General features: G+C 76.6%; 35 protein-coding genes and 1 pseudogene. 23 read left to right on the top strand and 13 right to left on the bottom strand.

The features are described from left to right. The 3 genes from hflX to VER05_RS17845 all read left to right on the top strand — a co-directional run. A partial coding sequence (gene hflX / locus VER05_RS17855; protein ID WP_324846659.1) for a GTPase HflX occupies positions 1-742 on the top strand: 742 nt, incomplete at its 5' end. A 64-nt stretch (positions 743-806) separates the two neighbouring features. Then, positions 807-2960 (top strand): ATP-dependent DNA helicase, encoded by a 2154-nt coding sequence (locus VER05_RS17850; protein WP_324846658.1) that lies wholly within the window; start codon positions 807-809, stop codon positions 2958-2960. 169 nt (positions 2961-3129) lie between these two features. Further along, complete coding sequence (locus VER05_RS17845) at positions 3130-4107, top strand: L-lactate dehydrogenase (protein ID WP_324846662.1); 978 nt, start codon at positions 3130-3132, stop codon at positions 4105-4107. A gap of 16 nt (positions 4108-4123) precedes the next feature. Here the strand turns inward: VER05_RS17845 and VER05_RS17840 are convergent, their stop codons facing one another. The 5 genes and pseudogenes from VER05_RS17840 to lexA form a co-directional block, all read right to left on the bottom strand. Beyond that, complete coding sequence (locus VER05_RS17840) at positions 4124-4720, bottom strand: signal peptidase I (protein WP_324846657.1); 597 nt, start codon at positions 4718-4720, stop codon at positions 4124-4126. Continuing rightward, positions 4711-5967, bottom strand: coding sequence for a hypothetical protein (locus VER05_RS17835; protein WP_324846656.1), 1257 nt, complete (start codon positions 5965-5967; stop codon positions 4711-4713). Before VER05_RS17835 ends, VER05_RS17840 begins: the two co-directional genes overlap by 10 nt. Further along, entirely contained in the window at positions 5964-6605 is a 642-nt protein-coding gene (locus VER05_RS17830; protein WP_324846655.1) for a hypothetical protein, read from the bottom strand. Before VER05_RS17830 ends, VER05_RS17835 begins: the two co-directional genes overlap by 4 nt. Beyond that, a complete protein-coding gene (locus tag VER05_RS17825; RefSeq protein ID WP_324846654.1) occupies positions 6602-7204 on the bottom strand; it encodes a TasA family protein in 603 nt (200 codons plus the stop codon). Before VER05_RS17825 ends, VER05_RS17830 begins: the two co-directional genes overlap by 4 nt. 324 nt (positions 7205-7528) lie before the next feature. Continuing rightward, positions 7529-8262: pseudogene (lexA, locus tag VER05_RS17820) on the bottom strand (transcriptional repressor LexA). Positions 8263-8519: 257 nt separating this feature from the next. Between lexA and VER05_RS17815 the strand changes: the two are divergent. From VER05_RS17815 to VER05_RS17800, 4 genes are all read left to right on the top strand, one after another. Then, a complete protein-coding gene (locus VER05_RS17815) occupies positions 8520-8915 on the top strand; it encodes a LysM peptidoglycan-binding domain-containing protein (RefSeq protein ID WP_324846653.1) in 396 nt (131 codons plus the stop codon). A 468-nt stretch (positions 8916-9383) separates the two neighbouring features. After that, positions 9384-9893 (top strand): transcriptional regulator NrdR, encoded by a 510-nt coding sequence (gene nrdR / locus VER05_RS17810; RefSeq protein WP_324846661.1) that lies wholly within the window; start codon positions 9384-9386, stop codon positions 9891-9893. A 40-nt stretch (positions 9894-9933) separates the two neighbouring features. Next, positions 9934-11964 carry a S9 family peptidase gene (locus VER05_RS17805; RefSeq protein ID WP_324846652.1) on the top strand — a complete coding sequence of 677 codons (2031 nt, stop codon included), beginning with the start codon at positions 9934-9936 and terminating at the stop codon, positions 11962-11964. Positions 11965-12165: 201 nt separating this feature from the next. Further along, the gene (locus tag VER05_RS17800; protein WP_324846651.1) at positions 12166-12687 is read left to right on the top strand and encodes a GNAT family protein; all 522 of its coding nucleotides are present in this window, start codon (positions 12166-12168) and stop codon (positions 12685-12687) included. Positions 12688-12693: 6 nt separating this feature from the next. Here VER05_RS17800 and VER05_RS17795 read toward each other — a convergent pair whose 3' ends face one another. The 4 genes from VER05_RS17795 to VER05_RS17780 form a co-directional block, all read right to left on the bottom strand. Continuing rightward, positions 12694-14388, bottom strand: coding sequence for an AMP-binding protein (locus VER05_RS17795; RefSeq protein WP_324846650.1), 1695 nt, complete (start codon positions 14386-14388; stop codon positions 12694-12696). Between the two features lie 76 nt (positions 14389-14464). After that, positions 14465-15514, bottom strand: a complete 1050-nt coding sequence (locus VER05_RS17790) for an aldo/keto reductase (protein WP_324846649.1) — start codon at positions 15512-15514, stop codon at positions 14465-14467. Between the two features lie 44 nt (positions 15515-15558). Continuing rightward, complete coding sequence (serA, locus tag VER05_RS17785) at positions 15559-16755, bottom strand: phosphoglycerate dehydrogenase (protein ID WP_324846648.1); 1197 nt, start codon at positions 16753-16755, stop codon at positions 15559-15561. An 80-nt stretch (positions 16756-16835) separates the two neighbouring features. Continuing rightward, positions 16836-19079 carry a HelD family protein gene (locus VER05_RS17780; protein ID WP_324846647.1) on the bottom strand — a complete coding sequence of 748 codons (2244 nt, stop codon included), beginning with the start codon at positions 19077-19079 and terminating at the stop codon, positions 16836-16838. A 286-nt stretch (positions 19080-19365) separates the two neighbouring features. On the opposite strand from VER05_RS17780, the gene VER05_RS17775 reads away from it, so the two are divergent. From VER05_RS17775 to VER05_RS17765, 3 genes are all read left to right on the top strand, one after another. Beyond that, entirely contained in the window at positions 19366-20310 is a 945-nt protein-coding gene (locus VER05_RS17775) for a PAC2 family protein (RefSeq protein WP_324846646.1), read from the top strand. A 157-nt stretch (positions 20311-20467) separates the two neighbouring features. Continuing rightward, positions 20468-21889: an MFS transporter gene (locus tag VER05_RS17770; protein ID WP_324846645.1), complete on the top strand. Its 1422-nt coding sequence runs from the start codon at positions 20468-20470 to the stop codon at positions 21887-21889. Between the two features lie 302 nt (positions 21890-22191). Further along, on the top strand, positions 22192-22395 hold the full coding sequence (locus tag VER05_RS17765; protein WP_146833414.1) for a cold-shock protein: 204 nt from the start codon (positions 22192-22194) through the stop codon (positions 22393-22395). Between the two features lie 132 nt (positions 22396-22527). Here VER05_RS17765 and VER05_RS17760 read toward each other — a convergent pair whose 3' ends face one another. Then, entirely contained in the window at positions 22528-23343 is an 816-nt protein-coding gene (locus tag VER05_RS17760; protein ID WP_324846644.1) for a fused MFS/spermidine synthase, read from the bottom strand. 219 nt (positions 23344-23562) lie between these two features. Here VER05_RS17760 and VER05_RS17755 point away from each other — a divergent pair, with 219 nt between their 5' ends. From VER05_RS17755 to VER05_RS17745, 3 genes are read left to right on the top strand one after another with little or no spacing between them, the layout of a single operon-like run. Then, positions 23563-24003, top strand: coding sequence for an SAV_6107 family HEPN domain-containing protein (locus VER05_RS17755; protein ID WP_217614641.1), 441 nt, complete (start codon positions 23563-23565; stop codon positions 24001-24003). After that, the gene (gene dinB / locus VER05_RS17750) at positions 24000-25307 is read left to right on the top strand and encodes a DNA polymerase IV (protein ID WP_324846643.1); all 1308 of its coding nucleotides are present in this window, start codon (positions 24000-24002) and stop codon (positions 25305-25307) included. The genes VER05_RS17755 and dinB overlap by 4 nt, the downstream gene beginning before the upstream one ends. A gap of 37 nt (positions 25308-25344) precedes the next feature. Next, positions 25345-25737 (top strand): DUF3040 domain-containing protein, encoded by a 393-nt coding sequence (locus VER05_RS17745; RefSeq protein WP_324846642.1) that lies wholly within the window; start codon positions 25345-25347, stop codon positions 25735-25737. 724 nt (positions 25738-26461) lie between these two features. Here VER05_RS17745 and VER05_RS17740 read toward each other — a convergent pair. The 3 genes from VER05_RS17740 to VER05_RS17730 are packed head-to-tail and all read right to left on the bottom strand — an operon-like array spanning position 26462 to position 30974. After that, positions 26462-28741, bottom strand: a complete 2280-nt coding sequence (locus VER05_RS17740) for a DUF3488 and transglutaminase-like domain-containing protein (RefSeq protein ID WP_324846641.1) — start codon at positions 28739-28741, stop codon at positions 26462-26464. Then, the gene (locus VER05_RS17735; protein ID WP_324846640.1) at positions 28738-29931 is read right to left on the bottom strand and encodes a DUF58 domain-containing protein; all 1194 of its coding nucleotides are present in this window, start codon (positions 29929-29931) and stop codon (positions 28738-28740) included. The genes VER05_RS17740 and VER05_RS17735 overlap by 4 nt, the downstream gene beginning before the upstream one ends. A gap of 26 nt (positions 29932-29957) precedes the next feature. After that, positions 29958-30974: a MoxR family ATPase gene (locus VER05_RS17730; protein WP_324846639.1), complete on the bottom strand. Its 1017-nt coding sequence runs from the start codon at positions 30972-30974 to the stop codon at positions 29958-29960. A 454-nt stretch (positions 30975-31428) separates the two neighbouring features. Here VER05_RS17730 and mraZ point away from each other — a divergent pair, with 454 nt between their 5' ends. The 10 genes from mraZ to murC all read left to right on the top strand — a co-directional run. Next, positions 31429-31863 (top strand): division/cell wall cluster transcriptional repressor MraZ, encoded by a 435-nt coding sequence (mraZ, locus tag VER05_RS17725; protein WP_324846660.1) that lies wholly within the window; start codon positions 31429-31431, stop codon positions 31861-31863. A gap of 243 nt (positions 31864-32106) precedes the next feature. Continuing rightward, positions 32107-33228, top strand: coding sequence for a 16S rRNA (cytosine(1402)-N(4))-methyltransferase RsmH (gene rsmH / locus VER05_RS17720; RefSeq protein ID WP_324846638.1), 1122 nt, complete (start codon positions 32107-32109; stop codon positions 33226-33228). Then, the gene (locus tag VER05_RS17715) at positions 33225-33635 is read left to right on the top strand and encodes a hypothetical protein (RefSeq protein ID WP_324846637.1); all 411 of its coding nucleotides are present in this window, start codon (positions 33225-33227) and stop codon (positions 33633-33635) included. Before rsmH ends, VER05_RS17715 begins: the two co-directional genes overlap by 4 nt. A gap of 137 nt (positions 33636-33772) precedes the next feature. Then, a complete protein-coding gene (locus VER05_RS17710; RefSeq protein ID WP_324846636.1) occupies positions 33773-35503 on the top strand; it encodes a penicillin-binding protein 2 in 1731 nt (576 codons plus the stop codon). Between the two features lie 94 nt (positions 35504-35597). Continuing rightward, entirely contained in the window at positions 35598-37208 is a 1611-nt protein-coding gene (locus VER05_RS17705; protein WP_324846635.1) for a UDP-N-acetylmuramoyl-L-alanyl-D-glutamate--2,6-diaminopimelate ligase, read from the top strand. After that, complete coding sequence (locus VER05_RS17700) at positions 37205-38692, top strand: UDP-N-acetylmuramoyl-tripeptide--D-alanyl-D-alanine ligase (protein ID WP_324846634.1); 1488 nt, start codon at positions 37205-37207, stop codon at positions 38690-38692. The genes VER05_RS17705 and VER05_RS17700 overlap by 4 nt, the downstream gene beginning before the upstream one ends. Further along, a complete protein-coding gene (gene mraY / locus VER05_RS17695) occupies positions 38689-39765 on the top strand; it encodes a phospho-N-acetylmuramoyl-pentapeptide-transferase (RefSeq protein ID WP_324846633.1) in 1077 nt (358 codons plus the stop codon). The genes VER05_RS17700 and mraY overlap by 4 nt, the downstream gene beginning before the upstream one ends. After that, positions 39762-41219 (top strand): UDP-N-acetylmuramoyl-L-alanine--D-glutamate ligase, encoded by a 1458-nt coding sequence (gene murD, locus VER05_RS17690; RefSeq protein ID WP_414647652.1) that lies wholly within the window; start codon positions 39762-39764, stop codon positions 41217-41219. The genes mraY and murD overlap by 4 nt, the downstream gene beginning before the upstream one ends. A gap of 11 nt (positions 41220-41230) precedes the next feature. Beyond that, entirely contained in the window at positions 41231-42463 is a 1233-nt protein-coding gene (gene ftsW / locus VER05_RS17685; RefSeq protein ID WP_324846631.1) for a putative lipid II flippase FtsW, read from the top strand. A gap of 90 nt (positions 42464-42553) precedes the next feature. Further along, positions 42554-45565 (top strand): UDP-N-acetylmuramate--L-alanine ligase (murC, locus tag VER05_RS17680; RefSeq protein ID WP_324846630.1); only part of this gene is annotated, 3012 nt, incomplete at its 3' end.

Below are 45565 nucleotides of genomic sequence, written 5' to 3'. Positions count from 1 at the left end.
GCGCCGCGAGATCGCCGCGATGGAGCCGGCCCGCGCCACCAAGCGGGCGTCCCGGAAGAAGAACGCGATCCCGTCGGTCGCGATCGCCGGGTACACCAACGCGGGCAAGTCCTCGCTGCTCAACCGGCTCACCGACGCCGGGGTGCTGGTGGAGAACGCCCTGTTCGCCACCCTGGACCCGACGGTCCGGCGCGCGCAGGCGGCCGACGGCCGCGTGTTCACGCTGGCCGACACGGTCGGCTTCGTGCGGAACCTGCCGCACCAGCTGGTCGAGGCGTTCCGGTCGACGCTCGAGGAGGTGGCGGACGCCGACCTGGTCCTGCACGTCGTCGACGCCTCGCACCCGGACCCGGAGGGTCAGATCGCGGCGGTCCGGCACGTGTTCGCCGACATCCCGGGCGCCATGGACGTGCCCGAGATCATCGTGCTCAACAAGGCCGACCTGGCCGAGCCCGAGGCGGTCGCGCGGCTGCGGTCGCGGGAGCACGGCGCCGTCGTGGTGTCCGCGCACACCGGCGAGGGCATCGAGCAGCTGCAGGCCGTGATCGCCGACCAGCTGCCGCGCCCCGGCGTGACCGTGGACCTGGTCATCCCGTACGACCGCGGGGACCTGGTGCACCGGGTACACGAGACCGGCGAGATCGACGCCGAGGAGCACACGCCGCAGGGCACCGCGCTCCGCGGCCGGGTCGACCAGGCGCTGGCCACCGAGCTCGCCGCCGCGGCGGTCGAGCGCGGCTGACGCGCACGGGCGTGGGGACCCTCCGCGTGCCGGAGGTGTCCCCGCGCCCGACTACCCTGTCCGGGTGCCTGATCCCGCCCCCGACGTCGACCACCTGCTCGACGTGGCGGTCGCGGCGCTCGGCGGCTCGCCCCGCGAGGGCCAGCGCCGGATGGCGAACCAGGTCGCGGAGGCCGTCGAGAAGGGCGAGCACCTGCTCGTCCAGGCCGGCACCGGCACCGGGAAGTCGCTCGGCTACCTCGTGCCCTCCGTGCGGCACGCCGTGGTCGCCGACGAGCGGGTCGTCGTGTCGACCGCGACCCTGGCGCTGCAGCGGCAGGTGATGACCCGCGACCTCCCGCTGGTCGCCGACGCCCTGGCCCCCGAGCTGCCCCGCACGCCCCGGATCGCGCTGCTCAAGGGCTGGCACAACTACGTCTGCGTGCACAAGACGTCGGGCGGCTACCCGCCGGACGACCAGGGCATGCTGTTCGACCTCGGCGACCGCGGCGCGGCCGAGCACCCGTCGACGACCGACCCCGCCGACGGCGAGGACGCGGGCAAGGAGTCGCTCGGCGCGCAGGTCGTCCGGCTGCGGGAGTGGGCCGACGCGACCGAGACCGGCGACCGCGACGACCTGGTGCCCGGCGTGACCGACCGCGCGTGGCGCCAGGTGTCCGTCACGTCGCTGGAGTGCCTGGGCCAGCGCTGCCCGCTGCTGGAGGAGTGCTTCCCCGAGCGGGCCCGCGCCGCCGCCCGCTCCGCCGACGTCGTGGTCACGAACCACGCGATGCTCGGCGTCGCCGCCTCGGGCTCGCCGCACGTGCTGCCCGAGCACCAGGTGCTGGTCGTCGACGAGGCGCACGAGCTCGCCGACCGGGTCACCGCGCAGTCCACCGCCGAGCTGTCGGTCGGCAGCATCGAGCACGCGGGCCGGATGGCGCGCCGGCACGGCGGCATCGCGACCACCGAGCTCGACTCCGCCGCGACCGCCCTCGGCGCGGCCCTGATCCACCTGCCCGAGGGCCGGTTCACCCAGGGGCTCCCGGAGGGCACCCGGCAGGCGGTCGCGATGGTCCGGGACGCGGCGCGCGGCCTGTTGTCGGCGCTGCGCCCGGAGAAGCCCGCGGCGGGGGAGGCGGCGCCGGCGGACAGCGGCCTGAAGATCGCGACGTCGTCCGTGCTCGCGCTGTTCGAGGTCGCCGAGCGGATGGCCGCCGAGGCCGACGACCAGAAGTACACGGTGCTGTGGTGCTCGCGCGCCGAGCGCGACGGCGCGACCCGGCTCTACGCCGCCCCGCTGGCGGTGAACGGGCTCATCCGCACGCACCTGCTGTCCGGGCGCGCCTCGGTGCTCACCTCGGCCACGCTGAGCCTCGGCGGCGAGTTCCGGTCGATGGCCCGCAGCATCGGCCTGGAGGGCGCGGGCGAGGCCGCGGCGGCGACGGCCACGGCCGCGACGGTCGCGGTGTCGGCGCCGGGCGGGAGCGAGGGGACCCAGCTCGACCTGCCGAAGCCGGCCCCCGCGGCGCAGGCGCCCGCGTCGCTGCCGTGGCACGGCGTCGACGTCGGCAGCCCGTTCGACTACCCCAAGCAGGGCATCCTCTACATCGCGCGACGCCTGCCGCCGCCCGGGCGCGAGCCCGCCACCGACGCCCAGCTCGACGAGATCGAGGCGCTCATCACCGCCGCCGGCGGCCGGACGCTGGGGCTGTTCTCCTCCCGGCGCGCCGCCGTCGCGGTCGGGGAGGCGATGCGCGAGCGGCTCGACGTGCCGGTGCTCGTCCAGGGCGAGGACCAGCTCCCCACGCTGGTGAAGCAGTTCGCCGCCGACGAGCCGACCTGCCTGTTCGGCACCCTGTCGCTCTGGCAGGGCGTGGACGTCCCGGGCCGGTCGAACCAGCTGGTCATCATCGACCGCATCCCGTTCCCGCGGCCCGACGACCCGGTGAAGTCGGCCCGGTCGGAGGCGGTGGCCGCGTCCGGCGGCAACGGGTTCATGTCCGTGTCGGCGACGCACGCCGCGCTGCTGCTCGCGCAGGGCGCCGGGCGGCTGATCCGGTCGACGGGGGACCGCGGCGTCGTGGCGGTGCTCGACCCGCGGCTGTCGACGGCCCGGTACGGGGAGTTCCTCACCCGGTCCCTGCCGGCGTTCTGGCGCACGACGGACCGCGAGGTGGCCCTCGGCGCGCTGCGCCGGCTGGCGGTCCCGCCGGAGGCGACCGCGCCCACCGCCTGACCAGCGCGTCCGCCCCCGCGCGACGCGCCCGGGAGCCGCGCCCGGGGCGCGCCGGAGCGGGTCGGCCCGCTAGCCTCGTGACCAGCGCGCCGGCCGGCGCGCGGGCACGGGCAGGACGTACGGGAGGACCGCCGTGAGCGAGCAGATCGACGACGTCGAGGGTGACGAGCTGGGTCTGGTGGGCACGCCCCTGCCGCCCCGCCGCACCACCAAGCTGGCGGTCGTCGGCGCGGGCGCGGTCGGGTCGACCATGGCCTACGCGGCGCTCATGCGGGGCGCGGCCCGCAGCGTCGTGCTCTACGACATCAACAAGGCGAAGGTCGAGGCCGAGGCGCTGGACCTCGGGCACGGCATCCAGTTCATGCCGATGGCCGAGGTCATCGGCTCGGACGACATCGCCGCGTGCGCGGACGCCGACGTGGTCATGATCACCGCGGGCGCGAAGCAGAAGCCCGGGCAGACCCGGATCGACCTGGCCGAGGCGACCATCGCCCTGGTCAAGAAGATCCTGCCCTCGCTCGTCGAGGTCGCGCCCAACGCCGTGTACGTGATGGTCACCAACCCGGTCGACATCGTCACCTACGCCGCGCTCAAGTTCTCCGGCCTGCCGCCGACGCAGCTGTTCGGCTCCGGCACCGTGCTCGACTCGTCGCGGCTGCGGTACCTCATCGCGCAGTACACCGGGGTCGCGGTGCAGAACGTGCACGCGTACATCGCCGGCGAGCACGGCGACACCGAGCTGCCGCTGTGGTCCTCGGCCACCATCGGCGGCGTGCCGATCCTCGACTGGAACGCCATCGAGGGCCACGTCCCGCTCACCCACGAGGTCCGGGAGTCGATCGCCCGCGAGGTCGTCGACTCGGCGTACCGGATCATCGCCGGCAAGGGCGCGACGAACTACGCGGTGGCGCTCGCGGGCTCGCGGATCATCGAGGCCATCGTCAAGGACGAGCGGCGCATCCTGCCGGTGTCCTCGTTGCTCGACGGCTACCACGGCATCAGCGACGTGTGCCTGTCGGTGCCGTCGATCGTCGGGCGCTCCGGCGTCGGCGAGCGGCTGCAGGTGCCGATGTCGACCGACGAGCTCGCGGGCCTGCGCCGCTCGGGCGAGCAGCTGCGCGCGGTCGCCCGCCGGTTCGGGCTGTAGCGGCGGTCGCGCGGCGTCACGTCGGGGCGGCCTCCGGCGCCGGTCGCGGCTCCCGGTCCGGGCCGCGGCCGGGCAGCAGGGCGACCACCACGAGGGCGGCCGCGCCGACGGCGAGGACGGTGGCGGGCGTCCCGGTGACGGCGCGCCCCAGCCCGGGGACCGACGCCGCCGCGCGCAGCACGGTGTCGCCGAGCGGGTAGGCGGCGGCGTCGTCGGTCGCGTTGGCGTCGCCCCGGAGCGTCGCCCGCGTCCCGTCGTCGTCGTGGGCGAGCCCGGTCACCCGGTGCGTCACGCGCGCGTCGGTGCCGGGCACGGGCACCGTGACGACGTCCCCGACCCGGACCTCCCCCGCGGGGACGGGCCGGACGAGCACGAGGGTGCCCGCCGGCATCGCCGGCGCCATCGAGCCGGACACGAGCACGACGGGGCGCCAGCCCGCCAGCAGCAGGGCGACGGCCGCCAGCGCGCAGGCGACCCCCGCGGCGGCCGCCGCGTCCAGCACGACCCGGGCGGTCGCGTGCACGAGGCGGGACCGCCCGGTGCGCCGCGCCCGGCCCGAGACGTGCCGCGCCGCCGGGACCGCGGGCGCCCGGCGTCGCGCGGTCAGGGCCACCGGGACAGCGGGATCACGAGGGCGAACGTGTTCCGGGGGTCCGTCGTGCCGTCGCCGAGCTGGCCGAGGTGGTTGCGGCCGGTCGCGGCGTACTGCCCGCTGGTCGACTCGAACAGCGCGTGCGCGCCGCCCGCCGCCACGCGCAGCGGCGTGGACCCCGCCGGCACGCCCACCATCCGCGGGGTGGCGACGGGCGACGTCTCGGCGGTGCCGAGGCCGAGCTGCCCGTAGGTGTTGTCGCCCCAGGCGTACAGCGCCCGCCCGCCGGACGGCAGCCCGCGCCAGGCCCAGGACGACGACGCGCTGCCGGCGAGGGCGGGGCTGGACACGGCGATGCCGTCCGCCGGCGGGATCGCGTCGACCTCCGTGGCCACCGTCCCCTCGGTCTGGAACACCCGGCCCTCCGCCGTGCGGACGAGCGTCGTGTCGCGCCCGGCCACGACCTCCACCGGCGTGCCGACGACGCCGGCGACGAGCGTGCCCGCCGAGTTGCCCAGGGGGGCGGTGCCCCAGACCACGACCTCGCCGTCCGCGATCGCGGCGGCGTGGAACCGGCCCGCCGACGCGTCCACGACCACGCGGTCCTGCAGGGCCTGCGCGGTGACCGGCTGCGGGGGCTCGTTGGCCCCGCCGGGCCCGACCGGTCGCCCGAGGCGGTTGTCGACGACGCCCCAGGAGAACAGCCGTCCGTTCGCGGTCAGCGCGAGGTAGAAGTACGCGCCGGCCTCCACCCGGACCACGGGGTCCGCCGGGTCGTCCAGCTCGGTGACCCGGTGCGGGGTGGGCGTGTTGTTCGCCCACGTGCCGCCCACGCCGTCGCTGCTGCCGCCCCAGGTGTAGACGCCGCCGTCGGCGGTGAGCGCGATGGTGGCGTCCGCGCCGGCGCACGCGTCGACCACCCGCCGGCCGTCGGGCAGCCGGACCCGCGCGGGGTGGTGCTGGCCGGGCCCGTCGCCGGGCTCGGCGGTGCCGTTCCCGAGCTGCCCCTCCCGGTTGCGGCCCCAGGCGTACAGCTCGCCGTCGTCCGTCCAGCCGATCGAGTGCGCGTCGCCCGCCTCGACCCCGCCGGTGAACAGCAGCGGCGCGTCGTCGGCCGTGGCGAGGTCGGCGGCGACGGCGCCCGCGTCCTCGAACCGGGCGGTCGACGGCGCGACGGCGGCGAGGACGACGAGCACGGTCCCCGCGGCGGCCGCGGCGAGGGACCGGCGGCGGGCGGTCGGGGTGGCCGGAACGGTCGGCGTGGTCACGACGACGCCCCGGAGGGGTGCGCGGTGGTGCGCCGGCGGCGCAGCAGGGCGACGCCCGCGGAGACGAGCAGGACCACGGTGAGCAGGAGGGAGCCGGCCTGCGCGCCGGTGAGCGCGAGGTCGTCGGCGGCCGGGGGCGCGGCCTGCGCGCCGCCGTCTCCGCCACCGACGCCGCCCGGACCGGGGACGTCCGGGGTGCCGCCCCCCGGCCCGCCCGGGCTCCCGGGACCGGGGTCGGGGTCGACGACGCCCGGCCCCGGGCACGTCCCGCCGGGCAGCTCCGTCGCGGTCACGGTGACCACCGAGCGTCCCGCCAGCCCCTGGTACTCGTTCCCCGCGTCCTCCGGCAGGGCCACCCGGAGCGCGAGGTCGGCCCGCTCGTCCGCCCCGACCACGGGGGCGCCGTCGCAGGACGGCCCCGTGGTCGTCCAGGCGGTGGCGAGGGTGAGCGGGGCGTCGCCGGCGAACAGCGCGCCCTCCTCGGTGCGCGTCACGGTGACGAGCACGGGCACGCCCGAGCCGTTCGTGACCGTGACGTCGTGCGCGACGACGGCGCCGGGCGCGAGGTCGGTGATGTCGAGGGTCGCCGGGGTGACCTCGACGGTCCCGCCCCCGGCGCCCGGCGCCGCGGGGGTCACGGCGTCTGGGTGGCGGTGAAGGTGAACTCGACGTCGATCGCCTGGCCCGCCGCGTCGACGCTCGCGCCCGTCGGGAGCGTGGCCTCGAACACCAGCCGGACGGCGCCGGAGGTCTGCGACCCCCCGGAACCGAGGTCGATGCCGGCGAGCGTCGCGTCCGCGAGCGGTCCGGTGTAGAGCGCCGTCGCGGGCGCCGCGGCGTCGCGGACGGTGAGCTGGAGCACCTGCTCGAGCGGCGCGGTGGCCGCGGGGTCGGCGTTCGCGGCCGTCGTCGTCATCGCGAGCGTGGCCGGCACCGAGCCGGAGTTGTACACGTCCAGCTCGTACCGGGCGGTGACGCCGGGGGACATGTCCTGCGCGTCGGAGAACGTCACGGGGTAGGCCTGCGGGGCGCCGTCCACGCCGCCGTCGAACTTGAGGTCGACCGAGCCGGACGTGAAGGAGGCCTCGACCTGCCCGCTGTCGGTGAACAGCGCGAACGACCCCGCGACGGCGGTGGCGAGCACGACGCCGGCCGCGGCCAGCACCCGTCCCCGGGCGGTGATCCCGCGGCGTCGGTCGGCGGGGCGGCGGGCGTCGGCGGGGGGCGTGGTCGTCATGGCGGGTCCTCCGGGGGTGCATCGGCCGTGGCGCGCCGCGCGGGCCGCGTCGCGGGGCGTCGGGCGCCCGGCCGGGCCGCGGGTCGCGGCCTCCACCAGGCAAGCAGCGACCGCGCGCCACTCATCAGGAGCGCCGGCGCGCGCACGGGCGTTGAGTGCCCGATTGCGTGCGCCGGGCCGCGGAACTGCGTGGCGCGCGAGCCGGCACGGACGTCGCCCGGCCCGCGCGCACGACGGCCCCGGCGCCGCAGGCACGCGGATCCGGGGCCGCACGCACGACGGCCCCGGCGCCGCCGAGGGGCGGGCCGGGGCCGTGCGCGGGGGTCAGAGCGAGCGCAGCACCGAGACGACCCGCCCGAGCACCTGCGCGTGGTCGCCGTCGATCGGCGAGTAGGCGGGGTTCTGCGGCAGCAGCCAGACGTGGCCGTCCGCGCGCTTGAGGGTCTTGACGGTGGCCTCGCCGTCGAGCATCGCGGCGACGATCTCGCCGTTCTCGGCCACGGGCTGCCGGCGGACCACGACCCAGTCGCCGTCGCAGATCGCGGGTCGATCATCGAGTCGCCGACGACCTTGAGCAGGAACAGCTCGCCCGCGCCCACGAGCTGGCGGGGGAGCGGGAACACGTCCTCGACGAGCTGCTCCGCGAGGATCGGGCCGCCGGCGGCGATGCGGCCGACGACGGGCACGTACGCCGCCTCGGGCGCGCCCTCGCGGGCGGCGGAGTCCGCGTCGCCGATGCCGGCGACCCCGGGCAGCGGCGCGACCCCGCGGGAGTCGTCGGGCTGGACGACCTCGATCGCGCGCGGGCGGTTGGGGTCGCGGCGCAGGTAGCCCTTGCGCTCGAGCGCGGTGAGCTGGTGCTTGACGCTCGACGGGCTGGTGAGGCCGACGGCGTCGCCGATCTCGCGCATGCTCGGCGGGTAGCCGCGCGACTCCACCGACGCGCGCACGGTCTCGAGGACCAGCCGCTGGCGCGGCGTGAGCCCGTCGCCGTCCCCGAGCTCGGCCACGGCCGCCTCGCCGAGGCCCGCCGCGGTGCCCGTCCCGTCGCTCGCCATGTCCCCGCTCCCGTCCCGTCCGCCCTGGTCAGGCCGCCCGCCGGTGGGTCCGGGGCGGTCCGTCGGGCGGGCGTGTCAGTGCCTCGTGGTGCGCTGTACCCGACGTCACCGAGCGTAGGGGGACGGACGGACGGGATCAAACACCTGTTCGATCGTGTCTCGACATCGTCGGTGGGTTGTGGTTCGATCGTACAAGCGTTCGAACGAACAGGTGTTCGACTCGGGTCGCCCGGCGGCCCAGGAGGGAAGTGGTGGGGATGAGCGCGATCGCAGCACACCCGGGGATCGCCCGTCCGGCGCGCCGGCAGGTGCCCGCCCGGCGCGACGGGGATGCGCGCCGGCCGGTCGCCGCGGGTGGCGAGGGCCGCCTCCACCTGACCCGGCGCGGTCGCGTCGTCGTCGCCCTCCTGGGCCTGGCGGTCGTCCTGGGCGGCCTGATGGGCGGGCGCGCTGTCGCCGACGGCCCCGAGCAGGCCACCGAGGTCGTCACGCACGCGGTGCAGTCGGGGGAGACCCTGTGGCAGATCGCCGCGAGCGTCGCCGGCCCCGGCGAGGACGTGCGCGACGTGGTGCTGAGCCTGCAGCAGCTCAACGGCCTCGCGGACGCGTCGCTCCAGGCCGGCCAGGTGCTGCTGCTCCCGGCCGGCTCCTGACGCCACGCCGGGGCGCAGTCGGCCCGGTGTCGTCGCCCGCCGAACGCGCTGGTCACGCCGCCGCGCAGGTCTCGAACGGATTACGGCACTCGGTGCTTGCGTAATTGGCCGGCGCGCCTCTACTGTGGTGCCACCTCGAACGGCTGGCTGGGGGGCTCGCCGCGAGGGACGCATCGTCGTCGTGGCCCACGGGCCGGGCGCAGACGCGTGCAGCAACCGTCCGGACGAGGCGAGTCGTCCGGACGAGACGGGACGGGGGCGTCCCCACGAGGGTGGCCGCAGCAGCGGCCACCCTCGTCGTCTGTCCGGGCACCGCGTGGCGGGGCCCTGACCTGCGCCTTCACCCGCGCGCGGATCCGCCTTGCACCGCCCGCTCCCCGGGCCCTACCGTGTCCCGGTCGTCCGGGCGGGCGCGCGGTGCTGCCGTCGCCGGCCCGCGGCGTGCACCACATCCCGGAGGAGGCGTCCATGCACTGCCCGTTCTGCCGTCACGCCGACTCCCGCGTCGTCGACTCCCGCACGTCCGACGACGGGCTGTCGATCCGCCGCCGGCGCCAGTGCCCGCAGTGCAACCGCCGGTTCACCACGATCGAGACGGCGAGCCTGTCGGTGGTGAAGCGGTCCGGCGCCACCGAGCCGTTCAGCCGGGAGAAGATCGTCAACGGCGTCCGCAAGGCCTGCCAGGGCCGCCCGGTCAGCGACGACGACCTCGCGGTGCTCGCCCAGCGCGTGGAGGAGAACCTGCGCGCCAGCGGCAGCGCCGAGCTCGACGCCTACGAGATCGGCCTCGCGATCCTCGGGCCGCTGCGTGACCTGGACGAGGTGGCCTACCTGCGGTTCGCCAGCGTCTACCAGGCGTTCAACAGCCTCGAGGACTTCGAGGCGGCGATCACCGTGCTGCGCGCCGAGAACGAGGCGGCCGACGCCGCCCGCGCCGCGGCGCCGGACGCCGCCGCCGAGGACGCCCCGACCGCCTGAGCACCCCCGCACCGGCCGCGGGCGTACTACCGTCGGTCACGTGATCCCTGCTGACCTCGCGCTCCTGCACGCCCCCGGAACCCCCGCGGTCGCCCCCGACGGCTCGTTCGCCGTCGTCGCCCGCACCGCCCCGGACCTCGAGTCCGACGAGTACACCGGCCAGCTCTGGCGGGTGGCCACCGACGGCGCGACGCCGCCGCAGCGCCTCACCCGCGGCCACCGCGACGCGGACCCGCAGGTCTCGCCGGACGGCCGCTGGGTCGCGTTCCTCCGCGCCGAGCCGAAGGGCCGCCCGCAGCTGTTCCTGGTCGAGGCCGCCGGCGGCGAGCCCGTCCGGCTGACCGACGCGCCGCTGGGCGTCCAGGCCGCCCGGTTCTCCCCGGACGGCGCGGCGCTCGCGTTCGTCGCCCGCGTGCCGGAGGAGGGTCGGTACGGCGACGGCGACTCCGGCGCGGAGCGCCCCCGGCACATCACCGAGCTGCCCTACCGCAACGACGGCGTCGGCTTCACGCGCGACAAGCGCCGCCAGCTGTTCGTCGTCGACGTGCCGGCCGACCCCGACGCGCGGGCCGCCCTGCCCGCCGGCGAGGACGACGCGCCCGCCGCCCGCCAGGTCACCTCCGGCGACACGGACGTCGAGCAGGTCGCCTGGCTCCCCGGCGGCCGGTACGTCGTCGCCGTCGCCGCCCGGCACGCCGGCAAGGACCAGGACCTGCGGTCCGACGCGGTCGTCGTGGACACCGCGCCCGACGCGGACGGCGCGCTCGTCCCGCTCACCGACGCGGACGCCGGCAGCACGCTGGCCGTCGCCGCGGTGCAGCCGTCGGCCGACGGCGCCGCGCTGTGGCTGCTCGCGCAGGACATGGGCCCGTCCGGCCGGGAGTTCGTCGCGACCCAGACCGGCCTGTTCCGGCTGCCGCTGGCCGCCGCCGCGGGCGCCGCCCCGACCGCCTCGGGCGCGCCGGAGCGGCTGACCGACGCCGAGGCCGTCGACCTCGACCCCGGCACGTTCGCCGCGACCGCCGACGGGGTGCTCGCGGGCGTCCTGCACCGCGGCACCGTCGTGCTGCGCGAGCACCGCGCGGACGGCTCGACCCGCGACCTGCTCACCGGCCTCGTCGCGCACGGCGTCGCCGCGGCGGCCGGCGCGCCGGTGGCGGTCGTCACCGCGGCGGGCCCGGCCACGTCCGGGGACCTGCACGCCGTCGACCTGGCGTCGGGGGAGACCCGCGCGCTCACCGACTGGTCGGCGCCGCTGCGCGCGACCGGCCGCGTCCGCGAGCCGCGCGAGGTCACCGCGACCGCGCCGGACGGCTACCCGGTGCACGGCTGGCTCGTCACCCCGGACCCGGAGCGGTTCGCCGGCCCGCACCCGACGATCCTCATGATCCACGGCGGCCCGTACGCGCAGTACACGGTCGGCCTGTTCGACGAGGTGCAGACCCTGGCCGAGGCCGGCTACGCCGTCGTGTACGGCAACCCCCGCGGCGCGGCGGGCTACGGCTCGGCGCACGGCAAGGCGATCCAGCACGGGTTCGGCACGGTCGACACGGACGACGTGCTCGCCCTGCTCGACGCGGCGCTCGAGGACCCGGCGCTGGACGGCGAGCGGGTCGGCGTCATGGGCGGCTCCTACGGCGGCTACCTCACGGCGTGGCTGACCACCCGCACCGACCGGTTCGTCGGCGCGATCGTCGAGCGCGGGTTCCTGGACCCGGTGAGCTTCGTCGGGTCGAGCGACATCGGCTGGTTCTTCGGCCTGGAGTACCTGGGCGACGGCGACGACGAGGAGTCCCGCGCGAAGGTCGCGGCGCAGTCGCCGATGGCGCACGTGTCCCGTGTGACCACGCCGACGCTGGTCATCCACTCGGAGCAGGACTGGCGGTGCCCGGTCGAGCAGGGCCAGCGCTGGTTCGTCGAGCTGAAGCGCCGCGGCGTGCCGGCCGAGCTGCTGCTGTTCCCGGGCGAGGGCCACGAGCTGACCCGGTCCGGCCGCCCGCAGCACCGGCTGGTCCGGTTCGAGCACGTGCTCGACTGGTGGGAGCGCACGCTCCCGGTCGCGCGGGGCTGACCCGACCCGGCACGGACCCGGCGCGGGGCCCGCGCCGGGTCCGTGCCGGGCCCCGCGAGGTCGTCACAAGCGGACGAGGTCGGCGGTTGTTTCCGCCGACCTCGTCGCGTTGTGACGACCTCGCGCCCGTGGCCCGCGGCGATCCGCGGTACGCGGAAATCCCGCTGACCCGGCCGGGTCTCTGGCGCTAGCGTCCGCGGCATGCCGACGCCGACGCCGCCCGGGACCGTCCGCCCCACCACGCCCGCCGACCTGCCCGACCTCGCCCGGCTCTGGAACGACGCCGCCGTCATGCGGCACGTCGGCTTCCCCGACGGCCTCGGCATCACGGCCGACGACCTCGGCCGGTGGTGGGACGCCCTCGACGGCGACCCGCGGCGGCGGCACCTGACGATCGAGGCGCCGGACCTCGGCTACTGCGGGGAGGCGCACGACCGTGCCGACCCTGCGGGGGAGACGGCGACCGTCGACATCAAGCTGCGGCCCGCGGCGCAGGGTCGCGGTCTGGGCGCGCTCGGGCTGTCTGCGGCGCTGGACGAGCTGTTCGGGCGCGACCTCGCCCGGCGGGCGACTGTCGACCCGCACCGGGACAACGCGCCGGCGCTCCGGCTGTACGAGCGGCTGGGCTTCCGGCCGGACCCCGAGGGCAGCACGGCCGAGGGGCACGTCGTGCTCGCCGTGACCGCCGCGGCGTGGGCGGCACGGTCGGCACGGCCGGGCTGAGTCGTGTCAGGCCGCGGAGGACGACATCAGGTCGTCCCGGACCACCCGGCGCAGCACCTTGCCGATCTGCGACCGCGGCAGCTCGGTGAGGATGACGAGCTCGCGCGGCACGGCGTACCGGGCCAGGCGCTCGCCGCACCACTCCCGCACGGCCGCGATGTCGACGTGCGCCCCGAGCTCGGTCACGATCGCGGCCACCACCTTCTCCCCGAGGTCGCCGCCGGGCAGGCCGACCACGGCCACGTCCCGGACGCCCGGCATGCCGCGGAGCTTGTCCTCGACCTGCGACGGGTAGACCTTGAAGCCGCCGGTGACGATCATCTCCTTGATCCGGTCGACCAGGACGACGAAGCCGTCGTCGTCCAGCCGGACGACGTCGCCGGTGCGCAGCCAGCCGCCGGGCAGCAGCTGGCCGGCGGTCTCCTCGGGCCGGTTCCAGTAGCCGGCGAACACCTGCGGGCCGCGGATCAGCAGCTCGCCCTGCGCGCCGGGCTCGACGTCGCGGGTCGGGTCCTCCTGGTCGACCACGCGGACGTCGGTGCTCGGGAACGGCAGGCCGAGGGCCCCCGGCCGGCGCGCGGGCGACAGCGGGCTGCCCAGGGCGACGGGGGAGGTCTCCGTCATGCCGTAGCCCTCGATCACCAGGCCGCCGGTGAGCCGCTCCCAGCGCGCGGCGGTCTCGGGCGACAGCGACATCGCGCCCGAGATCGCGTACCGGAAGGACGTGAGGTCGGCCTTCTTCGCCTCGGCCGCGGCGGCGAGCCGGTCGAGCATCGGCGGGACGGCCGGCAGGAAGGTGCCGGGGCGGCGGCGCTGCGCGGCGAGCACGGTCGCCGGGTCGAACTTCGGGAACGCCACCAGGGTCGCGCCGACGCGGGTCGCGTAGGTGAGGCAGAGCGTCAGGCCGAACGCGTGGAAGAACGGCAGCACGCCGTAGATCGTCTCGGTGCCCGCCTCGGCCTGGGTCCACGCCTGGCCCTGGACGGCGTTCGCGACGAGGTTGCGGTGCGTGAGCACGGCGGCCTTGGGGGTGCCGGTGGTGCCGCCGGTGTACTGCAGCAGCGCCACGTCGTCGGCGGTCGGGCGGGGGGTCCCGGCGGGCAGCGCGGTGGCCTCGGCGACCAGGCGGTGCCAGACCGGGGTGCCGGCCGGCAGGGCGGCGCGCAGCGCGGTCCGGGTCCGCCGGGCGGCGGGCAGCGGGAGCCGCAGCGCGAGGCGCTTGGCGGCGGGCAGGTCGGCCGACACGTCGACGGCGACGACGGTCCGGACCGAGGTGCGGTCCTGCCCGGCGAGCACGGGCGCGACGGCCTTCTCCCAGACGAGCGCGACCGTGGCGCCGGAGTCGGCGAGCTGGTGCGCGAGCTCGTCGGACGTGTAGGTCGGGTTGGTCTCGACCACGACCGCGCCGAGCCGGAGCGTGGCGTAGAAGGCGACGACGTGCGCGGCGCAGTTCGGCAGCACGATCGCCACCCGGTCGCCCGCACGGACGCCCAGGTCGCGGAGCACGGCGGCGCCGCGCGCCACGGCGCCCGCGAGCTCGGCGTACGTCGTGCTCGCGCCCATGAAGTCCACCGCGACGCGGTCGGGCCAGGCCGCGGCGGCGCGGTCCAGGGCGGCGGTCAGCGGCTCGTCGGGCACGTCGACGACGGGCGGGACGCCCGGCGCGTAGGAGGTGTGCCACGGTCGCGTGAAATCGGTCACGAGGTCACCGTAACCTACGGATGCGTAAGTTACGTGTGCGTAGCCCGAGGCAACGGCGGAGAAGTTCCTGTGAGTCTCAGAGGTCGGAGGACCGCGAGCCCCACAGGTTGATCCCGGCGTCCACGGCGTGCCGGTCGATCTCCGCCAGCTCGTCGTCGGTCAGCGCGGGGCCGTCGACCGCCGCGAGGTTCTCCCGGAGCTGCTCGGGGGTGCGCGCGCCGAGCGCGACCGACGTCACCCGCGGGTCCCGCAGCACCCAGGCGATCGCGAGCTGCGCGAGCGACTGGCCCCGGGCCTCGGCCACCGCGTTCAGCGCGCGGACCCGGTCCAGGTTCTCGTCGCTCAGGTACTCGGCCCGGAGCGGCCCGCCGCGCGCCGCGCGGGAGTCCTCCGGGACGCCGCCGAGGTACTTGCGGGTGAGCATCCCCTGGGCGAGCGGGGAGAACGCGACGACCCCGAGGCCGGCCTCGCCGGCGACGTCCAGCAGGCTGCGGTCGCCGGCCTCGCCGTCGGGCTCCTCGACCCAGCGGTTCAGCATGGAGTACGACGGCTGGTGCAGGGTCAGCCGCAGGCCCAGGTCGTCGGCGACGGCCAGCGCCTCGGCGGTGCGCCGCGCGGAGTAGGAGGAGATGCCGGCGTACCGGGCGCGCCCCGAGTCGACCGCGGTCTTCAGCGCGCCGATCGTCTCCTCGAGGGGCGTGCTCGGGTCGTACCGGTGGCTGTAGAACACGTCGACCCGGTCGGTACCGAGCCGGCGCAGCGACTGGTCGAGCGACGCCAGCAGGTACTTGCGCGAGCCGAACTCGCCGTACGGCCCGGGCCACTGCCGGTAGCCGGCCTTCGTCGCGATGAGCAGCTCGTCGCGGTACGGGGCGAGGTCGGTCGCGAGCAGCCGGCCGACGCTCTCCTCGGCGGCACCCGGCGGCGGGCCGTAGTTGTTCGCCAGGTCGAGGTGCACGACGCCGGCGTCGAACGCCGCGAGCACGAGCGCGCGCTGGTCGGCGAACGGGGTCGCGTCCCCGAAGTTCTGCCAGAGCCCCAGCGTCACGGCGGGCAGATCCAGGCCGGACCGGCCGGCGCGGCGCAGGGGGAGGCGGTCGTGGCGGGCGTCGTCGGCGAGGTGCACGGGCCCGACGCTAGCGCGTGGGCCCGGCGCCCCGCCGGGCGACGTCAGTCGACGACGCGGAGCCGGATGGTCTCCGGCCGGGCGCGCAGCGCCGCGACGACCTCGGGCTCCACCGCGACCGCGTCCGTCACCACGTAGCCGACCTCGCCGCGCGTGGCGAGGAGCTGGCCCTCGATGTTCGCGCCGTGCTCGGCCAGCGTGTTGTTCACCGCGGCCAGCACGCCCGGGACGTTGCGGTGCAGGTAGGTCAGGCGGTGCACGCCGGGGCGGTGCTCCAGCGTGAGGTTCGGCAGGTTGACGCTGAGCATCGTGGTGCCGGTGTTCATGAAGTCGCGCAGCTTGTTCGACACGAACTGGCCGATCGCCTCCTGTGCCTCCTCGGTCGACCCGCCCGTGTGCGGGGTGAGGATGACGTTCGGCAGGCCGCGCAGCTCGGACTCGAACGGGTCGCCCTTGCGCTTGGGCTCGACGGGGAACACGTCGACCGCCGCGCCGGCCACGTGCCCGGCGAGCACCGCGTCGCGCAGCGCCGCGTAGTCGACGACGAAGCCCCGGGACAGGTTGAGGAAGATCGCGCCCTCGCGCATCCGCGCGAACTGCTTGGCCCCGAACAGGCCGGCGTTGCCGCTGCGGCCGTCGACGTGCAGCGTCACGATGTCGGCGACGTCGAGCAGCTCGTCCAGGGTCTCCGCGCGGCGCGCGTTGCCGAGCGCCAGCTTCTCCGCGGTGTCGTAGAAGACGACCGACATGCCGAGGTTCTCGGCGAGCACCGACAGCTGGGTGCCGATGTTGCCGTAGCCGACGATGCCGAGCGTGCGGCCGCGGACCTCGTGCGCGCCGTCCGCCGACTTGTTCCAGACGCCGTCGTGCATCGACCGGTCGAGCACGGTGAGCCGGCGGGTCAGCGCGATGATGTCGGCCAGGGCGATCTCGACCACCGAGCGGGTGTTCGAGAACGGGGCGTTGAACACCGCGACGCCGCGGGACGCCGCCGCGTGCAGGTCGATCTGGTTGGTGCCGATGCAGTAGGCGCCGACCGCGACCAGGTCGGGCGCGGCGTCGAGCACGGCCTCGGTGACGTTGGTCTTGGACCGGATGCCCAGCAGGTGCACGCCCTGCAGCGCCTCGATCAGCTCGGACTCGTCGAGCGCGCCGGAGCGCGTGACGACCTCGTAGCCGGCCGCCTCCATGATGGTGCGGGCCTGGGGATGCAGGTTCTCGAGGAGCAGGGCGCGTAGCACGGGCCTATGGTGCGCCTCGGCGGCCCGCGGTTCCAAGCCGGTCCCGGTCCGCGGACACCCGTGCCGGGCGCCGGGGTCCGTCAGCCCGCGTCCGGCTGCTCCCAGCCCTCCGGCAGCGGCCGGCTGTGCACGACCCGCAGCGCCTGCGTCGGCCGGGTCATCGCGACGTACAGGTCGCCCGCCCCGCCCTTGAGCACGTCCGCCGGCTCCACCAGCACCACCGCGTCGAACTCCAGGCCCTTGCTCTGCGTCGGCGTCATCAGCGTCAGCGGGGCGTCCAGGTCGGGCGATCCGGCGCGGGTGGCCCCGGCCTGCGGGAGGACCTGCGCCAACGCGGGCATCGCCTCGGGGGCCGCGATGACCGCCACGCGCCCGGCGCCGCTCGCGTCGCGCACCGCGTCGAGCGCGGCGGCGGCGTGCCGGGCGACCGCCTCGGGCACCGCGGCGGCGTCGACCAGGTCGGTGCGCAGCGCGTCGTCGACGTCGCGGGCCGAGGTGGCCGGGGTGAGCGGCAGCCCGGCCGCGCGGCCGACGCGCTCGGCGGCGCGGGCCACGGACGCGGGCGTGCGGTAGTTGACGGTGAGCTCGGACAGCCGCCAGCCCCCGGCGAGGATCCGGTCGAACGTCGCGGCCCAGTCCCGGGTGCCCGCGGCGGTCGAGGTCTGGGCGACGTCGCCGACGACGGTCAGCGACCGGGTCGGGACGCGGCGTAGCACCATCCGCCACGCCATCGGGGACAGCTCCTGCGCCTCGTCGACGACCACGTGCCCGTAGGTCCAGGTGCGGTCGGCGGCGGCGCGCTCGGCGGTGGTGAGCGCGGGGCCGGTCGCGGCGAACCGGTCGGCCAGCAGCTCGGCGGAGACCAGGCCGGTGCCGGACTGCTCGAGCACCTGCCGGGCGTAGTCGAGCTCCTGGGCGCGCTGCGCGGCGTCGTGCTTCGCCTGCGCGCGCGCGGCCTGGTCGTCCTCGCCCAGCAGCTCCGCGGCCTCGTCGAGCAGCGGGACGTCGGCCTCGGTCCACGGGGCGTCGGCGTCGCGGAGCAGGGCGGCGCGCTCGTGCGCGGACAGCTCCGGCGCGGCGGCGTCGAGGCGGGCGGGCTTCGACAGCAGGCCCGCGATCAGGCCCTGCGGGGTCAGCGGCATCCACGCGAGGTTCAGCGCGATCCGGATCTCCCGGGTGGTGCGCAGCTCCTCGAGGATCTCGCCGCGCTCGTCCGGCGCGACCGACCAGCCGAGCTGGCTGACGTACTGCTCCGCGAGCCGGCCGAGCATGTCGCGCACGAACGTCACGCGCGCCTGGTTGTGCGGCCGGTGCCCGCGGCGCGCGTGGTTGATCGCGCCGCGCACGTCGGACGGCTTCACGACGATCCGGTGCCCGTCGATCGACACGACCGTGGGCTGCTCGGGCGCGCGCTGCCGCTGCCGCACGGCGCGCTCGACGATCTTGCGCCACACCGGGCGGCCCTTGATCTCGGCGACGGCGTCGTCCTCGGCGCCCGTCGCGACGACCCCGGGGAACAGCTCGCCGACCGTGGTCGACACGACGCCGGTCTCGCCGAGCGACGGCAGCACCTGGTCGATGTACCGCAGGAAGGTGCGGCTGGGGCCGAGCAGCAGCACGCCCGAGCGCTCCAGCACGCGGCGGTGCGCGTACAGCAGGTAGGCGGCGCGGTGCAGGGCGACGGCGGTCTTGCCGGTGCCGGGGCCGCCCTGGACGACGAGCGCGCCCGCGAGGTCGGCGCGGATGATCGCGTCCTGCTCGGCCTGGATGGTCGCGACGATGTCGCCCATCCGGCCGGTGCGCCGCGCGGCCAGCGCCGCCAGCAGCGCGCCCTCGCCGGACAGCGCGCCCAGGCGGGCGGCGGCCTCCTCGTCGGCGAGCACGTCGAGGTCGATGACCTCGTCCTCCAGGCCGGTCACGCGGCGGCCGCGGGTCACCAGGTGCCGGCGCTGCACGACGCCGTCGGGGTTGGCCGAGGTCGCCCGGTAGAACGACTGCGCCGCCGGCGCGCGCCAGTCCGTGAGGATCGACGCGTGCTCGTCGTCGTTGAGGCCGATGCGCCCGATGTACCGGCGACCGCCGTCCGACAGGTCCAGCCGGCCGAACGCCAGCCGGTCCTCGACCGCCTCCAGCCGCGCGAGGCGGTCCTCGTACAGGGTGGCGAACGCGTCCCGCTCGGAGCGGTTCTGCGGCGAGCCGGACGGCCCGACGCGGCGGACCTCCGTCAGCCGGTCGCGGGTGGCCGCCCGGAGCTCGTCCAGCCGCGCGTACAGGCCGTCGACGACCTCCTGCTCGGCCGCCAGCTGCGCCTCGATCCCGGTCACGCGTGCTCCCGTCGGTCGTCCCCGTGGCGCCCGGACCCCCGGGTGGCGCCACCGTCCTGCGTCGCTCCCGGCGGCGGTCGACGGGGGTCGTCCGGCCGGAGCGGCCGTCCATTCTCCACCATTTCCGGCGGGTCGTGTGACGGCCGACCGGGTGGCGGTCGGCGGGCCTCCTGCCTGCGCGAAGATCGTCCGCCTGGTCGGGAAGAGCGGAGGGGCCCGCGGTGTTGTGACCCTCAGGACGCCGCCCCAGCGGGCGGCGCGCGGACTGATCCCCAGGGAGGACCCCATGCTGGACCCGAGCGAGATCTACGCCGTCGACCCGGCGGTCGCCGCCGAGGTCGAGGCGCGGACCGCGGGCGGCAGCGGGCCGGTGCTCGTGCACGCCGTGCGCGGCTTCGTGGACGCCGGCGGCGCCGGGCGGCTGTCGGCCGAGCACCTGACCGAGCAGCTCCCGACCGAGCGGCTGGCGACCTTCGACGTCGACCAGCTGCTCGACTACCGCTCCCGCCGCCCCACCGCCACCTTCGAGGGCGACCACTGGGGCGAGTACGACGAGCCCGAGCTCGCCGTCGACCTGGTGCGCGACACCTCCGGGGTGCCGTTCCTGCTGCTGCACGGCGTCGAGCCGGACGTGCAGTGGGAGCGGTTCGCCGCCGCGGTGCGGCAGATCGTCGAGCGGTTCGACGTGCCGCTCACCGTCGGGCTGCACGGCATCCCGATGGGCATCCCGCACACCCGGCCGCTGTCGGTGACCGCCCACGCCAACCGGCCGGAGCTGGTCGCGGACTACACGTCGTGGTTCGGCACCGTGCAGGTCCCGGCCTCCGCGGGGACCCTGCTGGAGATCCGGCTCGGCCAGTCCGGGCACGACGCCATGGGCTTCGCGGTGCACGTCCCGCACTACCTCGCGCAGTCGCCGTTCCCGCAGGCGTCGATCACCGGCCTGGAGCACGTGCAGCGCGCCGCCGGCCTCGAGCTCGACCTCGGGGCGCTGACCGAGGCCGCCTCCGAGACGATGCTGGAGGTCGAGCGCCAGGTCGAGGACCAGCCCGAGGTGCAGACCGTCGTGCACGCGCTCGAGCAGCAGTACGACGCGTTCGCCCGGAACATCGGGCGGCCGAGCCTGCTCGCCGAGACCGCGGAGCTGCCGACGGCCGACGAGCTGGGCGCCGAGTTCGAGCGGTTCCTCGCGCAGCAGGGCGACGAGAAGGGCCCGAACCCGGGGTACTGAGCCGGGCCGCGCCCGCCCGCGACGCGCGAGGGCCCGGCACGCGGGGGAGTCGTCCCCCGGGTGCCGGGCCCTCGGTGCGTCCGCCGGCCGCCCGGTGGCGGCGGTGTGACCGGGGACTCGTCGGGGGCGCTCGCGGGGACCGGCAGAATGGCTGCACGTGACCTCCGACCGCCGCGCGCTGCTCGTTTGGTCCGTCGCGGTCGGCGCGTACGTCGTCGCGATCATGAACCGGTCGTCGCTCGGCGTCGCCACGCTCGAGGTGACCGACCTGTTCGGCGTCTCCTCGGCCCTGCTGGCGACGATGGCGGTCGCGCAGCTCGTCGTCTACGCGCTGCTGCAGGTCCCGGTCGGCGTGCTGCTCGACCGGTACGGGCCGCGGGTGCTGGTCGCCTCGGGCGCCGCCGTGATGGCGCTCGGGCAGACCGTGCTGGCGCTCGCGCCGTCGGCCGGCTGGGTGCTGGGCGGGAGGGTGCTGGTCGGCGCGGGGGACGCGCTGACGTTCGTCTCGGTCGTGCGGCTGGTGCCGGCGTGGTTCGCCGCGCGGCGGGTGCCGGTGATGACGCAGCTCACCGGGAGCCTGGGGCAGCTGGGCCAGGTGCTGTCCGCCGTGCCGGTGGTCGCGCTGCTGCACGCCGAGGGGTGGCGGACGACGTTCCTGTCGGTCGCGGCCGTCGGGGTGGTGGCGACGATCGCGGTGGTGGCGGTCGTGCGGGACGCGCCGGCGGAGGCCGGGACCGCGGGGTCGGTGGGGCCGGCGGGCGGGGCGCTCGCGGACCCGGACGCGCCCGCGGGGGAGGCGGCCGAGCCGGACGTCGCGGCCGGGCTGGCGGCCGGCGCCGCACCGGTGCCCGCGGCTGCGCCGTGGTGGCGCGTCGGCCTGCTGCGCCGCCGGTGGCGGCCCGCGCGGGCCCGCGCGCACAGCGAGCCCGGCGCGTTGCGCGCGGTGCTGCGGGACCCCGGCGCGCGGCTGGCGTTCTGGATGCACTTCTCCGGGCAGTTCAGCAACCACGTCGTCGTGCTGCTGTGGGGGTTCGCGTTCTTCGTCGAGGGCCAGGGGCGGACGCCGGGCGAGGCGAGCGCGCTGCTGACGCTCAACGTGGTCGCGGCGGTCGTCGCGGGCCCGGTCATCGGGGTCGTGGTCGGCCGGCACCCGCGGGCGCGGATGCCGCTGGCCCTGGGGACGTCGGCCGCGATCGGGCTGGCGTGGCTGTCCGTCACGCTGCCGTCGGCGCCGGTGCCGTACGCGGTGCTGTGCGTGTTCGTGGTCGTCGTGGCGGTCGGCGGTCCGACCTCGCTGGTGGCGTTCGACGTGGCGCGGTCCTGCACGCCCGCGCGGCGGCTCGGCACCGCGACCGGGTTCGTCAACACCGGCGGGTTCGTCGGGGCGCTCGCGACCATGCTGGTCGTCGGGGTCGTGCTCGACGCGGCGTCCGGGGGCGGGTCCGCGGGCGGGGCGCGGGACCTCGAGGCGTTCCGGGCGGCGTTCGCGTGGGTGGCCGTGCCGTGGGCGCTCGGGGTCGCGGCGATGCTCCTGGGCCGTCGCGGCGCGCGCCGGGCCCACCCCGACCTCGCCGTCTGAACGCCTCCCGACCGGTCGGTCGGGGTGGTCGTCCTGTGATCGTGTCGTGACCGGATCGTTGTGATCGACGCCGCATCGGGCCTTGAAGAACCGTGGCGTCGCGATGACCTGCGTGAGAGGATCGCCGTGTTGCAGTGACGTACTGACGCTTGACCGGCGCCGGTCGGGGCCCCTCCGGGGACACCCGCGCGGCACCTTCCAGCCATCCGGCTGGTCCACCCGGTGCAGGACGCGGGATAGGCATTGCGGCACGGTCCGGGGAGTTCCCGGCGCCGTCACCGGATGGACAGAAGGACAAGAACATGGCACAGGGTGCTGTCAAGTGGTTCAACGCTGAGAAGGGCTACGGCTTCATCGCCCAGGACGGCGGCGGCGCCGACGTCTTCGTGCACTACTCGGCCATCGACTCCCAGGGCTACCGCTCGCTCGAGGAGGGCCAGCGCGTCGAGTTCGAGATCACCCAGGGCCCGAAGGGCCCGCAGGCGGAGAAGGTCCGCCCGCTCTGATCTGACTCCGGCCGCCCCCCCGCGGGCAGTCCGCACGACGAGGCCGCATCCCTTCCGGGGGGTGCGGCCTCGTCCGTGTCCGGGCGGGGGTGCGCCGGGCGCGGGGTGCGGGCGAGCGGGCGGGCGCGCGGGTCAGGCGTGGGCGTCCGGCTCCGGCTCCAGCTCGGGTGCGGCGTCCCGCAGCGGGGTGGCGCGGCCGACGAACGCCGCGAGCTCCTCGTCGACCAGCAGCCGCGCGGGCACCGGCAGCGACCGCAGGTCCCGCGCGAGCCCCGCGTCCGCGAGCAGCGCCGGGTCGTCGGTGCCGACGAGCACGAGGTTCCCGTACCGCCGCCCGCGCAGCACCGCGGGCTCGGCGACGACGCCGACGTGCCGGAACACGGCGCCGAGCGTCGCGGCCTCGGCCCGGGCCAGGGCGAGCGGCGGGCGGTCGGCGCAGTTCGCGAGGTAGACGCCGCCCGGGCGCAGCACGCGCGCGACGTCGGCCGCGAACTCCTCGGTCGTCACGTGCGGCGGCGTGCGGTCGCCGGCGAACACGTCGCGCACGACCGCGTCCGCGCTCGCGTCCGGGAGCGTGCCGAGCTCCGCGCGCGCCTCGCCGGCCCGCAGCCGCAGGGCGGGCGACCGGGGCAGGTCGAACCAGTCGCGCACGAGCGCGACCAGCACCGGGTCGAGGTCGACGGCGACCTGCCGGGCGCCCGGGAACCGCGCGTGCGCCCACCGCGCCATCGCGCAGCCCGCGGCGCCCAGGTGCACCGCGCGGAACGGACCGTCCTCGCCGGGGAGGTGGTCGAGGACCGCCGCCATCTGCTGCATGTACTCGAAGTCGAGCCGCTCGGGGTCCGCCAGGTCGAGGTGCGAGCTCGGCACGCCGTTGACGAGCAGGGTCACGGCGTCCGGGTCGTCGGGGGAGCGCCGCACCTCGGCCGTGCCGGTGGCGATGGGCACGGGGCCGTCGGGCCAGGCCTGCGCGGCCGTGCCGGTCCCGCCGCGCCCGCCGCGTGTCGGTGGTCGGTGGGAGTCTGAGGCAGGTCGGCGGGGCCCTGCGGCCTTGTCCGACCTGCTGGATCGGCCGGACCGGCCACGGGACGCCATCCCGCCACGGTACGGGTTGACGCGTTCGAACAGGTGTTCGATACTGGGTAGGTCGAGAGAGGGAGGTGCGCGATGCCGGTCAAGACCCTTCGTGCCCTGCGGAGTGCCGCGCCCGGGCTGTCGGGCCGCACGGCCGAGCTGCTGCAGCGCGCGGACGCGGAGCTCGTCGCCGCGCAGTTCTCGTCCGAGCCCTGGGAGCAGTTCACCCACGCGCACCTCGCCGCCCTCCGCGCCGGCGCGGCGGTGCTCGCCGAGCGGCAGCCGCTGTCTGCCCGCCGCGGGCCGCGCACCGTGTGGGAGCTGCTCGACCGGGTCGCGCCGGAGATGGGCCGCTGGTCCGCGTACTTCGCCGCCGGCGCGGGCCTGCGCGCGGCCGTGGACGCCGGGCGGTTCGACGCGGTGTCCGCCGAGCGCGCGGAGCAGGTGCTCTGCCACGCCGAGGACTTCCTCGACCTGGTCCGCGCGGAGCTGGAGAGCGCGGCGGTCGAGGTCGAGGCGGCGCGCGCCGGATGAGCCGGGGCCCGCGGTCGCAGGACGCGAAGCGCGACTGGGGCACCGAGGAGGACGGGTGCTCGATCCTGCACGTCGACATGGACGCGTTCTTCGCGTCGGTGGAGCTCGCGCGGCGTCCGCACCTGCGGGGCCGGCCGGTGATCGTCGGCGGGTCCGAGCGGTCGGTGGTGCTGGCTGCGACGTACGAGGCGCGCGCGTTCGGCGTCCACTCGGCGATGCCGATGGCCGCCGCGCTCCGCATGTGCCCGCAGGCGATCGTCGTCCCGCCCGACCACGCGGCCTACACCGAGGTGTCGCGCGGCGTCATGGAGGTGCTGCACGACGTCACCTCGATCGTCGAGCAGGTGAGCGTCGACGAGGCGTTCCTCGACGTGAGCGGCGCCCGGCGCCGGCTCGGCAGCCCCACTCGCATCGCCGCGCTCATCCGGGAGCGGGTGCACGCCCGGTACGGCATCACGTGCTCCGTCGGCATCGGCGCCACCAAGTTCGTCGCCAAGCTCGCCTCCGGCCACGCCAAGCCGGACGGGGTGCTGCTCGTGCCGAGGGCCGCGACCGTCGACTTCCTGCACGTGCTCCCGGTCGGCGCGCTGTGGGGCGTCGGGGAGCGGACGGCCGCGGCCCTGGAGCGGTGGGGTATCCGCACCGTGGCCGAGCTCGCCGGCAGCGACGTCGCCGTCGTGCAGCGCGCGGTCGGCAAGGTCGCGGGCGCGCACCTGCACGACCTGTCCTGGGGGCGGGACCCGCGGCCGGTGACGCCGGGGCGCGAGGAGAAGAGCGTCGGCGCGGAGGAGACCTTCGCCGCCGACACCCGGGACATGCGGGTGGTCGAGAGCAAGGCGCTCGAGCTCGCCGACCGGTGCGCGGGGCGGCTGCGCGCGCAGCGGCTCGTCGCACGCACCGTCGCCGTGAAGATCCGCACCTCCGACTTCCGGACGCTCAGCCGGTCGCGGACGCTGCCCCAGCCGACCGACGTCGGGCGCGAGCTCTACCTCGTCGCGCGGGACCTGCTCGCCGCGGCGGACCTGGGCGGGCTGCCGGTGCGGCTCGTCGGGGTGCGCGCGGAGGGGCTGCTGCCGGCCGCGGACGTGATCCGGCAGCCGACGCTGGACGAGGCGGCGGGGTCCAACCCGGACGCGCGGCGCGACGCCGAGCGGGCGATGGACCTGGTGCGCGCCCGGTTCGGGCGGTCGGCGATCGGTGCCGGGACCCCCGCCGTGGGGCGGTCCGCGCGGGACGTGTCGGCAGGGTCACCCGCTCCGGGGGAGCGCTCGACTTCCGACTTCGCCACCGGCCATCTATCCTGAGGTGAAGAAGTCCCGACGGCGGAGCACGGGGGTTGGAATGCCTCTCTCCGAGTACGAACAACGTGTACTGGAGCAGATGGAGCGTCAGCTCACGTCTGATGATCCCCGGCTCGCGAACACGCTGACATCGCGTGGGCGGAAGCCGGTCCTGCGGTACGTCCTGGGCGGCATCGGTGCCGTCGTAGGGCTGCTGCTCCTGGTGGTGGGCGCTGCGGCGTCCGAGGTGTGGCTCGGCGTGCTGGGCTTCGTCGTCATGTTCGCCTCCGTCGCGATCGCGTTCACGCGGCCGCGTCGCGGTGGCGGACCGGTCGGCGTCGTCCGGGCGGACGGCAGCACCGCACCACGCCCCTCTTCGGCCCCCAAGGCCAAGAAGGGCTTCATGTCCCGGATGGAGGACCGCTGGGACAAGCGGCGCGACCAGGGTCGTTGACGACCCCGCTCACGACCGACTGATCCCGCGGCACGACGCACCGGGCCCGCCTCGCGAGGGGCGGGCCCGCGCGCGTCCGGGGCCGGGGCGCGTGCGGGCCTTCGGCGCGCGTGGCGTGCCCGGGGGGCGTGCGGGCCCGGGGCGTGCGGGCTCGCGGCGCGAGTGGCGGGCTTGGGTGCGGCCGGCCTGCGGCACGAGTGGCGGCCCGGGTGTGTCCGGCCCCGGGGCGCGTGCGGCGTGCCTGCGCGCGCGAGCGTGGCCGTGTGGGGCGACTTGCCCGCCCGTCCGGAGTTCGTGCGCCTCGGGGTCGAGTCTGTGCGCGTCCGCGTCCAGGGCGCGCCGACGGTTGTCGCACCGCACGCACCGGTCCCTCACCGTCGCCGCCCGCGCCCGCGCCCGGCCTGTGCGGCGCCGCCAACCCGAGGTCGGTGCTTCGACGCGAGATCGGTGGTTCTAAACACCGATCTCGGCCGGGACCACCGACCTCGGCGCCGATGATCCGCCGAGATAGGGCCTCCGCGCCGAGATAGGGCCGTGGACGGTCCTATCTGGGGCGGGAGGTCCTATCTCGGCGCGGGCTCGGGGTGGCCCGGGGGCACGGCGCGGGCTCGGCGCGGACGGAGGCTCGGGGTGGACCCGGCGCGGAGCGGCGCGGGCCCGGGGCGGGGCGCACGGCTCGGCGCGGGCCCCGGCGCGGGGCGCCCGCGGGCGCCGGGCGCGCGGGTCAGGCCTCGGCGGGGCGCGGGCCGCGCGGGCCCGAGGCGGGGGCGTCGCCGGAGCCCGAGGCCGGGGCGTCGCCCGGCGCGCGGGTGCTCACGTCCGTCAGCACCGCCGCGACCCAGCCCTGGAGCTCGTCCGGGTCGTACGCCTCCGGGTCCGGCGCGTAGCGCTCGCGCTCGAGCGCCCCGGCCAGCGCCACCAGCGCCCGGTCGGCCTCCGGCCCGAGCGGCCGCCCGCGGCGCGCCTCGACCTGCGACCGGACGGCGGCGACCGCCTGCCGCGGCGTCCGGGAGTCCGGCCAGGTGATGCCCGCCCGCCGGAGCCGGTCGCGCAGCCGGCGCCAGGCGACCTCGGGGGCCAGTCGGAGCACGGGCCGGCGCCGGCGGCGGACGGCCAGCGCGGCGAGGACGCCCGCGGCCACGACCAGCAGCGCGACCACCGCGATGAGCGGTCCGCGGGTGCGCGGGTCGGCGACGACGCCCGGCAGGCCGCCCTGGTCCTGCGGCGCCGCGGTGGTGGCCGCCGCGCTCGGCGTGGTCGTCGACCGCGGGGTGCCGGCGGTCGGCGCGGTGGTCGGCGCGGCGGCGCTGAACGGGTTGCTCCACGACGGCGGCGGGCCGGTCTGCACGGCGGGGGTCGGCTCGAACCGGACCCACCCGGTGCCGGGGAAGTACAGCTCGGGCCACGCGTGCGCGTCGGCGCCGGTGACCCGGTAGGTGCGGTCGGTGCCGAGCTCGCCGGGCAGGAAGCCGACGCCGAGCCGCGCGGGGATGCCGAGGGTGCGCGCGAGGACCGTCATCGAGGTGGCGAACTGGACGCAGTACCCGCGCCGGCTCTGCAGGAAGTCCCAGACGGCGTCGTCGCTGCCGCCCGGCTCGATCGAGGTGTCGTACCGGAACTGGGTGCCGTCGCGGAAGTACGTCTGCAGGGCGAGCGCCTGGTCGTAGGCGGTCGTGGCGTCGGCGGTCAGCTCGGCGGCGAGGGCGCGCAGGTCGTCGGCGTGCTCGGTCTCGGGCACGCCGAGGTAGCCCTGCACCTCCTCCGGGACGTCGCCGCCCGCGGCCCGCAGCAGGTCGGGGCTCAGGTCGGGCACCTCGACGACCATCTCGTAGCCGCTGCCGGCCTCGGTGCGGCTCCGGCTGACGACCTCGTCGCGGGCGGCGTCGTAGGTCCACGGCCCGTCGATCCGCACGGTGCGCGGGAAGGTGCTGACCGGCAGGCGCTGCTCGCGCAGGGCGCCGACGCGGACCTGCACGTCCGTGAGCGTGCCGCGCTCGGCGTCGGGGACGGCGCCGACCAGCGACGGGTCGGAGGCGAGCAGGCCGTCGGGGTCCCACTCGGCCAGGTCGTCCGCGGGCTCGCGCTGCCAGGAGCGGCCGTCGAAGTCGCGCAGGGTGAAGGAGCGCAGCGGGCCGACGAGGGACGCGGTCGCGGCGGGCCCGTCCGCGTCGGGGTCGACGCGGTCGACGGTGTAGCTGAGCACCACCTGCGACGACTGGTCGCGCAGGCTCTCGCGCAGGTCCAGGTCGTCGGCGAGCCGGACCGGGCCGACCGCGCCGGTGCCGACGTCCGGCAGGTCGACCCAGGACCACGCGGGCAGCGCGGACACGGCGGGACCGGCGGCCAGCGTGACCACGACGAGCCCCGCGGCGCCGACCAGGACGACGCCGGCGCGCCGCCCCGAGCGGTCGCGGGACACCGGCGGCTGCGCCAGCGCGAGCAGCAGCAGGTAGCAGAAGCCGGTCGCGGCGAGCGCCCAGGTGCTCCCCGGGAAGCCCAGGACGACGGCGGGGGTCCACACGGCGACGTAGGCGATGCCGGTGAGCGCGGGCATGCCGCAGCCGACGGCGAGCAGGTCGGCCGCGAGGAACACCAGGACCGCCGCCGCCACGATGATCATCTCGACCGGCGGCCACACCGTCATCGGCACGACCGAGGTCTCGATCAGCTGCGAGGCCTGCTGCACGAGCTGTCCCGCGTGCTCGATCGTGCCCGGCCCGACCAGCAGCGGGTTGCCGCCCGGCGGCGTCGCGTAGAAGGCCAGCAGGGCGTACGCGGCCACGACCAGCCCGACCGCCGACGGCAGCCAGGTCGACCGGGTCAGGCTGCGGGTGCCGCCGACGACGAGGGCGGCGCCGGCGACGGCCAGGACCGCGTGCAGCACCCAGGCGCCGCCGGCGAGCAGGCCGGACATCGCGCCGAGCGCGGTGCACGCGGCGACGGCGGTCAGGGCGGTGGCCGCCGGGGACCGCCAGCCGCGGCGCAGGGCCGCCCCGCCGCTCACGCCGCGCCGCCCGTCAGCCGCCACCAGGTCGCCGCGAGGTCGGCGCCGGGCTCGACCTGCACGACGCGCCACCCGGCGCGGCGCAGCTGGCGGGCCGTGGCGGTCGCGGACTCGTCGTCGTCCGCGCCGCGCACCAGCGCCCAGCCGCGCCGGGTCTGGCTGACGCCGGCGAGCGCGGCGCGCCCGGCCGGGCCCTGCGGGCCGAGCACGGCGATGACGAGCCCGGACCCGCCGTCGGCGTCGTCCAGGCCCCGGATCTCCGCCAGCAGCGCGGCCTCCGCGGCCGCCGCGTCCGGCTGTCCGGCCAGGTCCACGGTCGAGTCCAGCAGCTGCTGCCGGCCGGGGGCCTCGAGCCGGGCGGCGTGCGGGTCGTCGGCGGCGGTGCCGGTGAGCAGGTGGGTCGGGTGGCCGGCGGCGTGGGTCGCGAGCGCGACGGACGCGGCCAGCGAGATGCACCACTCGAGCGCGTCGCCGGGGGCGGGCTGGTCGAGCAGCACGGTGACCGGCCGCATCCCGGCGCGCTCGTCGGACCGGACCACCAGCTCGCCGCGGCGGGCGCTGCTGGGCCAGTGCACGCGGCGCAGGTCGTCGCCGACCCGGTAGTCGCGGAGCGCGGCGTCGTCGGGGGCGGGGGACCGGGCGCCGACGACGGACCGCTCGGGCTCGGCGACCAGCAGCTCGCGCGGGACCGGCAGGTCGACGACCGACGGCCACACCGTGACCGTCTCGCGCGCGCCGAGGGTGGCGCGCACCCGGGCCACGCCGAACGGGTCGGTGCGGGTCACCACCAGCGGGCCGAGCGCCCACCGGCCGCGCCGGGTCGCCTGCACGGGGTAGCGCAGCCGGACGGCGCGGGGCTCGCGGGCGACGGTGGCGCGCAGCGGCCGCCCGCCGGACAGCTCGACGGCGGCCTGCTCGCGGAGCTGCAGGTCGGTGAGCCGCGCGCGGGACGCCCCGCGCGCCAGCCCGACCTCGACCTGCACGTCCGCGGTCCGGCCGACGTGCACCGGGTCGGGCTGCACGGTGCGCCGGGTCCGCAGGCCCTGGCCGCGGCCGGGGTCGACGACGCCCACCGCGAGCATGCCGAGCACCACGAGCAGCACCGGCAGCGTGCCGATGGTCAGCAGGTCGGTCGACCCGAACGCGGTGCCGGTCGCGCCCACGGCCAGGCCGAGGACCACGAGGCCCACCCCGCGTCGGGTCGGGCGCAGGCGCATCAGCCCGCCGCGGTCCGGTCGCGCACCGCGGAGCGGACCGGGGCGGCGACCGGCGCGGGGACGGCCACGCGGGCGACGAGGTCGCCGATCACGTCCTGGCCGCTGCGCCCGGAGAGCCGGGACTCGGCGCTGAGGATGACGCGGTGCGCGAGCACCGGCTCGGCCAGCTGCTGCACGTCGTCCGGGAGCACGTGGTCCCGGCCGTCGACGGCGGCGAGCCCCTTGGCGGCCCGGAGCAGCTGGATCGCGGCGCGCGGGGAGGCGCCGAGCCGCAGGGCCGGGTCGTCGCGGGTGCCGGCGACGAGGTCCACCACGTACTGCTTCACCGCGGGCGAGGCGTACAGGTGCCGGGTGGTGTCGATCAGGCGGGAGACCTGCTCCGCGTCGGTGACCGGCGTGACGTGCGCCAGCGGGTCGGAGGTCTCCTGGGTGTCGAGCATGGCGAGCTCGGCCTCGGCGCTCGGGTAGCCGACGGTCAGCCGGGCCATGAACCGGTCGCGCTGGGCCTCGGGGAGCGGGTACGTGCCCTCCATCTCGACCGGGTTCTGCGTGGCGACCACGAGGAACGGCCGGGGCAGCGGGTACGAGGTGCCGTCGACGGTGACCTGCGCCTCCTGCATGGACTCCAGGAGCGCGGACTGGGTCTTGGGCGAGGCGCGGTTGATCTCGTCGCCGATCACGATGTGCGAGAACACCGGCCCGGGCCGGAACTCGAACTCCTGGGTGGCGGCCCGGTAGATCGTGACGCCGGTCAGGTCGCTCGGCAGCAGGTCGGGCGTGAACTGCACGCGGCCGACGGTGCAGTCGATCGTCCGGGCGAGGGCCTTGGCCAGCGTCGTCTTGCCGACGCCGGGCACGTCCTCGAGCAGCAGGTGCCCCTCCGCGAGCAGCACCGCCACGGCGGTGCGGACCAGCTCGGGACGGCCGGTGACGACGCGGGCGATGCTCGCGCGCATCCGGTCCGTCACGGTGATGAGCTCGTCCATCTCGGACGCGCCGGGCACTGCTACGGGCATGGGGACCCCCTCGGTCGACTGGGGGAAGCCTAAGCGGCGCCGACCCCGGGCGGGAGGTGAACGTGCACCCGTCCTCCCCACTTCCCCCCACCCGGACCACCCCGGGGTCCTCCACTTCGCTCCCCGGGCTGGGGAGCCGGCGGGCGGCGGGTGGGGCCGCACGGGCTCTGACCTGCGACGACGCGGGGGAGGGCTCGGGGGAGCGGCGTCGGCCGCAGCCCCGCGAAGCGTCTGGCACGCCCCGCCGGGCACCCCGAACCCTCCACCGCGCTCCACCGGCCCTGACCTGCGCAGACGCGGCAACTTCACCCGCCTGCCGCCGATTCCCTCCGTGCGGGTGGAGCGAAGTGGAGTACCGTGGAGCCATCGGGTGCCGAGGGGTGCCCGTGCGCGCAGTCCGGGGGAGGTGGGCGACGTGGGGTTCGAGCAGGCGCTGGCCGGGCTCGGCTCCTCCGTGCCCTTCCTCGGGACGCACACCCCGAAGCTGGACGAGAAGGGGCGGCTGATCCTCCCGGCCAAGTTCCGCCCCCAGCTCGCCCAGGGCCTGGTCATGACCCGGGGCCAGGACCGCTGCCTGTTCCTGCTGCCGCTCGACGAGTTCGCGCGGATGCACGACAAGCTGCGCCAGGCCCCCGTGACCAGCAAGCAGGCCCGCGACTACCTCCGCGTGTTCCTGTCGGGCGCCTCGGACGAGACGCCCGACAAGCAGGGGCGCATCTCGATCCCCCCGATGCTGCGCTCCTACGCGGGGCTCGACCGGGACGTCGCCGTGATCGGCGCCGGCACCCGGGTCGAGGTCTGGGACCTCGAGGCGTGGGAGACGTACCTGGCGGAGCAGGAGGCCGGGTACGCCGAGACGGCGGAGGAGGTGTTCCCCGGCGCCTTCTGACCCGCAGCACCAGCAGCACCCCGCACGACCAGCTCCACCCAGCACCACCGCCCGGCGAGACCTCCCCCCGGCAGCTCTGACGCACTTCCCCGGCGTCAGAGGGCCGGTGGGGGATCTGGTCGGACGGCGGAGGGGCCGCCCGACCACCCCCGTGCCCCACGGAGCACCACGCACCACGCAGCACGCACCACCTCGCAAGCAGCACCCAGCACCCAGCACCCAGCACCGAGGAAGGAGACCCCCGTGCCCGACGCGCCCGAGCAGCCCGACCAGCCCGCCCGCCCCGAGCGCGACGCGGCGTCCCGCCACCTCCCGGTGCTCCTGCAGCGCTGCATCGACCTGCTCGCCCCCGCGCTCGCCGAGCCGGGCTCCGTCCTGGTCGACGCGACGCTCGGCATGGGCGGCCACACCGAGGGCGTGCTCGCGGCGCTGCCGCACGTGCGGGTCGTCGGCATCGACCGGGACCCCCAGGCGCTGCGCCTGGCGTCGGCGCGACTCGCCCCGTTCGGCGACCGGTTCACCCCGGTGCACGCGGTGTACGACGAGATCCCCGAGGTCGTCGAGCGCCTGGGGCTGCCCGGCGTGCAGGGCGTGCTGATGGACCTGGGCGTGTCCTCGCTGCAGCTGGACGAGGCCGAGCGCGGCTTCGCCTACGCGCAGGACGCCCCGCTGGACATGCGGATGGACCCGACCCGCGGCCGCACCGCCGCCGGGGTGCTCAACACCTACGACGAGGCGGACCTGGTCCGGGTGCTGCGCGAGTACGGCGAGGAGCGGTTCGCCGGCCGGATCGCCCGCCGGATCGTGCAGGCGCGGGAGAAGGCCCCGCTGGAGCGGACGTCCGAGCTGGTCGACCTCGTGCGCGCGGGCATCCCCGCGGCGGCCCGGCAGACGGGCGGCAACCCGGCCAAGCGCACGTTCCAGGCGCTGCGCATCGAGGTGAACGACGAGCTGGCGGTCCTGGCCCGGGCGATCCCGGCGGCGGTCGAGTCGCTGGTGGTCGGCGGCCGGATCGTCGTCGAGGCGTACCAGTCGCTCGAGGACCGCCTGGTCAAGCGCGCGTTCGCGGCCGGCGCCGAGATCAGCGCCCCGCCCGGGCTCCCCGTGGTCCCGGACACGCACGCGCCGTACCTGCGGCTGCTCACCCGCGGCGCGGAGGAGGCGGACGCCGCCGAGCTCGCCCGCAACCCGCGCTCGCAGTCCGTGCGGCTGCGCGCCGCCGAGCGGCTGCGCCCGACGCCGGAGCACCTGCGCCCGGGCCGCGGCGACGCCGGCAGTACCGGCGGTCCGGGCGCCCGCCGCCCGGACCGCACCCGCAGTCCCCGCACGCCCCGCACCCCGAACGGACCGAGGAGAACCGCATGAGCGCCGAGCAGGCCGTCCGCGCACCGCGCGTCCGCCCCGCCCCGTCCGCCGCGCCCCGGTCCGCCCCCGAGCGGCCGCGGCTCCGGCTGGTCCGCCCGCCGGCGCAGGCGCGCACCCACGTGCCGTTCGTCGTGACGTGCATGGCGATCCTGGCCGGCGCTCTGCTCGCCGCGCTGCTGCTCAACACGCAGCTCGCGGCCGGCGCCTACGAGCAGCGCTCGATGGACGTCGAGCTCGCCCAGCTCGCGCGGGACGAGCAGTCGCTGTCCGCCGAGCTCGACGCGAACAAGGCGCCCGCGAAGCTCGCCGAGAGCGCCACGGCGCTCGGGATGGTGCCCGCCGGCTCGACCGGGTGGCTGCGGCTCGCGGACGGGACGGTGCAGGGCGACGTCGGGGCCGGGCAGTGAGCACGCCCACCACCCGGCGCACCGCCGCGCCCGCCCGCCCGGTGCGGGCCCCGGCCCGTCGGCCGGCGACCGGCCTCCCGACCCAGCGCGGCCCCCGCGGCCCCTGGTCGCCGCGCCCGGGCGGCCCGAGCGTCGCCTTGCTCGACCGCCGCCGCACGGTGCTCGTCGTGGTCGTCGCCCTGCTGCTGACCGTGTTCTCCGGCCGGCTGCTCTGGCTGCAGGGGGTCGGCGGCGACGCGATCGCGGCGGAGGCGCTGCAGAACCGCCTGACCACCTCGCAGCTCGTCGCCGCGCGCGGCACGATCACCGACAGCGAGGGCGAGGTGCTCGCGACCTCGGTCGACCGGTACGACATCGTGGTGAACCAGCGCCTGCTGAAGACCTGGTCGACGACCGAGGACGGCACCACCTACTCGGGCGCCGCCGGCGCCGCGCAGCTCATGGCCCCGATCCTCGGCGTCAACGCGGCCGAGCTCGGCGCGACGCTCGACGGCGACGCCGGCTACAAGTACGTCGTCAAGAACGTGCTGCCCGAGGTGTGGCAGGCGGTCCGCGAGCTGCGGATCAACGGCATCACCTCCGAGCAGGTGGCCGAGCGCGTCTACCCGAACGGCAACCTGGCCGGCAACCTGCTGGGCTGGGTCAACTCGGAGGGGAACGGCGCGCAGGGCCTGGAGTCGACGCTGGACGCCGAGCTGTCCGGGACCCCCGGCGAGACGACGTACGAGCGGGGCCGGGGCGGCCAGCAGATCCCGGGCGGCTTCGAGGAGTCGACCGCCGCGACCGACGGCCGCAGCGTGCAGCTCACCATCAACTCGGACATCCAGTGGAAGGCCCAGCAGGCGATCGAGCAGCGGGTCGCGGACACCCAGTCCGACTCCGGCACGATCGTCATGACCTCGGTCAAGACCGGCGAGGTGCTGGCGATGGCCGAGTCCCGCACGGTCGACCCCAACGACCCCGGCGCCGACGACACGCTGTGGGGCGGGTCCAGCGCCGTGTCCGACGTCTTCGAGCCCGGCTCGACCGCGAAGATCATCACGATGGCGGCGGCGATCGAGACCGGCATCACGGACCCGCTCGAGCAGTACACGGTGCCGTACAACTACACGACGGCCAACGGGCAGACCTTCAAGGACTCGCACGAGCACGCCGGCATGCAGCTGACGACGACGGGCATCCTCGCGGAGTCGTCGAACACCGGCACCGTGATGATCGGCCAGGACCTGCCCGAGCAGGTGCGGCACGACTACCTGTCCAAGTTCGGCTTCGGCCAGAAGACCGGCATCGAGCTGCCGGCCGAGCAGGCGGGCCGGCTGTGGGACGCCGACAAGTGGGACGGCCGCACCAAGTACGCGGTGCTGTTCGGCCAGGGTCTGTCGGTGACCGCGCTGCAGGCGACCGACGTGTTCGCGACGATCGCCAACGGCGGCGTCCGGGTCACCCCGCACCTGGTCAAGGGCTGGACCGAGCCGGACGGCACGTACACCCCGGCGCAGGCGGCCGAGACGACCCAGGTGGTCTCGCCCGAGACCGCGCAGACGGTGCTCACCATGATGGAGAGCGCGGTCGACGAGGGCACGGGCTCCGCCGCGGCGATCCCGGGCTACCGCGTGGCCGGCAAGACCGGCACCGCCCAGGCCTGGGCCGCCGACGGCACCCAGGGCATCACCGCGTCGTTCATCGGCGTGGCCCCGGCGGACAACCCCGAGATCGCCGTCAGCGTGGTCCTGCACAACCCGCGGACGTCCGAGTGGGGCGGCACCGTGGCCGCGCCGGTGTTCTCCGACGTCGCCGGCTACGCGCTCACCGAGCTCGGCATCGCCCCCAGCGGGACGCAGCCGCAGCTCTTCCCGACCACGTGGTGAGCCCCGTGCGCGCCACCCGCTCCAACGCGCCCGCGGGCGCCCGCCCGGCCGCCCCGGTCGCGGGGGCCCGTGGCCCGCGCGGTAGATTCTCCCTATGACGTCCCCGCAGGGCCGGCTGCGCCCGGAGCACCCCCACAGCCGCCGGGTCGCCGACCTCGCCGACGCGTTCGGGCTCGTCAGAGCCGGTGCGGCGCTGCCGGCGGACCTGCTGACCTCGGGGATCACGGTCGCGAGCGGCGACGCCCTCCCGGGCGACCTGTTCGTCGCCGTGCCCGGCGCGCACACCCACGGCGCGACCCACGCGGGGCAGGCGCTGGCCGCCGGCGCCGTGGCGGTCGTCACGGACCGGGCCGGCGCGCAGGTGCTGGCCGCCTCCGACGACCCCGCCGTGCGCGCCGTCCCGGTGCTGGTGACCGACGACCCGCGCGCCCTCGCGGGCGTCCTGGCGGCCGAGCTGCACGAGCACCCCGGCCGCCGCCTGACGACCGTCGGCGTGACCGGCACCAACGGCAAGACCACGACGATGTACTTCGTCGAGGCCGCGCTGCGCCGGCAGCACGAGCGCACGATCGTCATGGGCACGGTCGAGCTGAAGATCGGCGACGAGGCGATCGAGAGCCCGCGCACGACGGTCGAGGCGCCGGTCGTGCAGTCGATCCTGGCCCGCGGCCTGGAGCTCGGCGCCACCGCCGCCGCGATGGAGGTGTCCTCGCACGCGCTCGCGCTCGGCCGGATGAACGGCCTGGAGCTCGGCGTCGCGGGGTTCACGAACCTGCAGCGCGACCACCTCGACTTCCACGGCGACATGGAGGGCTACTTCCGCGCCAAGGCCCAGCTGTTCCGGGCCGGCCACGCGCGCCGCGGCGTCGTGGTGGTCGACGACGAGTGGGGCCGCCGGCTGGCCGGCGAGGCCGAGATCCCCGTCGACACGGTGGCGACGCACGTCGGCGCCCCGGAGGGCGAGACGGCCGACTGGGCCGTGACCGAGGCGGACGTGGGCCTGGACGGCGTGGGCTCGACGTTCACGCTGCGCGGGCCGGACGGCGCGGAGCACCGCGCCGCGAGCCCGCTGCCGGGCCTGGTCAACGTGTCGAACGCCGCGCTGGCCGTCGTGCTCGCGCACCGCGCCGGCGTGCCGCTGGACGTCGCGATCGACGCCGTCGGCACCGCGTCGGGCGTGCCCGGCCGGATGGAGCGCGTGATCGAGCGCCGCGGCGGGGCGAGCCCGCGCCCGCTGTGCCTGGTCGACTACGCGCACACCCCGGACGCCCTGGTCCTGGCGCTGGAGGCCGTGCGGCCGATCACGCCGGGCCGGCTCATCATCGTCTTCGGGTCGGACGGCGACCGCGACCGCGGCAAGCGGCCCCTCATGGGCCGGATCGCCGCGCGCCTCGCGGACGTGCTGGTCGTCACCGACGAGAACCCCCGCTCGGAGGACCCCGCGTCCATCCGGGCCGCCATCCTGGACGGGGCGCGCGAGGAGCGCCCCGCGCTGGCCGACGTGCACGAGGCCGTCAGCCGCACCCAGGCCATCCACGACGCCCTCGACCTCGCGACGGAGCTGGACACCATCATCATCACGGGCAAGGGCCACGAGCCGACCCAGGAGATCGCCGGGGTCTTCCACCGGTACAACGACCGCGACGTGCTGCGGGCGGCCGACGCCGCGCTGGCGGCGCGCGAGGCGCAGGGGCAGACCGCGTGATCGCCATGACGGCGGCGGAGGTCGCCGAGGCGACCGGCGGGCGCCTGCACCCCGCGGACCTGGACCCGGCGACGGTCGTGACCGGCCCGGTCGTGGTCGACTCGCGCCAGGTGGAGCACGGCTCGCTGTTCGTGGCGCTGCCCGGCGAGCACGTGGACGGCCACGACTTCGCGGGCGCCGCGGTGCGCGCGGGCGCCACGCTGGTGCTCGGCGCGCGCCCGGTCGCGCACGACGGCCCCGACGACGGCGCCCCCACGGCGCTGCCGGTGTGCGTGGTGGACGACGTCGAGAAGGCGCTCGGCGACCTGGCCCGCGTGGTCCTCCAGCGGCTGCGCGAGGCGGCCGTCGAGCCCGGCGGCACCGACCTGCGGGTCATCGGCGTCACGGGCTCGGTCGGCAAGACGACCACCAAGGACCTGCTGGCGCAGCTGTGCGCGGCGGCGGGCCCGACGGTCGCGCCGGAGAAGTCGTTCAACAACGAGATCGGCCTGCCGCTGACGGTGCTCCGCGCCGACGAGCAGACCCGGTTCCTCGTGCTGGAGATGGGCGCGTCCGGGATCGGGCACCTCACCTACCTCACGGACATCGCGCCGCCCGACGTGGCGGTGGTGCTCGTGGTGGGCCACGCGCACCTCGAGGGCTTCGGCGGGATCGAGGCCGTGGCGCGCGCCAAGGCCGAGCTGGTCGCCGGGCTGGCCCCGGACGGCGTCGCGGTGCTGAACGCGGACGACCCGCGCGTGCTCGCGATGGCGGCGCACGCGCCGGGCGCCGTCGCGACCTTCGGCACGACCACGGGCGCCGACGTGCGCGCGGTGGGCCTGCGGGTCGACCGCGCCGGGCGCGCCGGGTTCACGCTCGACGCCGGGCGGGTGCCGCCGGTCGAGGGCGACGGCTCGCGGGAGACCGCCGAGGTCACCCTGCGGCTGGTCGGGGAGCACCACGTGCACAACGCGCTGGCCGCGGCCGCGGCCGGGCTGGCCGTCGGGCTGCCGCTCGCGGACGTGGCGGCGGGCCTGTCCGCCGCGGACGCGATCAGCCCGCACCGGATGCACGTCGTGGACCGCCCCGACGGGATCACCGTCATCGACGACTCGTACAACGCGAACCCGGACTCCATGCGGGCCGCCCTGCGCGCGCTCGCCGTGGTGTCGGGGCGCGAGCGCCGGTCGGTGGCCGTGCTCGGCGAGATGATGGAGCTCGGCGAGGACGCGCGCCGCGAGCACGAGGCGATCGGCCTCCAGGTGGTCCGGCTGAACGTCGGCCTGACCGTCGTGGTGGGGCCCGGCGCGCTGGGCATCTTCGCCGGCGCGCAGCGCGAGGGATCCTGGGGCGACGAGGTGGTCATGGTCGACGACGTCGAGGCGGCGACCGCGTTCCTCGAGCGCGAGCTGCGCGCGGGCGACGTGGTGCTGCTCAAGGCGTCGAACGGCGCGGGCCTGTGGCGCCTGGGCGACCTGCTGACGGACGCGGGGGTGCGGGCATGATCTCCGTCCTCGTCGCCGGCGGCGTCGCGATGGTCGTCGCGCTGCTCGCCACGCCGCTGTTCATCAACTTCCTGGTCAACCGGCAGTACGGCCAGTTCATCCGCCAGGACGGCCCGACCGCGCACTACACCAAGCGCGGCACGCCGACGATGGGCGGCGTCGTCATCATCGGGGCCACGCTGATCGGCTTCGGGGTCGCGGCCCTGGTCACCGGGAACCTGCCGAGCGCGTCCGCGCTGCTCGTGCTGTTCCTCATGACCGGCCTGGGCGTCGTGGGCTTCCTGGACGACTACATCAAGATCTCCCGGCAGCGCAGCCTCGGGCTGTCGGCGCGGTGGAAGATCGTCGGCCAGGGCTTCGTCGGCATCACGTTCGCGGTGCTGGCGCTGCAGTTCCCCGACGCCACGCTGCGCACGCCCGCGTCGACCAGCATCTCGTTCATCCGGGACACCGGCCTGGACCTGGCGTTCGCCGGGGCCACGATCGGCGCGATCCTGTTCGTGATCTGGGCGAACTTCCTGATCACCGCGTGGTCGAACGCCGTGAACCTCACGGACGGCCTGGACGGCCTGGCCACCGGCTCGTCGCTGATCGTGTTCGGCGCGTACGTCATCGTCTGCGTGTGGCAGTTCAACCAGCGCTGCGGGCTCGCGGAGAACCTCAAGTGCTACGCCACCCGCGACCCGCTGGACATGGCCGTGGTCGCCGCGGCCGTCACGGGCGCGTGCTTCGGCTTCCTGTGGTGGAACGCCAGCCCCGCCAAGATCTTCATGGGCGACACCGGCTCGCTCGCCCTCGGCGGCGCGCTCGCCGGCATGTCGATCGTCACCCGCACCGAGGTGCTCGCGGCGATCATCGGCGGCCTGTTCGTCATCATCGTGCTGTCGGACGTCATCCAGATCGGCTTCTTCAAGATGACCGGCAAGCGGGTGTTCAAGATGGCGCCGCTGCACCACCACTTCGAGCTGTCGGGGTGGGGCGAGGTCACGATCGTGATCCGGTTCTGGCTGATCGCCGGGCTGTTCGTCTCGCTCGGCATCGGGATCTTCTACGCGGAGTGGGTGACGGGCTGACCGTGGCTGCCGACCTGACCACCCCCGAGGGTCTGGGCCGGGCGCGGGTCGTCGTCGCCGGGCTCGGCGTGTCCGGGCGGGCCGCGCGCGACGTGCTGGCCGGCCGCGGCGCGCGCGTGACGACCGTCGACGACCGCGCGCCGGACGCCGACGCGTCCGACGTGGCCGCGTTCCTCGCGGCCGACGGCCTCGCGGGGGTCGACGTCGTCGTGGCCTCGCCCGGCTGGCCGCCGGCGCACCCGCTGCTCGCCGCCGCCCGCGCCGCCGGCGTGCCGGTGTGGAGCGAGGTCGAGCTGGCCTGGCGGCTGCGGGTCGACCGGGACTCCGGCGACGGCCCCGCGCCGTGGCTCGCGGTGACCGGCACCAACGGCAAGACCACGACGGTCGAGATGCTGGCCTCCGTGCTGCGCGCGGCGGGCCGGCGCACCGCCGCGGTCGGCAACGTCGGCACCCCCGTGGTCCTGGCCGCGACCGACCCGGCGCTGGACGTGCTCGCGGTCGAGCTGTCGTCGTTCCAGCTGCACCACACGGAGTCGATGGCCGCGCAGGCCGCGGCCGTGCTCAACGTCGCCGCCGACCACCTGGACTGGCACGGCTCGCTCGACGCGTACGCCGCCGACAAGGGCCGGATCTACGCCGGGGTCGAGATCGCCTGCGTGTACAACGCCGCCGACCGCACCACCGAGGACCTGGTCCGCGAGGCCGACGTGGCGGACGGGGCGGTCGCCGTGGGATTCACCCTCGGCTCGCCCGGCGTCGGGCAGGTCGGGCTCGTCGACCGGATGCTCGTCGACCGCGGGTTCGCCGCGCTGCGGCACACGCACGCCGCCGAGCTCGCGACGTTCGACGACCTGGCGCACCTGGCCGGCCCGGACGGGCTCGCGCCGCACGTGGTGCAGGACGCCCTGGCCGCCGCGGCCCTGGCGCTCGCGCACGGCGTGCCGCCCGAGGCCGTGGGGGCGGGCCTGCGCGCGTACGCGCCGGGCGCGCACCGGATCACCACCGTCGCCGAGGTCGACGGGGTGCGGTACGTCGACGACTCCAAGGCCACCAACGCGCACGCCGCCGCCGCCTCGCTCGCGTCGTTCGCCGAGGGCAGCGTCGTGTGGATCGCCGGCGGGCTCGCCAAGGGCGCCACCTTCGACGACCTGGTCGCCCGGCGTGCGGACCGGCTGCACGCCGTCGTGCTCATCGGCGAGGACCCCGCGCCGCTCGCCGACGCGCTCGCCCGACACGCGCCGCAGGTCCCCGTCGTCCGCGTCGATCCCGGTGACACTGGGTCCGTGATGTCCCGCGCCGTGACCGAGGCCCGCCGCCTGGCGGAGTCCCGCGCCGCGGCCGGCACCACGGTCCTGCTCGCACCCGCGTCCGCCTCGATGGACCAGTTCGCCTCGTACGCCGCGCGCGGCGAGGCGTTCGCCGCCGAGGTGCGCGCCCTGCACCCGAGGGGGTGACCCCGGCGCCGATGGCCCAGACGACCGACGCCCCGGCACCGCGCACCGCCGAGCGGCGACCCTCCCGGCTCGGGCAGTGGAACAGCGCGGTCACGAGCTACTACCTGCTCGTCGGCGCGAGCCTGCTGCTGCTCGTGCTCGGGCTCGTCATGGTGCTGTCGTCGTCGTCGGTCGAGTCGCTGGCCTCGGGCGGCTCGCCGTACGCGGTGTTCTTCAGCCAGGCGCAGTACGCGCTGATGGGCCTGCCGCTCATGTGGCTCGCGTCGCGCATCCGGCCGGGGACCTACCGGAAGCTCGCGTGGCCGCTGCTCGGCCTCGGCCTGTTCGCGCAGCTGCTGGTCTACACGCCGCTCGGCCGCGGCAAGGGCGGCAACACCGGCTGGATCGTCGTCGGCGGGTTCTCGGCGCAGCCGTCGGAGGCGCTGAAGCTCGCGCTGGTGGTCTGGCTCGGGATGATCCTCGCGCGCAAGCAGCCGCTGTTCGACGACTGGAAGCACGCGGCCGTCCCGGCGCTGCCGGTCGCCGCCGGGGCCGTCGGCATGGTGCTGCTGGGCCACGACCTCGGCACCGCGATCATCATGCTGATCCTGGTGGCCGGCGCGCTGTTCGTCGCCGGGGTGCCGATGCGGATCTTCGCGGGCGCCGGGATCGCGGCCGCCGTCGGCGTCGCGCTGCTGGCGACGGTCAGCCAGAGCCGTGTCGACCGGATCATGAACTGGTTCACCGGCGAGTGCGACGTCACCGCCGGCTGCTACCAGACGATGCACGGCATGCAGGCGCTGGCCACCGGCGGCTGGTTCGGCCTCGGCCTGGGCCAGAGCCGCGAGAAGTGGTCCTACCTGCCCGAGGCGCACAACGACTTCATCTTCGCGATCATCGGCGAGGAGCTCGGCCTGATCGGCACGCTCCTCGTGCTGGCGCTGTTCGGCGTGCTGGCGTTCGCGATGTTCCGGGTGATCGCCCGGCACCGCGACCCGTTCGCCCAGATCGTGACCGGCGGCGTCGCCGCGTGGATCATCGGCCAGGCGCTGGTGAACATGGGCGTGGTCGTCGGCCTGCTGCCCGTCATCGGCGTGCCGCTGCCGCTGGTGTCCGCGGGCGGGTCGGCGCTCATCACCACCCTCGTCGCGCTCGGCGTCGTCATCTCGTTCGCGCGCACCGAGCCGGGCGCCGCGGAGGCGCTCGCCGCGCGGCCCAGCGTGGTGCGCCGGTCGCTCGCCGTGATCGGGCGGACCCGTGCCTGACCGCCGCGCCGCCGCCGGCGGCCGCCCCACCCCGACCTGAGCGGCCACCCGCCGCGCCCGACCCGCCCGCCCGTGACCCCGGAGGATTCTGTGACCGCACCCGACGCCCCCACCGGCCCGGCGGAGGGCGCCGAGCCCCGTCCGCGCGCGGTCCTGCTCGCCGGCGGGGGCACGGCCGGGCACGTGAACCCCCTGCTCGCGGTGGCGGAGGAGCTGCGCGCCCGCGACCCCGAGCTGCGGGTCGCCGCGCTGGGCACGGCGGAGGGCCTGGAGTCCCGCCTGGTGCCGGAGCGCGGGCTCGAGATGTTCGTGGTGCCGAAGGTGCCGCTCCCGCGCCGGCCCACCCTCGACTGGGTGCGGCTGCCGCGGCTGCTGCGCGAGGCCGTCGACGCGGCCGGCGCCGCGATCGACGAGCTCGGCGCGGGCGCGGTCGTCGGCTTCGGCGGCTACGTGTCGACCCCCGCCTACCTCGCCGCCCGGTCCCGGGGCGTGCCGGTGGTCGTGCACGAGCAGAACGCCCGCGCGGGGCTCGCGAACCGGCTGGGCGCGCGCCGGGCCGCCGCGGTGGCGGTGACCTTCCCCGGGACCCGGCTGCCGCGGGCGCAGGTGACCGGCCTCCCGCTGCGCCCGGAGATCGTCGACCTGCTGGCCGAGCGCGCGGCGGACGCGGGCGCGACCCGGCGCCGGGCCGCGGCCGAGCTCGGCTTCGACCCCGAGCGGGTCACGCTGCTGGTCACCGGCGGCTCGCTCGGCGCCCTGTCGGTGAACCGCGCGGTGGCCGCCCAGGCGCGCGCGATCCTCGGCACCGGGGCCGAGGTGCTGCACCTCACCGGCGCCGGCAAGGCCGAGGACGTGCGCGCGGCGGTGCGCGGCGTGCCCGGCGCGGAGCGGTACCACGTGCGCGAGTACCTGGCCGAGATGGAGCAGGCGCTGGCCGTCGCGGACCTGGTGGTCTGCCGGTCCGGCGCGGGCACCGTGAGCGAGCTCGCGGCCCTCGGCATCCCCGCGGTGTACGTGCCGCTGCCGGTCGGGAACGGCGAGCAGCGGCTCAACGCCCAGCCGGTCGTCGCCGAGGGCGGCGGCGTGCTGGTGGCGGACGAGGCGCTGACGGGGGAGTGGATCGCCGCCCACCTGCTGCCGCTGCTGGCGCCCGAGGCCGCCGACCGGCGCCGGGAGATGGGCGAGGCGGCCGCGCGGGTCGGCGTACCGGACGCGGCCGGGCGGGTCGCGGACCTGGTCGAGGACGCGCTGGCCGAGGGTGAGCGGCTCGCGGCCGAGCGCGCCGAGGCGGAGCGCCTGGCGGCCGAGCAGGCCGCGGCGCACGAGGCGGCGGAGGCCGAGCGCGCGGAGCGGGCCGAGCAGGACCGGCTCGCCGCCGAGCGCGGTGCGGCCGAGCCGGTCGCCGCGGGGTCGGCGGCGGAGGCGGAGGCGGACGCGGGGGGCGACGAGGCCGACGCGGGCCCGGCTCCGCTGACCGTCGCGACCCCGGCCGTCGCCCCGGACCCGGCGGCGCCGGGCGCCCCGGCCGCCGGCGACCGCCCCACGGCCGTCGGCACCCTGGCCGACCTCGGCCGGGTGCACCTGGTCGGCGTCGGCGGCGCCGGCATGTCCGCGGTCGCCGGCCTGCTGGCCGCGCGCGGCCTGGCCGTGTCCGGCTCCGACGCCCAGGAGGGGCCGGCCCTCGACGGGCTGCGCGCCGCGGGCGTCACCGTGCACGTCGGCCACGACGCCGCGCACGTCGAGGACGTCGACTCCGTCGTGCTGTCCAGCGCCATCCGGGAGACCAACCCCGAGCTGGTGCGGGCGCGCGAGCGCGGCCTGCCGGTGCTGCACCGCTCCGAGGCGCTGGCCGCGCTGATGGCCGGACGGATCGGGATCGCGGTGGCCGGCGCGCACGGCAAGACCACGACGTCGGCCATGGTCGCCACGGCGCTGACCGCGGCCGGCCGCGCGGACGCGGTGCTCGACCCGTCGTACGCGATCGGCGGCACGGTGCTCACCCCCGAGGGCGCGACCCCCGGCTACCGGACCGGCGCCGGCGAGGCGTTCGTCGCCGAGGCCGACGAGTCGGACGGCTCGTTCCTGGCCTACGCGCCGGCGGTCGCGATCGTCACCAACGTGGAGCCCGACCACCTGGACCACTACGGCACCACCGAGGCGTTCGAGGCCGCGTTCGCGGCGTTCGCCGACCGGGTGCTGGACGGCGGCGCGCTGGTCGCGTGCCTCGACGACCCCGGCGCGGCGCGCCTGCTGGCCGAGGTCGGCGACCGGCTGACCCGGCGCGGCGTCCGGGTGCTCACCTACGGCACGGACGCGTCGATCGGCGAGCTCGGGCCGGACCTCGTCGTCGGCCCGGTCGTCGACGCCGGCGGCACCTGGCGCACCACGCTGACCTCCCGGTCGGCCGAGGTGCCCGGCGCCGACCTGGCGCTGGCGGTCCCCGGGGACCACAACGCCGCGAACGCCGCCGCCGCCTACCTCGCGGCCTGGGCCGTGGGCGCCGACCCGGCCGCGGTCGCCGCCGGGCTCGGGGAGTTCCGCGGCACCGGCCGCCGGTTCGAGGACCGCGGCACCGCGGGTGGCGTGCGGGTGGTCGACGACTACGCCCACCACCCGACCGAGGTCGCCGCGCTGCTGCGCACCGCGCGGGGCGTCGCCGGCGACGGCGCGGTGCACGTGCTGTTCCAGCCGCACCTCTACTCCCGCACCCGCACGTTCGCCGCCGAGTTCGGCGCGGCGCTCGACCTCGCGGACACGGTCGTCGTCACCGACGTGTACGCGGCGCGCGAGGACCCGGACCCCGAGGTCTCGGGCGACACGATCGTCCAGCGCGTGCCCACGCCCGGGCGCGCGCGGTTCGTCGCCGACCGGCACGAGGCGGCGCGCGCCGTCGCGGCCGCGGCGGCGCCGGGGGACCTGGTGCTCACCGTGGGCGCCGGCGACGTGACCCGGCTCGGGGCCGTGGTGCTGGCGGCGCTGGCGGGGGCGGGGGCCGACACGTCGGCCGAGGCCGACACCGGCGATGCGCGCGCCGATGCCGACGAGCCCGCCGAGGCCGACGCGCCCGCCGACGCCGGCCGCCCGGCCGGCCCGGCCGACCCC

This window comes from Cellulomonas sp. (assembly GCF_035634735.1).
Taxonomy (GTDB): Bacteria; Actinomycetota; Actinomycetes; order Actinomycetales; family Cellulomonadaceae; genus Cellulomonas.
This window is presented reverse-complemented; position numbering and strand designations above follow the sequence as displayed.

Bases quoted from the DNA above. Each gene is read 5' to 3' on its own strand.
- VER05_RS17825 (WP_324846654.1), bottom strand. From the start codon at position 7,204: ATGACGACCACGCCCCCCGCCGACGCCCGCCGCCCCGCCGACCGACGC.
- VER05_RS17815 (WP_324846653.1), top strand. From the start codon at position 8,520: ATGAGCGCGATCGCAGCACACCCGGGGATCGCCCGTCCGGCGCGCCGG.
- nrdR (WP_324846661.1), top strand. From the start codon at position 9,384: ATGCACTGCCCGTTCTGCCGTCACGCCGACTCCCGCGTCGTCGACTCC.
- VER05_RS17800 (WP_324846651.1), top strand. From the start codon at position 12,166: ATGCCGACGCCGACGCCGCCCGGGACCGTCCGCCCCACCACGCCCGCC.
- VER05_RS17775 (WP_324846646.1), top strand. From the start codon at position 19,366: ATGCTGGACCCGAGCGAGATCTACGCCGTCGACCCGGCGGTCGCCGCC.
- VER05_RS17765 (WP_146833414.1), top strand. From the start codon at position 22,192: ATGGCACAGGGTGCTGTCAAGTGGTTCAACGCTGAGAAGGGCTACGGC.
- VER05_RS17755 (WP_217614641.1), top strand. From the start codon at position 23,563: ATGCCGGTCAAGACCCTTCGTGCCCTGCGGAGTGCCGCGCCCGGGCTG.
- dinB (WP_324846643.1), top strand. From the start codon at position 24,000: ATGAGCCGGGGCCCGCGGTCGCAGGACGCGAAGCGCGACTGGGGCACC.
- VER05_RS17745 (WP_324846642.1), top strand. From the start codon at position 25,345: ATGCCTCTCTCCGAGTACGAACAACGTGTACTGGAGCAGATGGAGCGT.
- VER05_RS17730 (WP_324846639.1), bottom strand. From the start codon at position 30,974: ATGCCCGTAGCAGTGCCCGGCGCGTCCGAGATGGACGAGCTCATCACC.
- VER05_RS17715 (WP_324846637.1), top strand. From the start codon at position 33,225: ATGAGCGCCGAGCAGGCCGTCCGCGCACCGCGCGTCCGCCCCGCCCCG.
- VER05_RS17705 (WP_324846635.1), top strand. From the start codon at position 35,598: ATGACGTCCCCGCAGGGCCGGCTGCGCCCGGAGCACCCCCACAGCCGC.
- mraY (WP_324846633.1), top strand. From the start codon at position 38,689: ATGATCTCCGTCCTCGTCGCCGGCGGCGTCGCGATGGTCGTCGCGCTG.
- ftsW (WP_324846631.1), top strand. From the start codon at position 41,231: ATGGCCCAGACGACCGACGCCCCGGCACCGCGCACCGCCGAGCGGCGA.